Origin of the sequence: Nocardia gipuzkoensis, from assembly GCF_021183645.1 — a bacterium.
Lineage (GTDB): Bacteria > Actinomycetota > Actinomycetes > Mycobacteriales > Mycobacteriaceae > Nocardia > Nocardia abscessus.
The window spans coordinates 1,834,167-1,891,151 of record NZ_CP089225.1; the positions used below are offsets into that span (position 1 = coordinate 1,834,167).

At 67.8% G+C, this 56,985-nt stretch carries 54 protein-coding genes, 4 tRNA genes and 1 pseudogene (2 of these 59 running past the window's edge); 21 read left to right on the plus strand and 38 right to left on the minus strand.

The features are described from left to right. From LTT66_RS08265 to LTT66_RS08295, 7 genes are all read left to right on the plus strand, one after another. Positions 1–308, plus strand: partial view of an aldo/keto reductase gene (locus LTT66_RS08265; protein WP_233065655.1) — the final stretch only. It extends 703 nt beyond the left edge of the window; the window shows 308 of its 1,011 coding nt (coding positions 704–1,011); the start codon falls outside the window, past its left edge; its stop codon occupies positions 306–308. Between the two features lie 26 nt (positions 309–334). Then, on the plus strand, positions 335–628 hold the full coding sequence (locus LTT66_RS08270) for a putative quinol monooxygenase (RefSeq protein WP_233065657.1): 294 nt from the start codon (positions 335–337) through the stop codon (positions 626–628). Positions 629–739: 111 nt separating this feature from the next. Then, positions 740–1,534 (plus strand): GNAT family N-acetyltransferase, encoded by a 795-nt coding sequence (locus LTT66_RS08275; RefSeq protein ID WP_233065659.1) that lies wholly within the window; start codon positions 740–742, stop codon positions 1,532–1,534. Then, positions 1,531–2,520 (plus strand): pirin family protein, encoded by a 990-nt coding sequence (locus LTT66_RS08280; RefSeq protein WP_233065661.1) that lies wholly within the window; start codon positions 1,531–1,533, stop codon positions 2,518–2,520. The genes LTT66_RS08275 and LTT66_RS08280 overlap by 4 nt, the downstream gene beginning before the upstream one ends. 144 nt (positions 2,521–2,664) lie before the next feature. Continuing rightward, a complete protein-coding gene (locus LTT66_RS08285; RefSeq protein WP_233065663.1) occupies positions 2,665–3,168 on the plus strand; it encodes a hypothetical protein in 504 nt (167 codons plus the stop codon). Then, a complete protein-coding gene (locus LTT66_RS08290; protein ID WP_233065665.1) occupies positions 3,165–4,325 on the plus strand; it encodes an MAB_1171c family putative transporter in 1,161 nt (386 codons plus the stop codon). The genes LTT66_RS08285 and LTT66_RS08290 overlap by 4 nt, the downstream gene beginning before the upstream one ends. Further along, entirely contained in the window at positions 4,322–5,728 is a 1,407-nt protein-coding gene (locus LTT66_RS08295) for a cytochrome P450 (RefSeq protein WP_233065667.1), read from the plus strand. The genes LTT66_RS08290 and LTT66_RS08295 overlap by 4 nt, the downstream gene beginning before the upstream one ends. Before the next feature lie 59 nt (positions 5,729–5,787). Here LTT66_RS08295 and LTT66_RS08300 read toward each other — a convergent pair whose 3' ends face one another. Then, a complete protein-coding gene (locus LTT66_RS08300) occupies positions 5,788–6,264 on the minus strand; it encodes an SRPBCC family protein (protein ID WP_181724448.1) in 477 nt (158 codons plus the stop codon). Then, positions 6,261–6,593, minus strand: coding sequence for an ArsR/SmtB family transcription factor (locus tag LTT66_RS08305; RefSeq protein ID WP_233065669.1), 333 nt, complete (start codon positions 6,591–6,593; stop codon positions 6,261–6,263). Before LTT66_RS08305 ends, LTT66_RS08300 begins: the two co-directional genes overlap by 4 nt. Positions 6,594–6,713: 120 nt before the next feature. Between LTT66_RS08305 and LTT66_RS08310 the strand changes: the two genes are divergently transcribed. Then, complete coding sequence (locus LTT66_RS08310) at positions 6,714–7,340, plus strand: hypothetical protein (protein ID WP_228820967.1); 627 nt, start codon at positions 6,714–6,716, stop codon at positions 7,338–7,340. Here LTT66_RS08310 and LTT66_RS37360 read toward each other — a convergent pair. Then, positions 7,337–7,740, minus strand: a pseudogene (locus LTT66_RS37360) (MmyB family transcriptional regulator). The gene LTT66_RS08310 and the pseudogene LTT66_RS37360 overlap by 4 nt on opposite strands. Here LTT66_RS37360 and LTT66_RS08325 point away from each other — a divergent pair. Then, positions 7,660–8,556, plus strand: a complete 897-nt coding sequence (locus tag LTT66_RS08325) for an aldo/keto reductase (RefSeq protein ID WP_233065673.1) — start codon at positions 7,660–7,662, stop codon at positions 8,554–8,556. The pseudogene LTT66_RS37360 and the gene LTT66_RS08325 sit on opposite strands and share 81 nt — an antisense overlap. 23 nt (positions 8,557–8,579) lie before the next feature. Here LTT66_RS08325 and LTT66_RS08330 read toward each other — a convergent pair whose 3' ends face one another. The 16 genes from LTT66_RS08330 to rplJ form a co-directional block, all read right to left on the minus strand. After that, positions 8,580–9,050: a PaaI family thioesterase gene (locus tag LTT66_RS08330; RefSeq protein WP_233065675.1), complete on the minus strand. Its 471-nt coding sequence runs from the start codon at positions 9,048–9,050 to the stop codon at positions 8,580–8,582. Between the two features lie 197 nt (positions 9,051–9,247). After that, positions 9,248–13,201, minus strand: coding sequence for a DNA-directed RNA polymerase subunit beta' (locus tag LTT66_RS08335; RefSeq protein ID WP_233065677.1), 3,954 nt, complete (start codon positions 13,199–13,201; stop codon positions 9,248–9,250). Between the two features lie 105 nt (positions 13,202–13,306). Then, entirely contained in the window at positions 13,307–16,813 is a 3,507-nt protein-coding gene (rpoB, locus tag LTT66_RS08340; protein WP_233065679.1) for a DNA-directed RNA polymerase subunit beta, read from the minus strand. Between the two features lie 409 nt (positions 16,814–17,222). Then, positions 17,223–17,966 carry a hypothetical protein gene (locus LTT66_RS08345; protein ID WP_233065681.1) on the minus strand — a complete coding sequence of 248 codons (744 nt, stop codon included), beginning with the start codon at positions 17,964–17,966 and terminating at the stop codon, positions 17,223–17,225. An 11-nt stretch (positions 17,967–17,977) separates the two neighbouring features. Continuing rightward, entirely contained in the window at positions 17,978–18,640 is a 663-nt protein-coding gene (locus tag LTT66_RS08350) for a hypothetical protein (protein WP_233065683.1), read from the minus strand. Between the two features lie 106 nt (positions 18,641–18,746). Then, entirely contained in the window at positions 18,747–19,988 is a 1,242-nt protein-coding gene (locus LTT66_RS08355; protein ID WP_233065685.1) for an MCE family protein, read from the minus strand. Beyond that, complete coding sequence (locus tag LTT66_RS08360; protein WP_233065687.1) at positions 19,985–21,226, minus strand: MCE family protein; 1,242 nt, start codon at positions 21,224–21,226, stop codon at positions 19,985–19,987. The genes LTT66_RS08355 and LTT66_RS08360 overlap by 4 nt, the downstream gene beginning before the upstream one ends. Beyond that, the gene (locus LTT66_RS08365; RefSeq protein ID WP_233069066.1) at positions 21,223–22,455 is read right to left on the minus strand and encodes an MCE family protein; all 1,233 of its coding nucleotides are present in this window, start codon (positions 22,453–22,455) and stop codon (positions 21,223–21,225) included. The genes LTT66_RS08360 and LTT66_RS08365 overlap by 4 nt, the downstream gene beginning before the upstream one ends. Before the next feature lie 37 nt (positions 22,456–22,492). Then, positions 22,493–23,503 (minus strand): MCE family protein, encoded by a 1,011-nt coding sequence (locus LTT66_RS08370; protein ID WP_043698909.1) that lies wholly within the window; start codon positions 23,501–23,503, stop codon positions 22,493–22,495. Next, positions 23,503–24,579: an MCE family protein gene (locus LTT66_RS08375; RefSeq protein ID WP_233065689.1), complete on the minus strand. Its 1,077-nt coding sequence runs from the start codon at positions 24,577–24,579 to the stop codon at positions 23,503–23,505. The genes LTT66_RS08370 and LTT66_RS08375 overlap by 1 nt, the downstream gene beginning before the upstream one ends. Continuing rightward, positions 24,576–25,925 carry an MCE family protein gene (locus LTT66_RS08380; protein WP_233065691.1) on the minus strand — a complete coding sequence of 450 codons (1,350 nt, stop codon included), beginning with the start codon at positions 25,923–25,925 and terminating at the stop codon, positions 24,576–24,578. Before LTT66_RS08380 ends, LTT66_RS08375 begins: the two co-directional genes overlap by 4 nt. Then, positions 25,922–26,785, minus strand: coding sequence for an MlaE family ABC transporter permease (locus tag LTT66_RS08385; RefSeq protein WP_408638758.1), 864 nt, complete (start codon positions 26,783–26,785; stop codon positions 25,922–25,924). Before LTT66_RS08385 ends, LTT66_RS08380 begins: the two co-directional genes overlap by 4 nt. Before the next feature lie 3 nt (positions 26,786–26,788). Further along, complete coding sequence (locus LTT66_RS08390) at positions 26,789–27,583, minus strand: MlaE family ABC transporter permease (protein ID WP_181724751.1); 795 nt, start codon at positions 27,581–27,583, stop codon at positions 26,789–26,791. Between the two features lie 11 nt (positions 27,584–27,594). Continuing rightward, a complete protein-coding gene (locus LTT66_RS08395) occupies positions 27,595–28,728 on the minus strand; it encodes an ABC transporter ATP-binding protein (RefSeq protein WP_220136042.1) in 1,134 nt (377 codons plus the stop codon). A gap of 187 nt (positions 28,729–28,915) precedes the next feature. Further along, positions 28,916–29,296 carry a 50S ribosomal protein L7/L12 gene (gene rplL, locus LTT66_RS08400; protein ID WP_043698929.1) on the minus strand — a complete coding sequence of 127 codons (381 nt, stop codon included), beginning with the start codon at positions 29,294–29,296 and terminating at the stop codon, positions 28,916–28,918. Between the two features lie 54 nt (positions 29,297–29,350). Beyond that, positions 29,351–29,890, minus strand: a complete 540-nt coding sequence (rplJ, locus tag LTT66_RS08405) for a 50S ribosomal protein L10 (protein ID WP_043698931.1) — start codon at positions 29,888–29,890, stop codon at positions 29,351–29,353. 441 nt (positions 29,891–30,331) lie between these two features. On the opposite strand from rplJ, the gene LTT66_RS08410 reads away from it, so the two are divergent. Beyond that, a complete protein-coding gene (locus LTT66_RS08410) occupies positions 30,332–31,954 on the plus strand; it encodes an MFS transporter (protein ID WP_233065693.1) in 1,623 nt (540 codons plus the stop codon). A gap of 53 nt (positions 31,955–32,007) precedes the next feature. Here LTT66_RS08410 and LTT66_RS08415 read toward each other — a convergent pair whose 3' ends face one another. The 11 genes from LTT66_RS08415 to LTT66_RS08465 all read right to left on the minus strand — a co-directional run bounded on the left by LTT66_RS08415 (position 32,008) and on the right by LTT66_RS08465 (position 37,976). Continuing rightward, positions 32,008–32,547 (minus strand): NADPH-dependent FMN reductase, encoded by a 540-nt coding sequence (locus LTT66_RS08415; protein ID WP_233065697.1) that lies wholly within the window; start codon positions 32,545–32,547, stop codon positions 32,008–32,010. Between the two features lie 97 nt (positions 32,548–32,644). Continuing rightward, positions 32,645–33,358 carry a 50S ribosomal protein L1 gene (gene rplA, locus LTT66_RS08420; RefSeq protein WP_181724759.1) on the minus strand — a complete coding sequence of 238 codons (714 nt, stop codon included), beginning with the start codon at positions 33,356–33,358 and terminating at the stop codon, positions 32,645–32,647. 150 nt (positions 33,359–33,508) lie between these two features. Continuing rightward, positions 33,509–33,943, minus strand: coding sequence for a 50S ribosomal protein L11 (gene rplK, locus LTT66_RS08425; RefSeq protein WP_043698934.1), 435 nt, complete (start codon positions 33,941–33,943; stop codon positions 33,509–33,511). A 95-nt stretch (positions 33,944–34,038) separates the two neighbouring features. Beyond that, complete coding sequence (gene nusG / locus LTT66_RS08430) at positions 34,039–34,821, minus strand: transcription termination/antitermination protein NusG (RefSeq protein WP_043698970.1); 783 nt, start codon at positions 34,819–34,821, stop codon at positions 34,039–34,041. 118 nt (positions 34,822–34,939) lie between these two features. Beyond that, positions 34,940–35,329: a preprotein translocase subunit SecE gene (gene secE, locus LTT66_RS08435; protein ID WP_195147762.1), complete on the minus strand. Its 390-nt coding sequence runs from the start codon at positions 35,327–35,329 to the stop codon at positions 34,940–34,942. A gap of 108 nt (positions 35,330–35,437) precedes the next feature. After that, positions 35,438–35,510 (minus strand) — tRNA-Trp (locus LTT66_RS08440). 221 nt (positions 35,511–35,731) lie between these two features. Next, positions 35,732–36,799, minus strand: coding sequence for a fused (3R)-hydroxyacyl-ACP dehydratase subunits HadA/HadB (locus LTT66_RS08445; protein ID WP_233069068.1), 1,068 nt, complete (start codon positions 36,797–36,799; stop codon positions 35,732–35,734). 183 nt (positions 36,800–36,982) lie between these two features. Beyond that, positions 36,983–37,153, minus strand: a complete 171-nt coding sequence (gene rpmG, locus LTT66_RS08450) for a 50S ribosomal protein L33 (RefSeq protein ID WP_011211653.1) — start codon at positions 37,151–37,153, stop codon at positions 36,983–36,985. Positions 37,154–37,195: 42 nt separating this feature from the next. Further along, positions 37,196–37,271 (minus strand) — tRNA-Met (locus LTT66_RS08455). 76 nt (positions 37,272–37,347) lie between these two features. After that, positions 37,348–37,420 (minus strand) — tRNA-Thr (locus LTT66_RS08460). Between the two features lie 473 nt (positions 37,421–37,893). Beyond that, positions 37,894–37,976 (minus strand) — tRNA-Tyr (locus LTT66_RS08465). 174 nt (positions 37,977–38,150) lie between these two features. Here LTT66_RS08465 and LTT66_RS08470 point away from each other — a divergent pair. After that, positions 38,151–38,642, plus strand: a complete 492-nt coding sequence (locus tag LTT66_RS08470) for a YajQ family cyclic di-GMP-binding protein (protein ID WP_039802015.1) — start codon at positions 38,151–38,153, stop codon at positions 38,640–38,642. 81 nt (positions 38,643–38,723) lie between these two features. Here LTT66_RS08470 and htpX read toward each other — a convergent pair whose 3' ends face one another. Together htpX and LTT66_RS08480 are read right to left on the minus strand one after the other, a co-directional pair. Further along, entirely contained in the window at positions 38,724–39,605 is an 882-nt protein-coding gene (htpX, locus tag LTT66_RS08475) for a zinc metalloprotease HtpX (protein WP_181724762.1), read from the minus strand. 100 nt (positions 39,606–39,705) lie between these two features. Then, positions 39,706–40,746, minus strand: coding sequence for a polyprenyl synthetase family protein (locus tag LTT66_RS08480; protein WP_233069070.1), 1,041 nt, complete (start codon positions 40,744–40,746; stop codon positions 39,706–39,708). A 222-nt stretch (positions 40,747–40,968) separates the two neighbouring features. On the opposite strand from LTT66_RS08480, the gene LTT66_RS08485 reads away from it, so the two are divergent. From LTT66_RS08485 to LTT66_RS08495, 3 genes are read left to right on the plus strand one after another with little or no spacing between them, the layout of a single operon-like run. Then, the gene (locus LTT66_RS08485; protein ID WP_181724764.1) at positions 40,969–42,237 is read left to right on the plus strand and encodes a geranylgeranyl reductase family protein; all 1,269 of its coding nucleotides are present in this window, start codon (positions 40,969–40,971) and stop codon (positions 42,235–42,237) included. A 16-nt stretch (positions 42,238–42,253) separates the two neighbouring features. Beyond that, positions 42,254–42,682 (plus strand): helix-turn-helix transcriptional regulator, encoded by a 429-nt coding sequence (locus LTT66_RS08490; RefSeq protein ID WP_195066490.1) that lies wholly within the window; start codon positions 42,254–42,256, stop codon positions 42,680–42,682. Positions 42,683–42,739: 57 nt separating this feature from the next. Then, the gene (locus tag LTT66_RS08495) at positions 42,740–43,177 is read left to right on the plus strand and encodes a VOC family protein (protein ID WP_233065699.1); all 438 of its coding nucleotides are present in this window, start codon (positions 42,740–42,742) and stop codon (positions 43,175–43,177) included. A gap of 45 nt (positions 43,178–43,222) precedes the next feature. Here LTT66_RS08495 and LTT66_RS08500 read toward each other — a convergent pair whose 3' ends face one another. Further along, a complete protein-coding gene (locus LTT66_RS08500; RefSeq protein WP_233065701.1) occupies positions 43,223–43,729 on the minus strand; it encodes a DUF2505 domain-containing protein in 507 nt (168 codons plus the stop codon). A gap of 39 nt (positions 43,730–43,768) precedes the next feature. On the opposite strand from LTT66_RS08500, the gene LTT66_RS08505 reads away from it, so the two are divergent. From LTT66_RS08505 to LTT66_RS08520, 4 genes are all read left to right on the plus strand, one after another. After that, positions 43,769–44,242 carry a DUF3592 domain-containing protein gene (locus tag LTT66_RS08505; RefSeq protein WP_181724770.1) on the plus strand — a complete coding sequence of 158 codons (474 nt, stop codon included), beginning with the start codon at positions 43,769–43,771 and terminating at the stop codon, positions 44,240–44,242. A gap of 124 nt (positions 44,243–44,366) precedes the next feature. Continuing rightward, entirely contained in the window at positions 44,367–45,509 is a 1,143-nt protein-coding gene (locus LTT66_RS08510; protein WP_233065703.1) for a glycosyltransferase family 4 protein, read from the plus strand. Between the two features lie 123 nt (positions 45,510–45,632). Beyond that, positions 45,633–46,277 (plus strand): demethylmenaquinone methyltransferase, encoded by a 645-nt coding sequence (locus LTT66_RS08515; RefSeq protein WP_408638828.1) that lies wholly within the window; start codon positions 45,633–45,635, stop codon positions 46,275–46,277. Between the two features lie 101 nt (positions 46,278–46,378). Continuing rightward, positions 46,379–50,584 carry a molybdopterin-dependent oxidoreductase gene (locus LTT66_RS08520; protein ID WP_408638759.1) on the plus strand — a complete coding sequence of 1,402 codons (4,206 nt, stop codon included), beginning with the start codon at positions 46,379–46,381 and terminating at the stop codon, positions 50,582–50,584. Positions 50,585–50,596: 12 nt separating this feature from the next. On the opposite strand, the gene LTT66_RS08525 is transcribed toward LTT66_RS08520, so the two are convergent. Continuing rightward, complete coding sequence (locus LTT66_RS08525; RefSeq protein ID WP_233069073.1) at positions 50,597–51,631, minus strand: aldo/keto reductase; 1,035 nt, start codon at positions 51,629–51,631, stop codon at positions 50,597–50,599. 113 nt (positions 51,632–51,744) lie between these two features. On the opposite strand from LTT66_RS08525, the gene LTT66_RS08530 reads away from it, so the two are divergent. After that, positions 51,745–52,362: a TetR/AcrR family transcriptional regulator gene (locus tag LTT66_RS08530; protein ID WP_233065709.1), complete on the plus strand. Its 618-nt coding sequence runs from the start codon at positions 51,745–51,747 to the stop codon at positions 52,360–52,362. A gap of 13 nt (positions 52,363–52,375) precedes the next feature. Here LTT66_RS08530 and LTT66_RS08535 read toward each other — a convergent pair whose 3' ends face one another. Further along, positions 52,376–52,978, minus strand: a complete 603-nt coding sequence (locus tag LTT66_RS08535; RefSeq protein WP_233065712.1) for a TIGR03086 family metal-binding protein — start codon at positions 52,976–52,978, stop codon at positions 52,376–52,378. Between the two features lie 128 nt (positions 52,979–53,106). On the opposite strand from LTT66_RS08535, the gene LTT66_RS08540 reads away from it, so the two are divergent. Beyond that, positions 53,107–53,355, plus strand: coding sequence for a hypothetical protein (locus LTT66_RS08540; RefSeq protein ID WP_195097027.1), 249 nt, complete (start codon positions 53,107–53,109; stop codon positions 53,353–53,355). 129 nt (positions 53,356–53,484) lie between these two features. Continuing rightward, positions 53,485–53,712 carry a hypothetical protein gene (locus LTT66_RS08545; protein WP_233065715.1) on the plus strand — a complete coding sequence of 76 codons (228 nt, stop codon included), beginning with the start codon at positions 53,485–53,487 and terminating at the stop codon, positions 53,710–53,712. 11 nt (positions 53,713–53,723) lie between these two features. On the opposite strand, the gene menD is transcribed toward LTT66_RS08545, so the two are convergent. The 3 genes from menD to LTT66_RS08560 form a co-directional block, all read right to left on the minus strand. Further along, positions 53,724–55,367 (minus strand): 2-succinyl-5-enolpyruvyl-6-hydroxy-3-cyclohexene-1-carboxylic-acid synthase, encoded by a 1,644-nt coding sequence (gene menD / locus LTT66_RS08550; protein WP_233065718.1) that lies wholly within the window; start codon positions 55,365–55,367, stop codon positions 53,724–53,726. Positions 55,368–55,884: 517 nt separating this feature from the next. Next, positions 55,885–56,331 (minus strand): DUF6918 family protein, encoded by a 447-nt coding sequence (locus LTT66_RS08555; protein ID WP_043698964.1) that lies wholly within the window; start codon positions 56,329–56,331, stop codon positions 55,885–55,887. A 75-nt stretch (positions 56,332–56,406) separates the two neighbouring features. Continuing rightward, positions 56,407–56,985, minus strand: partial view of a PaaI family thioesterase gene (locus LTT66_RS08560; RefSeq protein ID WP_233065720.1) — the 3' portion only. The gene runs 78 nt beyond the window's last position; the window shows 579 of its 657 coding nt (coding positions 79–657); its start codon lies beyond the right edge, outside the window; the stop codon is at positions 56,407–56,409.

A 56,985-nucleotide genomic window follows, 5' to 3' on the forward strand; every position in this document is an offset into this window, starting at 1 on the left:
CGCGCTTCTCCGGCGAGAACGCCACCCGCAATGCCGAGCTGCTCGGCCCGCTGCGGGCCATCGCCGAAGCACGAGGCATCACGCTGGCGCAGGTAGCGCTGGCTTGGGTGCACGCACAGGCCGGTGTGCACGGCCTCGCGGTGGTCCCGATTCCCGGCACTCGCAGCCGGACCCGGCTCACGGACAACGTGGCCGCCGCGACGATCGCGCTCACCGCCGACGAATTGGCGACGCTGGAACCGATCGCGGGCCAGGTCGCCGGAACCCGGTACGCGGATATGACATTCACGTCGGCGGGCCGGGAATAACCCACACCAGAACGGGAGAGACGCCCATGTCGACGTTGACGCTCAACGTGCGGTTCCTCGCCAAGCCGGGTCGCGAGGCGCAGTTGCGGAATCTGCTGCAAGACATGATCGAACCGACGCTCGCGGAGGACGGCTGCCTCAGGTACGAGCTCTACCTGCATCCCACCGACCCGAGCCGGATGGTGCTGCTGGAGGAGTGGACCGGCGAGGACGCCTTGGCCGCACACTTCCGGACGCCCCACCTGAAGACCTTGGCGACGGCGTTGGAGGACGTTCTGGTCGAGCCGTTCCAGCTTCGGCGGTTCACCGAGATCGGGTGAACTCGCGTCGCCGCATGCCTCGCCACCGACCCGCAAACCTCCGGACCGAAGTCCGCTTATTCGGCGGCCTCGTCTGCGCCGTTCACCGGCGGGGTCTAACATCCCATGAATATGAGGCTCGAAACACCGCGTGAGCGCGTCTGGATCGACAAGCAGACGCCGACCGCGTTCCGCGCGCTGAACAGTGTCGCGAACGAGGTCAGGGCCGCCGCGGCGGCGGTGGGGCTGGATCGCCGGATCATCGAACTGATCAATCTGCGCGTCTCCCAGCTCAACGGATGTGCGTACTGCCTCGACGTGCACTATCGCGCCGCCGCGGCGGCCGGGGCCACCGAGCAGGAGATCGCGGTGCTGCCGGGGTGGCGGCGCGGTGGCACGTACACCCCGTTCGAGCGGGCCGTGCTGGCGATCGCGGAAGTCACCGCGACGCTTCCGGACGAAGCCGCCATCGAGCGTGAGTACGCTTCCGCCCGCCGGTATCTGACGGATGATCAGCTGTCTGTCGTCGTCTGGGTGGCCACCACGATCGGCGCGTTCAACCGGGTCTCGATTCTCAGCAAACATCCGGTCCGCGCACGGAAGGAGAAGGGAAACATGATCGAAGCAGCTTCGGAATCCAAGGTCGTCCGCAACGACGAGCGGCATCGCTACGAGGTGTTCCACGGCGGGGAACTGGCCGGTTTCGCCGACTACGAGGAACGCGACGACGAGACGGTGTTCACGCACACCGAGATCGACGGCGCGTTCTCCGGCAAGGGTCTCGGCTCGGTCCTCGCCGAGAAAGCCATCGAGGACGCCGTCGCGCGTGAGCGCGTGATCCGGCCGCTGTGCCCGTTCATCAAGGCGTACCTGGACAAGCACCCGCAGTACGACGCGCACGTGATCGGCAAGGGCGTCACTCGGTGAGCGATCTGGACGCACGTCCGGCCGAGACGCTGTGCGAACCCGCGCCGGGGCCAGGCCCGGTCGCGGAGCGGTATCCGGCACGTGAAGTGCCGCTCGGCGGGGTGCGCGGCGTCTTCGTCGAACGCGTGCTGCCGCAGCGCGATCTGCCGACCGTCGGCGCGTGGTGCTTCCTCGACCGCTTCGGCTCGCCGACGGTCACCCGCACGGGCGCGCCGCCGGACATCGATCCACACCCGCACATCGGCCTGCAAACGGTGACCTGGCCGTTCGAGGGCCGTATCCGGCATCGCGACTCGGTCGGCTCGGACGTGGAGATCGAACCCGGCCAGCTGAACCTGATGACCTCCGGGCGCGGCATCGCCCATTCCGAGTACGCGGTCGAGGGCGCGCCCGCCGGGCACGGCTTGCAACTGTGGATCGCGCTGCCCGGTGACCGCACCGGCATCGACCCGCACTTCGAGCAGCATCGCGAACTGCCCATCGTCGACGCACCCGGCCTCCGGGCGATCGTGCTGATCGGCTCGCTGGCCGGGGTGACGTCGCCGGCGATCGCCTACACACCGATCGTCGGCGCCGACGTGCGGGTGGAGCCGGGCGCCGACGTCACCCTTCCGCTGGACCCTCGTTTCGAGCACGCGGTGCTGGTGCTCGAAGGGCAGGTCACGGTCGCGGGCACCGAACTCGCCCCTGGTCCCCTGCTGTACCTGGGCACCGAACGCGACGAACTCCGGCTCGGCAGCGCCGGTGGCGCGCACTTCGCGCTGATCGGCGGCGAGCCGTTCGGCGAGGAACTGGTGATGTGGTGGAACTTCGTCGGCCGCAGCCATGAGGACATCGTCACCGCGCGGGCCGATTGGGAGAACCACGACGTGACCCGCTTTGCCGACATCACCGGCCATACCCCGCAGCAGCGTATTCCCGCGCCGCCGCTGCCCGGACTGCATCTGAAACCGCGCAAGCGCCGCATCGGCCCGGCCCGGGACTGATCGCGGCCCCACTCCATTCGGCTTCGCTCGCCGTGCACCGGCACCGCCGCCGTCCGGTGCCACCCCCACCTCTCGACTCCGCCGGTGTCCGCTGGGCGCGGTAAAGTCCGATCACCACAACGTTTTTGGTGGGAGGGGGGGTCGATGGACGAATCGACGCAGCGGGTGATGGCTGCGCGCGAGGCCGTGATGGAACTGGTTCCGTCGCCCTGGAACAGAGAAAAGTTCCTGACCGCCCTAGGGGAATGGCGCGGGCGGCCCATCGAGCTGATCCCGGTCGCTTCGGCCCTGCTACCGGGGGCCCTGGAGCCGGGCCGCGGGACACCGTGCGGGCTGTGGCTGGAATGCACGAATGTCGACGTGATCGCCTACGCCGCCGGCACGACCGATTTCCATATCGACCAGATCATCGCGCACGAGACCGGCCATATGGTGCTCGATCACAACGCCGGGTCCGCGGGCCTGACCGGGGTTCAACGGCTCCTGCCGAGCATCGATCCGACCCTGATCCGGCGGGTACTCGGACGCAGCGAGTTCGCCGACCACCAAGAGGACGAGGCAGAGCTGTTCGCGGACCTGCTTCTGTCCGGCGTCTCGCGCTGGCGCTCCTCGCGGCCGATGCGCTCGTTCTGGGGCGGTGAGGGGTGACCTCCTCGGCCCCACCGGTCATCGCGTGGCTGATCATCGCGGGCAGCGCGGCGGCGGCCCTGTTGCGGCTGGTGTGGCTGCACGGCGGGTCACGGCCCAGCGAGCGCCACGTGACCTATGCCCTGATCTGCGCGGTGATCGCGGCGCTCCTGCGCGAAGGGTCCGTGCAGCACGCGCTTGCCGACGCGGGACTGCTCAGCGTGGGGTTCACGAGGCAACTCGGGACCACGTTCATCGTCGCGACCTTCGCGCCGCTGATCGTGCTGGCGCAATCGTGGTCGGAACGGTGGTCGGAGCAGTCCTCGGAAAGCTACCGGCGGATGCGCCGGGCCGTCTGGTGCGCGGCGGGCGTCTCGATGGTGCTGATGCTGCTTTTCGGCGCGCACGCCCGTGCCCTGGGGCAGTACATCGACCGGACCGAAGGCTGGCAAACGGTCGCCTACTTCGCGTTCTTCTCCGGCTGGTGCGGCGCGACCGGCCTGCTGGTGCTCGCGGCCAGTGTCCGGGAGCTGCGCGCGGGCCAGTTGCGCCCTTCCCACAAGCTCACCTACCTGCTGATCCTGATCGTCGGTGGTTGGACGCTGGAAGAGGCCGTCTCCATCTTCGCCAGCTCGGTCTGCGCGGCGACCGGGACGGGCGCGGCGTTCGTCGACTTCCGGTTCCACGCCAACGAGAACAACTTCGTCTACATGGTCGGTCTCGGCTCGCTGGCCGCGGGCGTCCGGGTAGGCACCGAAATCGCGCGCAGACTGGGCATCGACTCGGCCTCGCGAACCGTACGGCAGCTGACGCCGATGTGGCGGGATCTGGTGACCACGTGCGCCGAGATTCCGCGCCCGTCGCAACCCGACCCGGACCTGGACCCGCGACGGCGCCTGCACCGCATGACGGTGGAGATCCGAGACGCGCTGCTCGTGCTCGGGCGATTCGCCGAGCCGATACCGGCCGACGTGCCCGCCGAGGTCGCCGAGGCGGTGCAGATCGCGCGTGCCCTGCATCGCAAAGCCGAGGGCGCGCAGCCGGGTTCCTATCTCCGGCTGCACGCCTCGGCGCCCGGCCGCGACATCGTCGACGAAACTCGGACGCTGCGCCGTATCGCGCGGCATTGGGGCCCGGCACAGACCTACCTTTGCGCACAACTGGACGGAGCGAGATGACTACGACGAACTCCCAGCGGCGAATCCGGGCGAGTGACCGGGAGCTGCCGCACCCGCCTTTCCGACTACCGATCGTCGGCGACGTATGGGATCTGCACGTCACCGACAGCAGCCAATGGGGGATGCGCGGCGCGCGGAAATACGGCGGGATCTACGAACGCAACATCTTCGGGACCCGAGTGACCTACGTGTCGGAGCCGGACCTGTTGCGCGAAATCAACGACGACGCGCTGTGGGCCAAATTCCTCGGTGTGCCGATCCGGGACCTGCGGACCGTCGCCGGGGACGGACTGTTCACCGCGCACAACTCCGAACCGAACTGGGCCAGAGCCCACGCCATCCTCGCGCCGTCGTTCACCGCGGCCGCCATGCGCGGCTACCACGCCACCATGCGGACCTGCGCCGCCGAACTCGTCGAATACTGGACGGCCCGCGCGGGCGAGTGGGTCGACGTGCCCGCCGATACCAACAAGGTCGCGCTGGAAGTCATCGGGCGAGCCGCGTTCGGCTACGAGTTCCAGTCGTTCACCCGCACCGATCCGCACCCGGTGGTCGCCGCGATGCTGCGGGCCCTGACCTACATCAACCGCGCCGCCTACTCGCACCCGCTCGTCGAACGCACGGTGTTCCGCGAGCAGCGTGCGCAGCACCGGCGAGACGTGGAACTGGTCAACGGCACGATCGATGAGGTGATCGCACGGCGTCAGCGGGAGGGCGCGGGTGAGCACGGGGATCTCCTGGACCGGATGCTGACCGTGCCGGATCCGGAAACGGGAAAACTGCTCGACCCGACCAATGTTCGCCACCAGATCCTGACGTTCCTCACGGCGGGACACGAGACCACCGCGGGCGTCCTGGCGTTCGCGCTGCACTATCTGTCGATCAATCCGGCGATCGCCGCTCGCGCCCGACAAGAGATCGACGAGGTCTGCGCGGGCGACAGCCTCGCCTTCGACCAGGTCGGGAAACTGCGCTACGTGCGGCGCATCGTGGACGAGACCCTTCGGCTGTGGCCCACCGCGCCCGGATATTTCCGCAAAGCCCGTGCGGACACGATGCTCGGCGGGCGCTATCCGTTCGAGCAGAACGAGTGGGTGTTCATCGTCCTGCTCCAGCTGCATCGGCACGAGCTGTGGGGCGCGGATCCCGAACAGTTCGATCCCGACCGTTTCCTTCCGGAGCGCGTGCGCGGCCGCCATCCCGAGCTGTACCGGCCGTTCGGCGTGGGCATGCGCGCCTGCATCGGCCGCCAGTTCGCGCAGCACGAGATGGTGCTGATCCTGGCCACACTGCTGCGGACCTTCGATCTGACCCCGGAGCCCGATTACGTACTGCGCGTGAAAGAGACGATCACATTGAAGCCGGATCGGCTGCGCCTCAGAGTTTCCCGGCGCGAGGGCTAGCCACCACCCGCTTCGGCCCCGCTCACCCGACCGGCGACCGGAGCCGAAGCGTCCGTGGCTCAGCCGCGCGCGAGCAGTGCGTCCAGTGCGCGGTAGCTCTCGTTGAGCCCGGTCTCCATGCCCGACTGGAGCATTCCGTCCCGCTCCTGCGGCGTGTGGAACTGACTGTCGGTGACCACCTTGGTGCGGCCGTCACCGAGATCGACGAAGCTGACGCTGTCGATCGCGACATAGGCGGGCATGCCGTCCCACTCGAAGGAGTACACGATCCGCTCCTGCGGGGTGACCTCACGGAAGCGGCCCTCGAAACCGTGGGTTCCGTCGTCGGCGTGCTCGACGAAACGCCAGTGGCCGCCCGGACGGAATTCCCAGCGCTCGATATCCAGCCGGTTGCCACGCCCCCACCATTGGGCGAGCAGCTCGATCCTGCTATAGGCGTCCCACACCCGCTCGCGCGGCGCGTCGAAGACCCGCTCGACGTGGATCGCCCGGTCGGTGTCGGTCGTGACGACGGCGTCGTTCGTGGTTGTGCTCATCGGTCCTGCTCCGTTCGCTCGAGGAATTCGCCGAGACGGTCCATCCGTGCTTCCACCATCCGCCGGTAGCCCTGCATCCAGGCCAGTTCGCGATCGAAGACGTTCGCACCGAGGCGGCAGTACCGCACCCGGCCGCGCTTCTCCGTGACCACCATGCCCGCCGCCTCCAGCAGCTGGATGTGCTTCTTGACGCCGGTGAGCGTCATCTCGAAGCGCTCCGCCAGCTCGCTGACGGTCGCCGGCCCACTGCCGAGGCATTCGAGAATCCCACGCCGGGTGGGATCCGCGAGCGCTCCGAAGGAGGCATCCAAGAAGTCATACTGAACCATCTAGTTCAGTGTTGCTGAGATAGCCGCGGACGTCAAGAGGGAATTCGCACTTCTGATCGGGCCCGCCGAGCGGTATCTTTTCCCGACGAACCGGACACGGTTGCGGCACAAGGAAAGAGCATGATGAGGATCTCCCAATTCACCGCAACGGCCCTGGTCGCGCTGGCGGCCACCGCGATCACCACGAGCGCCGCACACGCCCAGCCCTCGCCCGATGACGCGCCGCTCGACCTGCGCGGATCGTTCCACCAGATCGCCTACGAGGTCGCCGCCACCGAGGACCGGCGCGCAGCCGTCGCGACCATCCAGGACGGGACGTTCGAGCTGACCCACGACGGCCGCGTCGTGACCGTCTCCGATCGGGACGGCGCGGTGGTGGCCGCGCTGCCGATGACGCTGCGCATCGGGGAGCAGCGCGTGGCGCTGCGGCCCGTGCTCGAGGACGCGGGCCACCGGCTCACCGTCGCGCCGGTCGCGATGGCCGACACTCCGCTGCGCGATATCGGCGCCCAGGAGCGGTTCTACGCCGAGGCCGAGAAGGCCATGCCGTCCATCCTGGCGGGCGCGGGCATCGGCGCGGCCATCGGCTTCGTTGTCGGTTTCCCGCTCGGACTGTTCGTGCTGGACTTCATCACGGTGCCCGTCGCCGCGGTGGCGGGCGCCGCGATCGGCGCGATGGCCGGATTCGTCGTCGGCGGTGGGCAGCCCGCCGTGGACGCGGCGCTCGAGTACGTCACCGCGCCCTAGTCGAGCCGGTCGGCGGGCGCCAGCCGCTGCGTGCCGATCACCCGCAGCAGCTCCAGCTTCTCGGCCGCGTCCGTGCCGGGACGCGGTTGGTAGACCAGCAGGCGCTGGGCGGCGTTGGGTGCGAGCAGCGTTTCACAGACGATGTCGATCAGGCCGACCTGCGGGTGCAGGATGCGTTTGGTATCCGAAGCCGCACCGCCACCCGGTGTTCGTCCCAGAGCCGGCCGAACTCGGCGCTCACCGACCGTAGCCGGGCGACGAACTCGAGCACGTCCGCGTCGCCCGCGCGGCGAGCGGCCGTCGCACGCAGATCGGCGACGTGCCTGCGACCGAGCCGATCCCGGCGCTGGATTCCGGCATCGGCCTGATCGACACCGGCGATTTCTACGGCGCCGGTCACAACGAGATGCTGATCGGCAAGGCCATCGCCGAACGGCCACGTGAAGACGTGGTGCTGAGCGTGAAGTTCGGCGCGCTGCGCGGGCCAGACGGCAGCTTCGGCGGCGTGGACAACCGGCCGGTGGCGCTGCGCAACTTCCTGACCTACAGCCTGCGGCGCCTCGGCGTCGACTACATCGACATCCACCGCCCCGCCCGGCTCGATCCGGACGTGCCGATCGAGGACACGGTGGGCGCCATCGGCGAACTGATCGAGGCCGGCCACGTGCGTCATGTGGGCCTGTCCGAAGTCGGGCCGGAAACCATTCGGCGCGCGGCGGCGGTGCGGCAGATCGTGGACCTGCAGATCGAGTACTCGCTGATCTCGCGGGGCATCGAGGCGCGGATCCTGCCGGTCTACCGCGAGCTCGGCATCGGCGTCACCGCGTACGGCGTGTTGTCGCGCGGACTGCTCAGCAGTGCGATCCAGCCGGGAACCACCTTCGCCCCAGATGATCTCCGCGCGCACAGCCCGCGCTTCCAGGGCGAGAACCTGGACCGGAACCTCGAGCTGACCCGCGCGCTGGACGAGGTCGCGGCGCGTAAGCACGCTTCGGTGGCGCAATTGGCCATCGCCTGGGCGCTGACCCGCAGCGAGGACATCGTGCCGGTCATCGGCACCAGACGACGCGAGCGCTGGACGGAAGCGGTGGACGCCTTGGACATCGTGCTCACCGACGAGGAGTTGGCCACGATCGAATCGGCCGTGCCCGCCGACCGCGTCGCGGGCGAACGCTCTGCGACGGCGCAGATGGCGATGCTCGACAGCGAGCGGTGAGGTTGCCGAGTTCTCCGATGGGATCAGGATCGGCGCGGACGGAGCACCGCGGTGAATACCGCCGCGGCGACGGTCTTTCCGGTGGCGTCGGTGATGTCCACCGGCACCTCGAGCTCGAGCGGCACTTTCGCCTCGATGTCCGCCCGCGTCTTCGCCAGCGTCTCCGCGGAGAACGCGGAAGTGGCGAGGAACGGCCCCGCATCCCCTTTCGCACGAGCTTTGTACTCGATGCGTCCGTCCTTGGCGACGATGAACGTATCCCCCATCAGGTCCACGATCCCCGACACCGAAGCGCCCATCGCGGCGGTTTCCGCCATCCCGAACAACACGGCGGCATGCAGATCCCCGTTGTGGTTCAGATGCTCCGCCCGCGGCACGACCGACACCACGTTCCGCCCCGCCGCGAACTCCTCCCACTCGACCCCGGCGTACTGGATGAACCCCAGCTTCCGGAAACCGGCCACCACCAGATCCCCTAGCGCCGCGCCGTCCACCGCCACCTCCCGAAAAACAGAACTGAAACCCGTTCTAATTTCCTACTGGCTCCGGCCCTCTTTGTCCACCGCGAACCCGTCGCCGCGCGCCACGTTCGAGCCGCTACTTGCTCGGTAGAACCACGACGAGGACGGACGAAAGCACTCGGCCCCCGCTCCGAGCGGAGCGGGGGCCGAGTGTCGTTGCGGCTGACGGATCAGCGGTAGTCGCTGAAGCCGTAGTCGTCGAGCGGAACCGCGGCGCCCGTGGTCTGACCGAAGCTGTCCGGGCTGTAGTAGGTGTCGTCGTAGGACGGCACCGCGTACGCGGCGGCACGGGCTTCTTCGGTCGGCTGCACCTGGATGTTCCGGTAGCGGTTGATACCGGTACCGGCCGGGATCAGCTTACCGATGATCACGTTCTCCTTGAGGCCGATGAGCTTGTCGGAGCGGCAGTTGATCGCCGCGTCCGTCAGAACTCGGGTGGTCTCCTGGAAGGACGCCGCCGACAGCCACGAGTCGGTGGCCAGCGACGCCTTGGTGATACCCATCAGCACCGGACGACCTGCCGCGGGCTCGTTGCCCTCGGCGACGACGCGACGGTTGGCGGCCTCGAACTCGGCGCGCTCGGTGAGCGAGCCGGGCAGGAACTCCGTCGCGCCCGAGTCGATGATCGTCACGCGACGCAGCATCTGGCGCACGATCACCTCGATGTGCTTGTCGTGGATCGACACACCCTGCGAGCGGTAGACCTCCTGGACCTCGTGGACCAGGTGGACCTGAACCTGACGGGGGCCCATGATGCGCAGCACCTCGTGCGGATCCGCCGCGCCTTCCAGCAGCTGCTGGCCGACCTCGACGTGGTCACCGTCGGAGAGCAGACGCTCGGTGCCGTCGTCGTGCTTGAACACCCGCAGACGCTGCCGCTTCGAGAGCTTGTCGTAGACAACCTCTTCGCCACCGTCATCCGGGATGATGGTGATCTTGTAGAAGCGATCGTCGTCCTCCAGCCGCACGCGACCGGAGACCTCGGCGATGGGCGCCTTGCCCTTCGGCACGCGCGCCTCGAACAGCTCCTGCACGCGGGGCAGACCGCCGGTGATGTCGTCACCCGCGACACCACCCTGGTGGAAGGTACGCATGGTCAGCTGGGTACCGGGCTCACCGATGGACTGCGCGGCGACGATACCGACGGCCTCACCGATGTCGACCAGCTTGCCGGTCGCCATCGAGCGGCCGTAGCAGGTCGCGCACACACCGGTGCCGGTGGTGCAGGTCAGCACGGAGCGGACCTTCACCTCGGTGATACCGGCCTCCAGCAGCGCCTCCAGCGCCGGATCGCCGAGGTCGGCGCCCTTCGCCACGATGACGTTGCCCTGCGCGTCGACCGCGTCGGCCGCGAGCGTGCGCGCGTAGGTGGAGGTCTCCACGTGCGCGTCGCGGATGATCGAGCCGTCGAGCTGCTTCTCCGCGATCGGCACCACGATGCCGCGCTCGGTGCCGCAGTCGTGCTCGCGCACGATGACGTCCTGCGAGACGTCCACCAGACGACGGGTCAGGTAACCCGAGTCGGCGGTGCGCAGCGCGGTGTCGGCCAGACCCTTACGAGCGCCGTGGGTGTTGATGAAGTACTCCAGAACCGTCAGGCCCTCACGGAAGGAGGACTTGATCGGCCGCGGGATGAACTCACCCTTCGGGTTCGTCACCAGGCCCTTCATACCGGCGAGGGTACGGGTCTGGGTGAAGTTACCCGTGGCGCCCGAGTCGACGATCGTGATGATCGGGTTGTCGGCCGGGTAGTGCGCGCGCAGCGCCTTACCGACCTCCTCGGTCGCCTCCTGCCAGATCTTGACCAGGGCGTTGTTGCGCTCCTGGTGATCGAGCGCACCACGCTGGTACTTCTTCTCGATCTGATCCGACTGCGCCTCGTAGCGCTCCATGATCTCGGCCTTCTCCGGCGGCACGAGCACGTCGGACATGGAGACCGTCACGCCCGAACGCGTGGCCCAGTAGAAGCCGGCGTCCTTGAGCTTGTCGACGGTCTGCGCGACCACGATCATCGGGTAGCGCTCGGCGAGATCGTTGATGATCGTCGCCTGGCGCTTCTTCGGCATCTGCTCGTTGATGAACGCGTAGTCGACGGGCAGCAGCTCGTTGAACAGCACCCGGCCCAGCGTGGTCTCGGTGGTCCACGCGTCGCCGCGGCGCCAGCCCTCCGGGAACAGCTCCGCCTCGACGTCCTTCGGCGGGCGCTGGTCGGTCAACCGGACCTTGATCAGCGAGCGCACGGTGAGCTCACCGCGGTCCACCGCCATCTGCGCCTCGGCGGGCGAGGAGTACACGCCCTGCTCCGGAGCGTCCTTGGTGGCCGGCTGGTAGGAACCCTTCGCGCCCTCTTCCAGGCGGGTCAGGTAGTACAGGCCGGTCACCATGTCCAGACGCGGCATGGCCAGCGGCCGGCCCGAGGCGGGCGACAGGATGTTGTTCGACGACAGCATCAGGATGCGCGCCTCGGCCTGCGCCTCCGCCGACAGCGGCAGGTGCACGGCCATCTGGTCACCGTCGAAGTCGGCGTTGAACGCCTCACAGACCAGCGGGTGCAGCTGGATGGCCTTACCTTCCACCAGCTGCGGCTCGAAGGCCTGGATACCGAGGCGGTGCAGGGTGGGCGCACGGTTGAGCAGCACCGGGTGTTCGGCGATGACCTCTTCGAGGACGTCCCACACCTGCGGCCGCTGCCGCTCCACCATCCGCTTGGCCGACTTGATGTTCTGCGCGTGGTTCAGGTCCACCAGGCGCTTCATCACGAACGGCTTGAACAGCTCCAGCGCCATCAGCTTGGGCAGACCGCACTGGTGCAGCTTCAGCTGCGGGCCGACGACGATGACCGAACGGCCCGAGTAGTCGACGCGCTTGCCGAGCAGGTTCTGGCGGAACCGGCCCTGCTTGCCCTTGAGCAGATCCGACAGCGACTTGAGCGGACGGTTGCCCGGTCCGGTGACCGGACGGCCGCGGCGGCCGTTGTCGAACAGGGCGTCGACGGACTCCTGCAGCATCCGCTTCTCGTTGTTGACGATGATCTCGGGAGCGCCGAGGTCGATCAGTCGCTTGAGGCGGTTGTTGCGGTTGATCACGCGACGGTACAGGTCGTTCAGGTCGGAGGTGGCGAAGCGGCCACCGTCGAGCTGAACCATCGGGCGCAGCTCCGGCGGGATCACCGGAACGGCGTCGAGCACCATGCCCATCGGCGAGTTGCCGTTGGACTGGAACGCCGCGACGACCTTGAGCCGCTTGAGCGCGCGCAGCTTCTTCTGGCCCTTGCCGCTGCGGATGGTCTCGCGCAGCGACTCGGCCTCGGCCTCGATGTCGAAGCTCTCCATCAGCTTCTGGATGGACTCCGCGCCCATCGCGCCGGTGAAGTACTCGCCGTAGCGGTCGACCAGCTCGCGGTAGAGCACCTCGTCGACGATGAGCTGCTTGGGGGCAAGCTTGGTGAAGGTGTTCCAGATCTCCTCCAGCCGGTCCAGCTCACGCTGGGCGCGGTCGCGGAGCTGGCGCATCTCCCGCTCGCCGCCGTCCTTGACCTTGCGGCGGACGTCGGACTTGGCGCCTTCGGCCTCCAGCTCGGCCAGGTCGGCCTCGAGCTTCTGGGCGCGGGCCTCGAGGTCGGCGTCACGCTGGTCGGCGACCGCCTTCTTCTCGACCTCCATCTCGGCCTCGAGCGTGGACAGCTCGTTGTGCCGCAGTTCCTCGTCCACCGCCACGATCACGTAGGCGGCGAAGTAGATGATCTTTTCCAGATCCTTCGGCGCCAGGTCGAGCAGGTAGCCCAGGCGCGAGGGCACGCCCTTGAAGTACCAGATGTGGGTGACCGGAGCGGCCAGTTCGATGTGGCCCATGCGCTCGCGGCGCACCTTGGCGCGAGTCACCTCGACGCCACAGCGCTCACAGATGATGCCCTTGAAGCGGACGCGCTTGTACTTGCCGCAGTAGCACTCCCAGTCCCGGGTGGGACCGAAGATCTTCTCGCAGAACAGGCCGTCCTTCTCCGGCTTGAGCGTGCGGTAGTTGATGGTCTCCGGCTTCTTCACCTCGCCGTAGGACCACTGACGGATGTCGTCGGCGGTGGCGAGGCCGATCCGGAGTTCATCGAAGAAGTTGACGTCTAGCACGTAACTTCCTTTCCCCTGTGCGGGTCGAATTCGAGCAAAAGTTCACTAGTGGGGTAATCCGTTGCGGAGGCCGGATGCCGTGGGTGACGGCATCCGGCCGACCGCCTAGTTCGCCAGATCGTCGACGGTGGCCGCTTCGTTCCTCGACAGGTTGATGCCCAGGTTGGCCGCCGCGCGCTCCAAATCCTCGTCGTCGCCGTCGCGCATCTCGATCGCGGCGCCGTCGGACGACAGCACTTCGACGTTGAGGCACAGTGACTGGAGTTCTTTGAGCAGGACTTTGAACGATTCCGGGATGCCCGGTTCCGGGATGTTCTCGCCCTTGACGATCGCTTCGTAGACCTTCACCCGACCGACCACGTCGTCGGACTTGATGGTCAACAACTCCTGCAGCGTGTACGCCGCGCCGTAGGCCTGCATGGCCCAGCACTCCATCTCACCGAAGCGCTGACCACCGAACTGCGCCTTACCACCCAGCGGCTGCTGGGTGATCATCGAGTACGGACCGGTCGAACGGGCATGGATCTTGTCGTCGACCAGGTGATGCAGCTTCAGGATGTACATGTAACCGACCGCGACCGGATACGGGAACGGCTCACCGGAACGCCCGTCGAACAGCACCGCCTTACCGTCGTCATCGACCATCCGCTCCCCGTCACGGTTGGGCAGCGTCGAGGCCAGCAAACCGGTCAGCTCCTCCTCCCGCGCACCGTCGAACACCGGCGTGGCGATATTCGAATCCGCCGGCGCGCCCAGCATCTCCTCCGGCAGCGCCGCCGCCCAGTCCGGGCGGGAGCCATCGGCAGCGACATCGACCCGCCACCCGGCCTTACCGATCCACCCCAAATGGGTTTCCAGGATCTGACCGATGTTCATACGACGCGGCACACCGTGCGTGTTCAAAATGATGTCCACCGGCGTGCCATCGGGCAGGAACGGCATGTCCTCGGTCGCGAGGATCTTGCCGATCACACCCTTGTTCCCGTGGCGACCGGCCAGCTTGTCACCGTCCTGGATCTTGCGTTTCTGCGCCACATACACCCGCACCAGCTCGTTCACCCCCGGCGGCAGGTCATCGTCGTCCTCCCGGGAGAACACCCGGATACCGATCACCTTGCCCGACTCACCGTGCGGCACCTTCAACGACGTATCGCGCACCTCGCGGGCCTTCTCACCGAAGATCGCCCGCAGCAACCGCTCCTCCGGGGTCAGCTCGGTCTCACCCTTCGGCGTGACCTTACCGACCAGGATGTCCCCATCCCGCACCTCCGCACCGATCCGCACGATGCCCCGCTCGTCCAGATCGGCCAAAACCTCATCGGAAACGTTCGGGATATCCCGCGTGATCTCCTCAGCACCCAGCTTGGTGTCGCGAGCATCGATCTCGTGCTCCTCGATATGGATCGAGGTCAACACATCCTGCTCCACCAACCGCTGCGACAGGATGATCGCGTCCTCGTAGTTGTGACCCTCCCACGGCATGATCGCCACCAACAGGTTCTTACCCAGGGCCATCTCACCGTTCTCGGTGCACGGCCCATCAGCCAGCACCTGACCACGCTCCACCCGCTGACCCTCGTCCACAATCGGACGCTGATTCGAACACGTGCCCTGATTCGACCGGTTGAACTTCCGCATCCGGTAGGACTTACGCGTGCCGTCATCGGCCATCACGGTGACGTAGTCGGCGGAGACCTCCTCGACCACACCCGCCTTCTCGTTCACCACGACGTCGCCCGCGTCCACGGCGGCGCGCAGCTCCATGCCGGTGCCCACGATCGGGGCCTCGGAACGGATCAGCGGCACGGCCTGACGCTGCATGTTCGCACCCATCAGGGCGCGGTTGGCGTCGTCGTGCTCGAGGAACGGGATCATCGCGGTCGCCACCGACACCATCTGACGCGGCGAGACGTCCATGTAGTCGACCTCGGTCGCCGCGACGAGCTCGTTCTCCTCGTTGCCCCGGCGGCACAGCACCCGGTCCTCGAGGAAGCGGCCGTCGGCGTCGACCGGCGAGTTGGCCTGGGCACGGACGTGCCTGTCCTCCTCGTCGGCGGTCAGGTAGCGGACCTCGTCGGTCACCCGGCCGTCGACCACCTTGCGGTACGGCGTCTCGATGAAACCGAACGGGTTGACCCGCGCGTACACCGACAGCGAGCCGATCAGGCCGATGTTCGGGCCTTCCGGGGTCTCGATCGGGCACATGCGGCCGTAGTGCGACGGGTGGACGTCACGGACTTCCAGGCCGGCGCGCTCACGGGACAGACCACCCGGGCCCAGCGCCGAGAGGCGGCGCTTGTGGGTCAGGCCCGACAGCGGGTTGTTCTGGTCCATGAACTGCGACAGCTGGGAGGTTCCGAAGAACTCCTTGATCGCGGCGACGACCGGGCGGATGTTGATCAGGGTCTGCGGCGTGATCGCCTCGACGTCCTGAGTCGTCATCCGCTCGCGGACCACGCGCTCCATCCGGGACAGACCGACCCGGATCTGGTTCTGGATCAGCTCGCCGACGGTGCGCAGGCGACGGTTGCCGAAGTGGTCGATGTCGTCCACTTCCACCGGGACCTCGACGCCACCGGGGGCGGTCATGGTCTTGTCACCCGAGTGCAGGCGCACCAGGTACTCGATGGTGTTGACGATGTCTTCCTTCGTCAGCACCGAACCGACAACCTGCTCGCCCACGTGGATGCCGAGCTTCTTGTTGATCTTGTACCGGCCGACGCGCGCCAGGTCGTAGCGCTTCTCCTTGAAGAACAGATTCTCCAGCAGGGTCTGCGCGGACTCCTTGGTCGGCGGCTCGCCCGGACGCAGCTTGCGGTAGATGTCCAGCAGCGCCTCGTCCTGACCGGCGGTGTTGTCCTTCTCCAGGGTCGACATCATGATCTCGGAGAAGCCGAAGCGCTCGACGATCTCCTCGGTGGTCCACCCCAGCGCCTTGAGCAGCACGGTGACCGGCTGACGGCGCTTGCGGTCGATGCGCACACCCACGGTGTCGCGCTTGTCCACGTCGAACTCCAGCCACGCGCCGCGCGACGGGATCACGCGCACGCTGTGCAGGTCCTTCTCCGTGCCCTTGTCGACGCTGTGGTCGAAGTAGACACCCGGCGAACGGACCAGCTGCGAGACGACCACGCGTTCGGTGCCGTTGATGATGAACGTGCCCTTGTCGGTCATCATCGGGAAATCACCCATGAAGACCGTCTGGCTCTTGATCTCACCGGTGTTGTTGTTGATGAACTCCGCCGTGACGAACAGCGGAGCCGCGTACGTCATGTCCTTGTCTTTGCACTCATCGATCGAGGCCTTGACCTCTTCGAAGCGTGGGTCCGAGAACGACAGCGACATGGACCCGGAGAAGTCCTCGATCGGGGAGAGCTCCTCGAGCACCTCCTCGAGGCCACCGACTAGGCCGACGTCGCCGCGAGCGGCCGCACGCTCACGCCAATCGGGCGAACCGATCAACCAGGCGAATGATTCCGTTTGTAGGTCGAGAAGCCCGGGCACCTCCAAGGGTTCACGGATCTTCGCGAAAGACACCCGCAACGGGGCTCCGGGGATTCCGGCAACTGCCTTGGTCTGGGTGGAGACTGCCAAGATGCGTCCTTCCAGCACCTCACGCGCGTCGCGTGGTGGTCCGCGACCGTCGCTTGTCTGCTACGAATTCCGCTGGTTACAACCCGAACGAAGCTCGAACAGGCACCAACGGAAGTAACACCGGAAGGGTGGGACTTACGTGTGCGAATCGAGGAATGGACAGGAGGCAGCCAGCGCAACGTCCAAACCTACACCCAAGTACACGGGGGTGTCAAAGTACCACCCGTGTGATCGTCCGCATGGCTGGCGCGCCGGGCCGAACTCGCTGGCTGCGTCGTGAGCCGCGGTGCGCTGGAAGCCACTGTGACAGCTGCCGCTGTTGTGAATAGCGTGACGGTTCGGGCGAAACTCGTCAAGTGGCAGGCCCGGCCGGAGCGCCGACGAGATCGCCTGCCGCGCTGCGTCATCCCGGCCCATGCGGCGGCCTTTACTGGTCCACGATGTCGCTGGCCAGCCAGCGACCGTCCACCTTTTGCATGTGCAGGACCACGGGTCCGGCGACGCTCTGCTGCGCCACGCCGTCCTTGGTGGCGCTCACCACCAGGTTGACGATCAACTCCGCGCGATTGTCGGTGAGCAAAGTCACAGCAATCGGATCGGACTTCGCGTCAGCGCTGGTCTGCGCCTGTTTGACCGCCGAAATGGTGGTGTCGGCGTACTTGTCCAAATCGGCGAGCATCTTTCCGGTGAGCACCTGCTTCGCCGTGTCCCGGTAGCCGTCGATGTTCTTCACGTCGTAGGCGTAGACCGTCCGCAGGGCATTGTCGGCGGCCGCCCGCACTTCCTGAGTGGCCTCGTTGTCCACATACGCCTGGTTCGACGTGTCGACCCCGGGCCGCTGCGCGGCGAGCCACGCGAAACCGCCCAGCAGCAGCGCCGCGATCAGCACGGCCGCGATCACGCCCCAGCGCGGGCGTCCCGCCTGCGGCCGCTGGGGGCGATCGGTCTTCCGCTTCCGCGGCACGAACCCCCGCCACCGCGACGATCCGGCCGCGCCAGGGCGTCGATCGGCGCCCACGGCCTCCGGATCGACAGCGGGCCGGGAGGAGCCCGCCACGCGTGGTTTACGGGCCGCCGCGGGCCGCTCGATCCGCGTGGACCCGGCGCGCGCCGGTTCCGTGGCGGGCCTGCGCTTGGTGGTGACGCGGTTGACCGGTCGGCGAGACGTCATGGGTGGTCCTCCTACGATCCCGGCTTCGGCGCGGCGGGCGGCTGGTCGGCGGCCGGGGCGGCGGTCTGCTGGGCGGGGCCGCCGTTCAACAGCACCGGCTGGCTGAGCGAGGAGATCTGCTCGGCCTTCCAGACCGCGCCGTCCTTGGCCAGGTCAACGGTCCAGGTGTAGCGATAGTCGGCGGGCGGCTTGTCCTTGCCGTTCTCCGTGACCTGCAGGACGACCAGCGCCGATGCCTTGTCCTCCTCGCTGCTGAGCGAGGTGAGCGCGGCGCCGAGCACCTTCGAGGTCATCCCGATCCCACTCTGCTGGGCCAGCTTCTCGGCCTGGTCCTTGTTCTTCGTGGCCGAGTCCAGCAGCGGGCCGGTCATCGAGGACCTGGCCAGGGCCAGCGAGCCGGGCACGTCGTCGATGTTCATCGAGGTCATGTTGAGCGCGGCTTGGCGCGCGGCGTCCAGAGCGGTGTCGCGGGCATCGGCGCGCGGGCCGTCGGTGAGCGCGGCTCGCACCCACCCCGCGCCGAACCATGCGGCAGCGATCACCGCGACCACCAGCAGCGCGGACGAGGCGGCCAAGACCACCCGGCCGAGCGTGGACGTGTCCGGCACCGCCTTCGCCGTGTCCGAGGCTTCGTCCGACACCGAATCGGATCGCTCGGCCGGATCGGCGGTCACGACAGCGCCCCGCCGTCGCTCGGCTCGGTCGCGCTCCAAGGCCGCGTGCCCGTGGTTCGCTCGGTCCAGTCAGTCACGGGAGACACCCTAACGTCATTGCTCCTGGTCACCGCTTCGGCGTGACCCCCAGCAGGGTCGACAACTGCACGGCGACCGGAGTCAGGTTCAGCTTTTCCGGATCGGTTTTGGGGTTGGAGTCCCAGGGCTGCACGATGGCCGGGTCGGCGTACTCGGCTCGCTCGCCACCGCGGACGGCGGTCGGATTACCGAACGGCACCAGACATTTGGCGTCCCTGTTGAACGGGAACTCGTCGCGCGTGTCGTCGAAGTCCGGGTTCTGCGCCTTCATCTGTTCCAGGATTCGGTACGTGCCCTCGTAGCCCACGGTACAGGTGGGCGGGTTGTTGGTCTCGAGCACCAGGCCGAAGTGGCTGGTCCCGTCGCCGGGCGCGGTGGAGGAGCCACCGATCGACAGCTGCGGGAGCATCTGCAGCAAGGGTTTGATCGCGTAGAACTTCGGCGAGATCGCCTGCAGCAACAGCCGCAGGTTGGTCAGGTCCTGGGTGAGCGAGCCGCCGCTCTCCTCGATCAGCGCGCCGAGCTGCTCGCCCGCGTCGGTCCCCGTGCCGATGAGCCTGCGCACGTCGGGGTCGCTGGAGCGCAACTGGTCGGTGAGCTTGTCCAGGCCGTCGCTGAATTCGCGGATCGCGGTGGACTGCTCGGCCTGCGTGCCGAGGGCGACGCGGCCGTCGCGGATCAGCTGGATGGTCTGCGGCAGTGTGGCGTGGAAGGTCTCGGTGAATTTGTTCAGCGAGTCGATCAGCACTTGCAGATCGTCGCCCTTGCCGTCGAACGCCTTGCCGAGTTCGCGGACCGTCGTGTTGAGCGCGTTCAGGTCCACCGAACCCGCGAAGGTGTCCACGCTCGACAACAGCTCCTCGACCGGCACCGGCAGGGTCGCCGAGGTGATCACCGAGTTGTCGCGCAGGTACGGGCCCGCTTCCGAGTCGGGCTGCAGGTCGACGTACTGCTCGCCGATCGCGGATCGGTTGGCCACCACGGCTTTCGCCGAGGCCGGGACCTTCGGCGAACTCGTGTCGATGACGAGGTCCATCACGACGCCCTCGCCGGTGAGTTCCAGCGCGCCCACCCGGCCGACCGGCACGCCGCGATAGGTCACCTCGGCGCCCTTGTAGATGCCGCCGGTCTGCGCCGCGCGCAGCTTCACCGTGTACTCGTTGAGCCCGAAGAGGTGGTCGAGCCGGATGTACTTGCCGCCGACGTACACGACGCCGAGCACCGCGATCACCACGAACGCGATGAGCTGCCACCGCACCAGACGGGTCATCGCGGACCACTCCCTACGCCGAGTTGCTCGAGAATCGCCCCGACCGGGCCGGGCGGCACGCCCGGCGCGGGTGGCTGCGCCATCAGCGGCGGCAGCGGCAGGATCGACACCGTCGGCCAGCCCGGACGCGGGCCGTTGCCGTTGTAGTACGGATTGGTCGGGTTCACCGGCACGGGCGGACCCACCGGCGGGATGTACACCGGATCGGGTTTGCCCACACCGAGGTTGCTCAGCGTGACGCCGATCTGCTGGTCCACCGACAACCACGTGTTCACACTGCCGCCGAAGGTGCTCTCCAACGCCGAGTCGGGAAACGGGTAGGTCGGGATCAACGGAACGGCCGCGACCAGATCCGGCGCCGAACGGCCCAGCTCCTGCAGCGTGGGCCGCAGCGCGGTGAGATCGCGGATCAGGTCGTCCTTCGAGGTGTTCAGCACGTCGAAACCGGCTTCGCCGAGCCGATCCAGCTGGGCGAGCAGGCCGACCAGTTGCGGGCGTTGCTCTTCCAGGATCTTGATGCCCTGCGGCAACTGGTCGAGGATCTTGCCGATCTGATCGGTCTGCCTGCTGACCCTGCTGCTGAGTACATCCAGGCCGTCCAGCGCGCGGGTGATGTCGTCCACCTGCTCGTTCAGGCCGCCGATCAGCGTGTTGGCCTGCTCGATCAGCGAGCGCACCCGGTCTTCCCGACCCCCGATGGTCTTGTTCAGCTCGGTGACGATCGGCTGCAACTGCGCGACGCCGCCGCCGTTGAGCAGCAGCGACAGCGCGCCGAGCACCTGTTCGACCTCGGTGGCGTGCCGGGTGCGGTCGACCGGGATCACCGAGCCGTCGGCGAGCCGGGTGGGCTCCGGATCGGCGGCGGGCCGGGAGAGTTCGATGAACTTCTCACCGAGCAGGTTCGACTGCCTGACCTCGGCACGGGCGTTCGCGGGCAGGTTCACCGACGAGTTGACCAGGGTGCGCACCGTGGCCGTCCACTGATCCTTGCCGATGCTGATCTTCTCGACCCGGCCGACCGGCACGCCCTCGACCTTGACCGCCGACTGCGGCACGAGGTCGAGGACATCGTCGAACTGGATGTCGATGTGCATGGGGTGCTCGCCCACCTCGGCACCGCCGGGCAGCGGCACGCTGTAGATGCCGTCGGCGGCGCACGAAGTGACCAGCGCGGCGGACAGGCCCAGCGCCACCGCCGCGCCGAGTCCCCGCGCGGCGGAACGGATCCGAACGCTCATCGCTCCCCTCCCTGGGACGGCGGAAGCCGGTCCGACGGCGTGCCGGGCACGGTGCCCGGCACCGGGTCGCGCTGCTGGTTCTCGCCGCTGAGGATGCCGAACGGCAGATTCAGCGTCGGGGTCTGCACCCCGGCGGTGACCTGGTCGGTGATCTCCTTGCAGTGGTCGAGAATCGGCCGCATCTGCCTGCCGAGCGCCTCGAACTTGGGATCGCCCGGCATCAGCTTGGACAGGTCGAGCATCTTGCACACCGCACCGAACGGGTCCTGCAGTTCCGGGAAGTTGGCGCGCATGTCGAGGGTGCCCGATTCGGCATTGTGCACGTTGATCAGATTGCTCAACGCAACCGGCAGGACCGGCAGCAAGGCGGCCACGTCGTCGCGCTGATCGGACAGCGTCTGGGTGAGCTGGATCAGCCCTTCGGCGTTGCTCGCGATCAGGTCCCGGTTGTCGTCGACGAAGCGGGCAACGTCGCCCAGCGCGATCGACAGCAGATGCAGTGCCGCGCCGAGATCTCGGCGCTCGTCGGCGAGGAAGGTCGACAGGTCGGCCAGCTGGGTGTTGAACTGCCGCACCTGCTGGTCGTTCTGGGCCAGCATGGTGATAAAGGACTGCAGGTTCTTGACCGTGTCGAAGATGTCCCCGCGCGCGTCCGACAGGTAGCGGGCCGCCCTGGACAGCTGGGTGAGGCTGTTGGCCAGCGCCTCTCCGTTGCCCGCCAGATTCGCCGCGCCGGTGCGCACCAGCTCGTTCACCGCGCCCTCGGCGTTGGCGCCGTTCGGGCCCAGCGCCTCCGAGAGTTCGGTGATGCTCTTGTACAGCTGGTCGACCTCGACGGGCGTTGCCGTGCGCTCGCGCGGAATGGTCGCCTCACGCGCCATCTTCGGGCCGTCGGTGTAGGCCGGGGTGAGCTGGATGTAGCGGTCCGAGACGATGGAGGGGGTGATCTGGGCGGCCCGGGCGCCCGCGGGCACGTCGTACTTGCGGTCCACGCTCATCACGATCTTGACCTGATCGCCCTGCGGCTCCACCGAATCCACCGAGCCGACCGGCACGCCGAGGATTCGCACGTCCGAGCCCTCGTAGATGCCGACCGAACGATCGAAGTACGCGGTGATCTTGGTGGTGGTCAGCCGGTTGAACAGCCACCACAGCACCACGGCCACCAGCACGGCGAGGACGACGACCAGCGCGATACCCACCTTGGCGCCGCGGCCGGAGCCGCGCACCGCACCGACGGGATCGCTACGCCAGTTGTCCGCCACGTCAGTTACCTCCCAAAGTACGGATCGGCTGACGGTAGCCGGGAATCTCGGGCAGTGCCGGCGGCAACACGTTGACGATCACCGCGTCGAACCAGCGGCCGGTGCCAAGCACGCTGGCGTAGAGGCTGTAGAACGGCGCCGCCAGTTCCAGCGTCTTGGAGATGTTCTGCTGGTTGGCATTGAGCAGATCGATGGCGGCGCGCAGATTCGTCAGCGCGGGCCCGATCTGTTCCTCGTTGTCGTGCACGAGCGCGCTCAGCTCCGCCGAAACCGTCTGGGCGCCGGACAACAACTGCTTGATGGACTGCTGCCGGATGTTCAGCTCGGCGAGCAACTGGCCGCCGGAGGCCAGCAGCCGCTCGAACTCCGCGTTGCGATCGGCGAGGATCTGCGTGGTCTGCCTGGTCGCGGCGAACAGCTTCTTCAGCTCTTGGTCGCGTTTGGCCAGCGTCTCCGACAGCCGGGCGACGCCGTCGATGGAGCCGCGAATCTCCGGCGGGGTCGTCTCGAATGCCTCCGACAGCACCTGCATGCTCTTGGCCAGCTGGGCGGTGTCGATCTGATCGATGGTGCGCGCCGCGTCGGTGAACGCGTCCACCACGTCGTACGGAGAAACCGTGCGCGAGAGCGGGATCCGCGAACTCGGGTCGGCAGGCTTCGAGCCCCGCGGGTCGAGCGCGAGGTACTTCTGCCCGAGCAGCGTCTTGATCTGGATGGACGCGGTGGTCGCGTCGCCGATCCAGGTGTCCTTGGTGCGGAAGTCCACGAGCACACGGTCACCGGCGAGCCGGACGTCGGACACCGAACCGACCTTCACGCCCGCGACCCGGACTTCGTTGCCCTTCTTCAGGCCCGCCGCCTCGCTGAATTCGGCTGTGTACTTGGTCCCCGCCCCGATGATCGGCAATCGATCGAGGTAGAACGCCGAGACCGTCACCAATAGCACCACGGCGATGCCGAGCGCGCCCAGAAACGCGGGGCTGCGCTTGCCGAGCAGAGAGCGGTCGTCCATCAGCGAGCCTTCCCATGGCAGCGCGGCGCCGCGTTGGTGTACAGGGGCTGGTTGATCGTCGGCAAACCGGCGGGCAGATTCAGCTGCGGCGCGTCTACCGCGCCCGGCCCGACGACAAGGTCGATGCCGCACAGATAGAACTGGAACCAGGAGCCGTAACTGGCGGCGCGACCGAGCTTCTCCATCTTCAGCGGAAGGTTGTACAGCGCTTCGTTCACCTCGTCCTGACGCTCGTCGAGCGTGCCGGTCAGCTGGCTCAGGCCCGCGATCGAGCCCTGCAGCGTCGGGCGCACCGGCACGAGCAGGTCCGATGTCGCCGAGGTCAGGTTGGCCAGCGAGGTCACCGAGCGCCCGATCGTGTCGCGCTCGGCGTTGAGGCCGCTGATCAGCGCCTCGGTGTTCACGATCAACTGGTCGAACTGGTCGTCGCGCTGGTTGACCGTGTCCAGCACGGCGGTCAGATTGCGCGTCAGCTCACCGATCACGGCGTCCTTGTCCGCGATCTTGTTGGTCAGGTTCGCCGTGCTGGCGACCAGATCGCGGATGGTGCCCTGCTCACCCTGGAAGACCTGGATGATCTCGAAGGACAGCTTGTTCACGTCGTCGGCGGTCAGCGTGCGGAACAGCGGCCGGAAGCCGTTGAACAGCGTGGTCAGATTCAGCGCGGGCCTGGTGCGCTCCAGCGGGATGGTGCCGCCCTCGTTCAGCTTGCGGCCCTGCTCCCCAGTCCCCTGCTCCAGCGCGATGTAGCGCTGGCCGACCAGGTTGCGGTACTTGATCGTGGCGGTGGTCGAGGCGGGCAGCCAGTCCCGGTCGGTGAGATCGAATTTCACCTCGGCCAGGCGCTTGTCCACGATCGAGACCTTGGTGACCTTTCCGACCCGAACGCCCGCGATGCGGACCTCGTCGCCGGCGTTGAGCGCGGTGACGTCGCTGAACCTGGCCTTGAATTCCGTGCCGCCGCCGCCGTAGTTGGCGATGGACAGCGCGAGCATCGTGGTCACGAACAAGGTCACCACGACGAAGATGATCAGCTTGGTCAGCGACCCGCCCAGGCCGCGCAGCTGCTCCTTCATCGCACGCTCACCTCGCTTCCGCGGAACGCGGGCGCGCCGGCCCGGGTCACCCAACCCGGCACCTGATCCGGGGCGACGCCGTTGGCCGCGCCGTAGATCGCGCCGAGCGACTGCTGCTCCATCGGCGAACCCGCGATCGTCGGCATCTTGCTCGCCGGGTGGACGCCGAACTGCGGTGGCGCCAAATGACCGATCTCCTGGTCACCGGGGTTGCGGCTGGGGACGGCGTAGGAGCCGTCGTTGTTCGGGCCGCCGGTGTACTGGCCGGGGTCGACACCCAGCGGCATCTCGGGAATGCACCACGGCCCCCTGGTGTCCAGCCAGCGCGGCTCGTCCTGGTTGGGCAGGTACTTGCCGCGGGGGTTGGTGAGTTCGATGGTCACTCGGGAGCCCGGCTGGTCGGTTCCCTTGCCGAAGATCCGGTCGATACGGGGCTTGAGCTGCGCGAAGTTCGCCAGCGAGCAGGCGAGGTTCGGCGAGTAGTAGGCCAGCTGCTCCAGCGCGGGACGCGCGTCGGCGGCCACGTCGATGATGTTGTCGCGGTTGGCGATCAGGAACTCCGTGGTGGTGGCCGCGGTCGGCGTCAGCGTCGCGTACAGGAGGTCGATGTCGGTGCGCCGCTGCACGATCGTGGCGTTGGTCGTGCGCAGATTGTCCAAGGCCTGGATCAGCTGCGGCGCCGCGTCGGAGTAGGTGGCCGCCACCTCGGCGAAACTGCGCAGGTCCGCCCGCAGGTCCGGCAGCACCACATTGACCTGGCGGAAGGCGTCGTCCAGCTTGTCCACGGTCTGGCCGAGCGCGAAGCCCTGACCGGCGAGCGCCTGCGACAGCGCGCCGAGGGTGGCGGCGAGATCCTGCGGCGGGATGGCCTGCAGCAGCGGCAGCAGGTCGTCGAGCAGCTTGCTCACCTCGACCGCGTTGCCGCTGCGGTCCTGGCGCAGCGTCACGCCGTCGGTCAAATGCTGCGGGCTGGGGTCTTGCGGGATCACCAGGTCCACGTAGCGCTCGCCGAACAGCGTCTTGGGCAGCAGGCGCGCGGTCGCGTTGGCCGGGATCTGCTGCGCCTTGTCCGGGTTGATCGCCAGGTTCAAGGTCACCTCGCCGCCCTCGGACCTGCTCGAGCGCACCTCGCCGACGTTGATGCCGCGCACCTTCACGTCCGCGTTGCGGGTGAGCGCGTTGCCCACACTGTCGGTGATCAGGTCGACGTGCACCGTTCGCACGAACTGCTTGTTGTAGATCGCGATGGTGACCCACAGGAACAGCGCGACCACGACGAAGAACGCGATGCCCAGCACTCGAGTTCGCAGCTTTTCGGTCGAGCGCCAGGTCTGCGTGCGGCTCATCCGGCCACCCGCACCGTGGTGGTGGTGCCCCAGATCGCGAGGCTGAGGAAGAAGTCGAGGATGTTCACCAGGACGATCGCGGCGCGGACCGCACGACCGACCGCGACGCCGACGCCGGCGGGTCCGCCGGTGGCGTGGAATCCGTAATAGCAGTGCACCATGATGATCACGAACGCGAAGACCAGCACCTTGAGGAACGAATAGAGCACGTCCTCCGGTGGCAGGAACAGACTGAAGTAGTGGTCGTAGGACCCGCTGGATTGCCCGTTGAACCAGATGCTGATCATCCGCGACGCCAGGAACGTGCCGAGCAGGCCGACGATGTAGAGCGGGATCACCGCGAGGAATCCGGCGATCACCCGGCTGGTGACCAGGAACGGCACGCCGGGCACCGCCATCACCTCGAGCGCGTCGATCTCCTCGGAGATCCGCATGGCGCCCAACTGCGCGGTGAAACCACAACCGACCGTCGCCGAGAGCGCGAGCGCCGCGACCAACGGCGCGATCTCGCGGGTATTGATGTAGGCGGTGAGGAAGCCGGTGAGCACCGAGCTGCCGAGCGCGTCGAGGGCCTTGAAGCCCTGCAGACCGACGACGACGCCGACGGAGCCGGACATGAACACGATGACGCCGATGGTGCCGCCGATCACCGCCAGCGCGCCGGTGCCGAAGGTGACCTCGGCCAGCAGCCGCATGACTTCCTTGCGGTAGTGCACCGCGGTCCGCGGGATCCACGCGATGGCGCGCGTGTAGAACGACATCTGCTCGCCCGCGCGGTCGATGACGTTGAGCGGCATACGAGCGACTTCACCTGCCCGGCGCAGAGACTTGGCGACCGGGGTTCGGTACGACGTGGCCATCGGTCAGGAGCCCTTGGCCGGGACGACCTGTAGGTACACCAGGGTCAGGATGAGATTCACGAAGAACAGCACCATGAATGTGATAACCACGGATTGGTTCACCGCGTCACCGACTCCTTTCGGGCCCCCCTTGGGATGCAAGCCCTTGTACGCGGCGATGACGCCGGCGAGCAAGCCGAACACCGCCGCCTTGATCTCGCCGATCCATAGGTCCGGCAGCTGGGCGAGGGCGGAGAACGACGCGAGGTAGGCGCCGGGGGTGCCGCCCTGCAGCAGCACGTTGAAGAAGTACCCGCCCGCGATGCCGACCACCGAGACCAAGCCGTTGAGCAGGAGCGCGACCAGCATCATGCCGATCACGCGCGGCACCACCAGCTTTCGCACCGGATCCACGCCGAGCACTTCCAGTGCGTCGATCTCCTCGCGGATGGTGCGCGAGCCGAGATCGGCGGCCACCGCCGACCCGGCCGCGCCCGCGATGATCAGGGCCGTGACGACCGGAGCGGCCTGCTGGACGGTTGCCAGCACACTGGTCGCGCCGGTGAAGGATTCCGCGCCCAATTGCTTGATCAGCGAACCGGTCTGCAGTGCCACAACCGCGCCGAACGGAATCGCGACCAGCGCGCTGGGCAGGATCGAGACACTCGCGATGAACCACGACTGCTCGATGAACTCCCGCCACTCGAAGGGACGACGGAATGTCTTGCGCAAAACGTCGAGGAGCAGCGCGAATATATTGCCGGCCTGGGCAAACCCCGACTCCAGGGGAGTTCGCAATCGCGCCAGGGTCGAATTCACGATCGCAGATGTTACCCGTTAGTTGTGTTGTGTCGCACGGTGGTGTCGTACGCGCCGCCCTGATAATTAGCCAGGTCGCCGCTGTTGTACGCCATCACCTGCGTGTCGTCGTTCTCCGCAAGTGATTCGCGGATCGCGACCTGGGCAGCGTGGGGCAGCGTGTGCATGATCTCGCGGACACGCTCCTTGCGCCGCAGCACCCCTTGCCGCACCGGCATGCCCGGCGTCGCACGCATCTGCGGGATGATGCCCTCGACCTCTTCCGCGCCACCGTGATGGTGCCCGGCGTCCACCAACGCCTGCTCGCGCGCCATCTGCGCCTCGTCCTTCTCCTCGGACATGCCGATCGGGCCGATCATGCGGCCGTTGAGGAACTGCTTGACCACCGGCTCGTCGGAGGTGAGCAGCACCTCACGCGGACCGAACATGACCAGCTGGCGGCGGAAGAGCATGCCGATGTTGTCCGGCACGGTGCGCGCGAGGTTGATGTTGTGCGTGACGATCAGAATCGTGGCGTCGATCTGCGCGTTGATATCGATCAGCAGCTGAGACAGGTAGGAGGTGCGCACCGGGTCGAGACCCGAGTCGGGCTCGTCGACCAGGATGATCTGCGGATCCAGCACCAGAGCGCGGGCCAGCCCGGCACGCTTGCGCATACCGCCGGAGATCTCGCCGGGCAGCTTGCCCTCGGCCCCGAGCAGACCGGTGAGCTCCAGCTTCTCCATGACGATCTTCTTGATCTCGGATTCGCTCTTCTTGGTGTGCTCGCGCAACGGGAAGGCCACGTTGTCGAACAGATGCATCGACCCGAACAGCGCTCCGTCCTGGAACAGCACGCCGAACAGCTTGCGGATCTCGTAGAGCTCCTTGTTGGAGCAGGTGGTGATATCGGTGCCGTCGATGTAGATGGAGCCGCGTTCCGGGCGCAGAAGCCCGATCAGCGACTTCAGGAACACCGACTTACCGGTGCCGGATGGGCCCAGCAGCGCGCTGACCTCGCCCGAGGGCAACGTCAGAGACACGTCCTGCCAAATTCGCTGGGAACCGAAAGACTTGGTTACACTCTCGGTCCTGACCTCGACGCCCACGCCAACCTCCACAATTCTCAGCGAGCTGCCCCACCGGCGAACCGCGCGCTCGGTCATCGCGGTGCGTCACGTCACAGTGGGTTCGGTCACTGTAACGCATGGGACAGATCGGGCACACCCCAACCTGACTGCGGAGTAACTCCGCAATCCTTTCGGTATCGGTAATAGCGGCGAGGTTGCCGGAAAACGCAAACGGGCGGTCCCCACAAAGGGGACCGCCCGTTCGGCGTGTTCCGGTCGGGAATTACTTGACCGAGACCTTGGCGCCGGCCTCTTCCAGCTTCGCCTTGGCGGCCTCGGCGGCATCCTTGGCGACCTTCTCCAGGATCGGCTTCGGAGCGCTCTCGACGAGGTCCTTGGCTTCCTTCAGGCCCAGGCCGGAGACGATCTCGCGGACCACCTTGATGACCTGGATCTTCTTGTCGCCCGCGCCCTCGAGGACGACGTCGAACTCGTCCTGCTCCTCGGCGGCCTCGGCCGGAGCGGCGGCACCGCCGACGGCGGCGACGGCGACCGGAGCGGCGGCGGTGACCTCGAACTTCTCCTCGAACTTCTTCACGAAGTCCGACAGCTCGAGCAGGGTCATGTTGCCGAAGGTCTCGAGCAGTTCGTCAACGTTGGCCATTGTTGGTTCCTTTCGGTAGTTGATGTCTATGGGGGCAGGTCGTGCCGCCCGGTCTTACTCGGCGGCGGATCCGCCTTCTTCGGCCTGCTTCTTCTCCTGCAGCGCGGCGGCCAGGCGGGCCACCTGCGAGGCGGGAGCGTTGAACAGACCGGCGGCCTTGGCGAGGTTGCCCTTCAGCGCGCCGGCCAGCTTGGCCAGCAGCACCTCGCGGGTTTCCAGGTCGGCGATCCGCTCGACCTCGGACACGGACAGCGGAGCGCCGTCCATGTAGCCGCCCTTGATGATGAGCGCCTTGTTGTCCTTCGCGAAGGTCTTCAGGGCCTTGGCCGCGTTGACCGGCTCACCGGTGATGAAGGTGATCGCGGTAGGTCCGACGAACAGGTCGTCGAGGCCTTCCACGCCCGCCTCCGCGGCGGCCCGCTTGACCAGGGTGTTCTTGGCGACGGAGTACGTGGCTTCGGCGCCGAGCGCGCGCCGCAGCTCGGTGAGCTTGCCGACCGACAGGCCACGGTATTCCGTGACGACGGTGGCCGTCGAGCTCTTGAACTGCTCCGCGATCTCCTCGACCGCGGTGACCTTCTCGGGTTTTGCCATACTTCGCCTCCTCTCTGATTGGTCGGTTCGTATACGCGAACTACCGATCAGGGGCCGGCGACAAAACAAACGCCCCGAACGCAGAGCGTTCCGGGGCGCAACAGAAAACCGATCCGGGACAGACCCGAATCAATTCCCAGCCTCGGCTCTCCCTGCGTGGGCCGCCGGCAATGTCGCCGGACCTTCGACCGAACCCATACGGGATCGGCGACCAACGGTCTTCGGTAGAACGGATTGGGTAGCGATCGAACTCGTCGATAACTGTTGTCCAATGTACCTGCATAGGTTGCCAACTGCCAAAACGGCCCCCGCGAGAACCGGATCGAAACCCGTTCACCGTTCGACAGTTTGTGTCGCGACTCACATTCGGACTCGACTGTGGCCGACATCGCCCAAGAAAGTGTTACTAGAGGTGACAGTTAGTGTCTAGGCTGCCCAACTATGGCAACCTCCATAGTCGATCCACCGAAGGTGCTGGAACGACGCACCGCCCGCTTCGCCGCCTTGGCCGTGATCTGCCTTGCTGAGCTACTGGTCGTCCTCGACAACACCATCGTCAACGTGGCGCTGCCCTCCCTCGGCGTCGACCTGTCCACCGGCATCAGCGGCCTGCAATGGGTGGTCGACGCGTATACGCTGACCTTCGCGGGACTGTTGCTCGCTTTCGGCAACCTGGGCGACCGGTACGGCCGTCGGCGCGTGATGATGATCGGCCTGGCCGGTGTCGCCGTCATGTCGATCGGCGGCGCGCTGGCGGACTCCATGGGAGCGGTCGTCGCGGCGCGCGCCGCCATGGGCGTCTTCGCCGCCGCCGTCTTCCCCGCGACGCTCGCGCTGATCATCAACATCTTCACCGAGCGAAGGGAGCGCGCGCTCGCCGTCGCCGCGTGGACCGCTATGGCGGGCTTCGCGATCGCCATCGGCCCCATCTCGGGCGGCTGGTTGCTCGAACATTTCAGCTGGCACGCGGTGTTCTGGATCAATGTGCCTGCCGCGCTGGCCGCCGCGGTCGCGACGCTGATCTGGGTGCCCGAGTCGCGCTCGTCCCGGGTGGGCAGACTCGACGTGCTCGGCATAGCGCTGTCCATCACCGGCATCACGTCGCTCGTGTGGTCGATCATCGAGGCGCCGCGGCACGGCTGGCTGTCGGTGCCGACGCTGGGCACCGCCGCGCTCGGCGCCGCGCTGCTCACCGGATTCGTCGCCTGGGAATTGCGCACCGCCACACCGATTCTCGATCTGCGACTGTTCCGCGATCGCCGATTCTCCATGCCCGCGCTGGCCATCGCGGTCGGCTATTTCTCGATGTTCGGATTCCTTTTCCTCATCACCCAATATTTCCAGGGCGTACGGGAATACACGCCGCTCGAATTCGGCATCGCCTCTTTGCCGTTCGCGTTCTCGGTCGCCGCGGGCGCTCCCATCGCCACCCTGCTCGCACAACGGCTCGGCGCCACGCCCGTCATCGTGTTCGGTCTGCTGCTGACCGGGGCGGGTCTCTACCTCGGTGGTCAGGTGACCGTGGACAGCGGCTATCTGACCGGCGTGCTGCCGTCGATGGTCTCGATGGCGCTCGGCCTGGCCATCGTGCAGGGCCCGGCCACCGAATCGATCATGAACTCACTGCCGCTGAACGAGGCGGGCGCCGGATCCGCGGTCAACGACACCACCCGGGAGATCGGCGGCACGCTCGGCGTCGCCGTGCTCGGCTCGATCGTGGCTTCCTACTACAGCAGTCGCATCGCGCCGCGTATCGACGCCGTGCCAGCGGGGCTGATGAACGACGACGAGAAGGGCCTGGTGAAAGCCAGCCTGCTCAGTGTGATCGAAATGCGTAAACGTCCGCTGCCGCCGTTCTTCGAGACTCAGCGCGAGAACCTGATCGTCGCGATGAAGACCGCGATGCTCGAAGGTTCGCATGCCGCGTCGCTGGTGGCCGCGGGCGCGGTCGCCGTGTGCGCCGTGCTCGTGGCGATCTTCCTGCCGTGGGGCGCGCAACCCGGCGAGTCCGTGCTGCTCGGATGGCGGAAATCGGCTGATTCGCAGGGTGATCCGACGCCATAGCGCCGATCGGACACCAGCCAGGCCCGGCTGGAAGATGCTGGGCGTAGCGTTCTCTAGAGCCTCGCGCGCTCGGCATGCCGTACGAGCCCGCGCAGCACGGCGGAAGCACCGGACCGGAATTCGGCGGCGGCGATCAGTCCGTCCGGGCCGACGTCCTCGCGCAGCACCTGCACTCGTTCGCCGACGCCGGGATCGACGTCGGCGCCCACGTACCCCAGCACACTGCGCAGGGTCGCGGTCGCGCCATCGCCGCGCCCGGCGGGCGCGACGGTGATCCACGAGACCGGCTTGCGGTAGAGGTCACCGGTGCCGACGGTCCAGTCGAGCAGGTTCTTCAGGCTGCCCGGCAAGGTGCCCGCGTACTCCGGCGTGCACAACAGCACGGCGTCGGCGCGCGAAAGTTGTTCACGGAGCCCGACGACCGATGGATGAGTGGTGCCGTCGTCGTCCGGGTTGAAGGCGGGCAACTCCGCGAGGCCGTCGTACCAGCGGGTTTCGACGCCGTCCGGGGCGATCGCCGAGACCGTCCGCAGAGCGGCGGAATTCGTGGAGGCGGCGCGAGTGCTGCCGGAGATCAGGAGAACAACGGTCACACTGAGCCCAACGACGGCGCGGGGCTGTTTAGTCCGGATACGCACAACGGCGGGAACGCGTATGCGTTCCCGCCGTTGTGGTCAGCTCGGCTGCTGCTTACGCTTCCTCTTCGAGGAGGTTGCGGGTGCGGTTCGGGTCCACCGGGATGCCCGGTCCGGTGTTCGTCGAGACCGTCACCTTCTTGACGTAGCGGCCCTTGGCGGTCGACGGCTTGGCACGCAGGATCTCGTCCAGCGCGGCGCCGTAGTTCTCCACCAGCTTGTTGTCGTCGAAGGACGCCTTGCCGATGACGAAGTGCAGGTTGGCCTGCTTGTCGACGCGGAAGTTGATCTTGCCGCCCTTGATGTCGTTGACAGCCTTGGTCACGTCGGTGGTGACCGTGCCCGTCTTCGGGTTCGGCATCAGGCCGCGCGGGCCGAGAACACGCGCGATCCGGCCGACCTTGGCCATCTGGTCCGGGGTGGCGATCGCGGCGTCGAAGTCCAGCCAGCCGCCCTGGATCCGCTCGATCAGGTCCTCGGCGCCGACGGCGTCGGCGCCCGCGGCCTCGGCCTCGGCTGCCTTCTCGCCCGCCGCGAACACGATGACGCGGGCGGTCTTACCGGTGCCGTGCGGCAGGTTGACCGTGCCGCGGACCATCTGGTCCGCCTTGCGGGGATCCACACCCAGACGCACGGCGACCTCGACGGTCGCGTCGGTCTTGGTGCTGGAGGTCTCCTTCGCCAGGCGCGCGGCGGCCAGCGGGGAGTAGAGCTTGGTGCGATCGACCTTCTCGGCCGCGGCGAGGTACGCCTTGCTTCGTTTTGCCATGATTCTCTGTCCTGTTCGATCGGCAGCGCTCCCGGGGCTCTCCGTGGTCACGCAGGCTTACGCCTCCGAGCCCGTCGCTCGCGCCGCTGTGTTGTAGTTCAGACGTGGTTATCGGGCCTGGCCGGCCCTCCCACCAGGGAGCGATTCCGCTCAGCCTTCGACGGTGATGCCCATCGAACGCGCGGTACCCGCGATGATCTTGGCCGCCTGCTCGAGGTCGTTGGCGTTCAGATCTTCCTGCTTGGTCTTGGCGATCTCGCGCACCTGGTCCATGGTCACCTTGGCGACCTTGAGGCGGTGCGGCTCCGCCGAGCCCTTCTGCACGCCTGCGGCCTTGAGCAGCAGCTTGGCGGCGGGCGGGGTCTTCAGCTTGAAGTCGAACGACCGGTCCTCGTACACCGAGATCTCGACCGGGATGACGTTGCCACGCTGCGACTCGGTCGCGGCGTTGTACGCCTTGCAGAACTCCATGATGTTGACGCCGTGCTGACCGAGCGCGGGGCCGACCGGAGGGGCCGGGTTCGCCTGGCCGGCCTGGATCTGAAGCTTGATGATCCCGGCGAGCTTCTTCTTCTTGGGGGGCATCTTTCTTTCCTAGGTGTTTGTTGTCCTTGCTCTTTGCAAGTCTGGTGTCGCGATCCTCGACCGGGCAGATTCCCCCGGCCGCTGATAGAGCTGGTCTAGATCTTCGCGACCTGGGTGAACGCCAGCTCGACCGGGGTCTCGCGGCCGAAGATCGACACGAGCACCTTGAGCTTCTGCTGTTCGGCGTTCACCTCGGAGATGCTGGCGGGCAGCGTGGCGAACGGGCCGTCCATGACGGTCACCGACTCGCCGACCTCGAAGTCGACCTCGATGACCGGCTTCGGCGCGACCTCGCCACCCGCCGACTCGGCGCTCGCCGAGGCAGCCGCCGCGGACGGCTTCTTCTGCTGCTGCGCGGCCGGGACCAGGAACTTCACCACGTCATCGATGGACAGCGGCGACGGACGCGAGGTGGCGCCGACGAATCCGGTGACGCCGGGAGTGTTGCGCACCGCGCCCCACGACTCGTCGTTCAGCTCCATCCGGACCAGGATGTATCCGGGCAGCACCTTGCGGTTGACGTGCTTGCGCTGGCCGTTCTTGATCTCGGTGACCTCTTCGGTGGGCACCTCGACCTGGAAGATGTAGTCCTCCAGGTCCAGGTTCTGCACGCGGGTCTCGAGGTTGGCCTTCACCTTGTTCTCGTAGCCCGCGTAGGAGTGGATGACGTACCACTCGCCGGGGGCGCGCCGCAGCGCGGCCTTCATCTCGGCGACGGGATCGGCGGGCTCGGCGTCGACGGCAGGGGCGGACTCAGCGGGCTCCGATTCCTCGACCGCAGGCTCGTCGGTCGCGAACTCCTCGACGGAGTCGGTGGGCTCGGCCACCGCGTCGTCGGCCGGGAACTTGTCGTGTGTGTCGTTCTCCGGGGTGCTCACTGGGGCACTCGCTTCCTGTGTCGTCACGTACATCCTCTGCGTGCCGGGCCGGGCGCGCGGCAAAATCACTGCCACCCGTGTCCGCCCGGGATCGGCTACCGGCGTCGGCGTTGTTCAGCTAGCCGAACAGCCAGTTGACACCCTTGATGAACGCCAGATCCAACCCGCTGATGAACGCGACCATGAAAATCACGAACACCAGAACAACGCTCGTATAGGTGACCATCTGCTTCCGGTTGGGCCAGATCACCTTGCGCAGTTCCGCGATGACCTCACGCAGGAACTTGATCAAACGCTTGAACGGATTACCCGACTTGCGCTCGGCCCGATCGGTCTTGGTTGCCTTTCGCGGACGGTCGAGCGTGGCGACCGTGCCCGTGTCGACCTGAGAAGACGCAGCGCGAGTCCGCCGAGCAGACCGCTTTCCGCTCGGCCGTGTCGCCGCGGCGGTGTCATCGCCTTCGTCGGCGGCATGTGCGCCGCGGCGAATGTCCCGCTCGTCGCTCACGCCTTCTCCTCGCTGCGCTCGGTGCCGCCGTGCGCGATGCGCGCTGTGCCAATGGCTCGCTCGCTACGCTCGCTCACGTCGATCCTCTCTCGTCGCTGGCAATCAGGGCAGGGGCGACAGGACTTGAACCTGCAACCTGCGGTTTTGGAGACCGCTGCTCTGCCAGTTGAGCTACGCCCCTTCGGTTGGACACTGGTGGCCGTCCAACCACTGTTCGATATTCAGTTGTGCCCTGGTGTCACACAACACGCGCGCCACTCCGGCAGTTGCCGGCCCCGTCGGTGCTCCTCGCGGATCACCTGGAACCAGCCCCTCAGAGCAGCGCGCAGCGGCTGGCGACCCCAGAAACCTGAGTGTACGTTACCGTGCGCGCCATTAGCCAATCCGGGTCGCCGTAGCTGGTCAGGCCAGCTGCACCGTCGCGGTGGCGCGGCCGAAGATCTTCTTCCCCGCCGACTTCGCTACGATCGCCACGACCGCGGTCTTGCTCTCCGGATCGACCGATTTCACCTTACCGGTGTACTCCACCTCGGCGGCCTCGTCGGTGCCCACGTAGACCGGGCTCGTGAAGCGGACGTTGTACTCCTTGATCGCGCCGGGATCGCCGAGCCAGGAGGTGACGAATCCGCCACCCAGGCCCATGGTGAGCATGCCGTGCGCGACGACGTTCTCCAGCCCGACCAGCTTCACCACCTCGTCGCTCCAGTGGATCGGGTTGGCGTCGCCGGAGACGCCCGCGTAGTTCACCAGATCGCCGCGGGTGAGCCGGACAGTCCGGGCGGGCAGCTCGTCGCCGACCGAGACGTCCTCGAAGCGGATGGCGTGCTTGCTGCGCACCGCCTCCGCCACGGGCGCGACCGGTGCGGCCGCCTCGGTCGCCGCGGGGGTGCTGCGCGGGTGATGCACCGGCGCCTCCTCGCCGATGCCGTGCATCAGCACGTTGCGGACGGCGGCGTTGAGGTTCGGGTCGATGTCGGCACCGCTGCGGCCGACGAGGGTGGTGTAGGTGGTGAGCACCAGCTCGTCGTTCTGCGCGGTGACGATGTTCTTGGTGACCATGATGTCGCCGCCGAAGGCCTGGCGGAACGAATGCAGGTAGACGTCGCAGGTGAGCTGGTCGCCGACCTTGATCGGGCGGTGGAACTCGAGGATCTGGTCGGTCTGCATGATCTGGCTGAGGTCGTAACCGGTGACGACCTCCTCGAACAGCTTGCGCTGGGCCAGGATCCCGACCAGGGAGATGAAGGTGACCGGCGCGAGCAGGTTGTCGTACCCGTACTCCTGCGCCACGTCCTCGTCCCAGTGCACCGGGTGGTAGTCCTGCACGGCGCGGGCGTATTCACGCACCTTCTCGCGGCCGACCTCGTAGTAGTCGTCGACGCGGTAGTGGTGACCGACCATCGCCGCGGCGTTTCCGGCGGGGTCGAGCGCCTCGCCCGTCTGGACCGCTTCGTCTGTACCGGTGTTGATTGTCACGGGAGGACTGTACCTATCTGACCCCGTCACCCGGAGTCTGCGGAGCGCTCACCACCGCACCCGCACCGTGAAAATGCGTCAGGGCCGGACATCTGTCCGGCCCTCGCGGTGCCACGGCCCGAGATACCGGGATGCGACTCCCGGCGCTACACCACGCGGTAGTTCACGCGTGGAGGACTAGCGGGATTCGCGGTGCGCCCGGTGCGTGCCGCAGTTCGGGCAGAACTTCTTCAGCTCCAGCCGATCCGGGTCGTTGCGCCGGTTCTTCTTGGTGATGTAGTTGCGGTGCTTGCACTGCTCGCAGGCCAAGGTGATCTTTGGCCGGACATCGGTGGACTTCGCGGCCACGATATGCCTTCTTTCCGGTACCTGATGGTCTTGTATCGGTTGTGGTAGCGATGGCCGGACTTGAACCGGCGACACAACGATTATGAGTCGTTTGCTCTACCGACTGAGCTACACCGCCACGGCGTCGCATTGCCATGGTGCCGAGCCCGCACTACGGGAGCGATGCCGAGTCGGTCACCACCGGCAATCCGGCGAGCCCCCTAACGGAATCGAACCGTTGACCTTTTCCTTACCATGGAAACGCTCTGCCGACTGAGCTAAGGGGGCATGACTACTTCCGCACCGAGCTCCGAACGCCCGACCTCAGCGCGGTGAAGTCTTGAACGAGGTTACACACTCACTGGTCTCACCACCAAACCGGGTGGTCAAAGCTGTGTTTTTGGCCGCGCGGGCGCGGCGGTTCGCGGTCGTAAGACTCCCGCCGTGCGTGGGCACGAAAAAGCGATGCGTTCAGACCGAACAATTCCCGATCACAGGCTTGACGACTGGCGGGTACGTGCGGGAACGGGCTGATGCGGATGCCCGAGGGGTGGATGCACACAGTCGCGAACAGCGCCGACGACAGGCGTCTGTCGATCGCCGCACACAAGACACTGGAACATGCGTGACCAACGGAACCACCGAAGGGGGTCCGGGGGCGAAGCCCGCCGGGCGGGGCGTGGGGGTTGCACCCCCACAAGACATACAAAGTGAGCCCTGTACGCGCTTTTTGCGTACAGGGCTCACTCAGCGAACGACGGTGGCAGGTGTAGGATTCGAACCTACGTAGGCTTTCACCGACAGATTTACAGTCTGCTCCCATTGGCCGCTCGGGCAACCTGCCGTTCGCGCATTGTTTCGCGCGCTGAGCAGAATACATCGAACCCACACCCTGAATGCAAACCGGCTGGCTATCGGCCGTGCGGCGCGACTACCCTCGGGTCTCCGGGTAGAACTGACGGGGGCTGGAAGCGTCCGGTTCAGCTCACCCGTCGGACCGTCAGAACAGGAGCGCAGTGTGGCTGATTCGTCTTTCGATGTTGTGAGCAAGGTCGACCGGCAGGAGGTCGACAACGCCCTGCATCAGGCGGAGAAGGAGCTCAACACCCGCTACGACTTCCGCGGCACCGGCGCGTCGATCGAATGGTCCGGCGAGGACAAGATCGTGCTCACCGCGGAGGCGGAGGAGCGCGTCAAGGCCGCGCTGGAGGTGTTCAAGGAGAAGCTGATCCGCCGCGACATCTCGCTGAAGGCGTTCGACGCGGGCGAGCCGGTCTCCTCCGGCAAGGTGTACAAGATCACTGGTTCGCTGGTGCAGGGCATCGACTCCGAGCACGCGAAGAAGATCTCCAAGAAGATCCGTGACGAGGGCCCCAAGGGCGTGAAGGCGCAGATCCAGGGCGACGAGCTGCGGGTGAGCAGCAAGAAGCGCGACGATCTGCAGGCCGTCATCGCCCTGTTGAAGGGCGAGGATTTCGGGATCGCGCTGCAGTTCGTCAACTACCGCTGACCGCCGGTACGCAGCGCGCGGCCGGTTCGGTCGCGTGCATACGAAGACCAGCCGGCCATGAACGACCGCGGCGGCAGAGACTCAGTACCGGCGCGGACCGCCCGCCATTTCCTCCAGCCGGGCGATGCGTTCGTTCATCGACGGGTGGGTGGAGAACCAGCGGGTGACCTTCTCACCCGGACGGAACGGGTTGGCGATCATCAGATGCGACTGCGCCGCCAGCCGAGGCTCCGGCGGCAGCGGGGCGCCCTGGACGCCGCGCTCGATCTTCCGCAGCGCCGACGCGAGTGCCAGCGGATCGCCGGTGAGTTCGGCGCCGGACTGATCGGCCTGGAATTCGCGCGAGCGCGAGACGGCCAGTTTGATCAGTGTCGCCGCGATCGGGCCCAGCAGCGACACCAGCAGCACGGCCAGTATGTTCGGACCGCCGCCATTGCGGTTGCCACCGAACATGGACATGTACATGGCCAGATTGGCCACACCGGAGATGACAGCCGCGAGCGCGCCCGCGATCGAGGAGATGAGAATGTCGCGGTTGTAGACGTGCGAGAGTTCGTGACCGAGCACCGCCCGCAGTTCCCGCTCGTCGAGAAGTTGCAGGATGCCGCTGGTGCAACAGACCGCGGCGTGGCGGGGGTTGCGACCGGTGGCGAAGGCGTTGGGTGCGTTCGTGGGGCTGATGTACAGCCGCGGCATCGGCTGGCGCGCGGCGGTGGCCAGCTCACGCACGATCCGGTACATGACCGGAGCCTCCAGCTCGCTGACCGGCTGCGCGTGCATCGCCTTCAACGCGATCTTGTCGCTGCTGAAGTACGCGTAGGCGTTCATGCCCACCGCGAGCACGATCGCGACGACCAGGATCGTCGGGTTACGGAACAGCGCACCGATCAGCACGATCAGGGCCGAAAGGCCCACCATCAGCCCGAAGGTCTTCAGTCCGTTCGCAAACCCGTGCCCGTGCATACGTCTCCCTTGCCGCTCCCCCGTTCACCGAGTCGCCTTACAGCAGCTCAACGATAGAAGCTTCAGGCAAAGTTCCGGTGAACCCCGCACCGCGCCGAAATCAGCCCACGCGTTCGATGGTGTAGCGCACCAGCCGCTCGAGCGCGTCGTTGGCCGGGCCGCCGGGCAGCGCGGACAGCTCGGTGTAGGCGAGGTCGGCGTAGCCCTGCAGCTTCTCCTTGGCCAGTGCCATGCCGCGCGAATCGGCCAGCAGGTCGATCGCCTCTTCGACCTCGTCGTCGGTTTCCAGCGGGCGGGCCAGCAGCTTGCGCAGGCGGTCCCCCTCGGCGCCCTCCTCGCGCAGCGCGTACAGCACCGGCAGGGTGTGCACGCCTTCGCGCAAATCGGTGCCAGGGGTCTTGCCGGACTGTTCGGAGGCGGAGGAGATGTCGATGATGTCGTCGGAGATCTGGAAGGCGGTGCCGACCGCGTCGCCGAGGCGGGCCAGGCGCTCGACGTGCTCGGGGTCGGCGCCGGAGAAGGTGCCGCCGAAGCGACCGGAGGCGGCGATGAGCGAACCGGTCTTCTCCCACACCACGCGCAGGTAGTGCTCGACCGGGTCCTGGGATTCGCGAGCGCCCATGGTCTCGCGCATCTGGCCGGTGACGAGTTCGGCGAAGGTCTCGGCGATGATGCGCACCGCGTCGGGACCGAGGGTGGAGGTGAGCCGGGACGCGTGCGCGAACAAGTAGTCGCCCGCGAGGATGGCGATGTTGTTGCCCCATCGCGAGTTGACGCTCGGTGCGCCGCGCCGCATCGGGGCCTCGTCCATCACGTCGTCGTGATACAGCGTGGCCAAGTGCACGAGCTCGACCACGGTGCCCGCGGTGACGAGGGCGGGATCGGTGGGGTGCGGGCCGAGCTGCCCGGTGAGGATGGTGAACAGCGGACGGAATCGCTTACCGCCGGCCTTGGCCAGGTGCAGCGCGGCTTCCTGAAGGAATTCCGCACCGTCGGACAGCTCATCGACCAGGAGTTTCTCCACCTGAGCCAAGCCGGAGCGCACCGTGTCGGCGAGCCCGATGTCGCCGAGGTCGACCCCGGCCACGACCGTGCTCACGTCGTCTCCGGCTCCGCCGTGCCCGCCGTGCGCCGTGTCCATGATTCGCTCGCCGCGCTCGCTCATGGCCGATGTGCTCATTTCTTCTCCCAGCGATGCGTCCGACCCCACGGTAGAGAACCTAGCGTGTCCCCGTCGGATGGCCCATGAACACCGTCACTCTGTGGATATTCGGTCACTATCGCACGCCTCGCTCGTACTCATCCGTGACGCGCGCGTGACCGCCGTCGACATGAGCGAGACAGCCCTGCGAGTATGGACCGCATGGGTTCACCCGAAGCGAGTCCCGCGAGCGACCAGGACGCGTTGCCCAGCCGGGCCGAGGTGCTGGTCGTCGGCGCGGGCCCGGCCGGATCGGCGTCGGCGGCTTGGGCGGCGCGGGCGGGACGAGATGTGGTGCTCATCGATTCCGCCGTTTTTCCCAGGGACAAGACCTGCGGTGACGGGCTGACCCCGCGCGCGACCGCCGAACTGGAGCAGCTCGGCCTCGGCGAGTGGGTGCGCGCGCACATCGTCAACCACGGCCTCCGGATGACCGGCTTCGGCCGCGAGGCGCTGCTGAGCTGGCCGGGCGGTTCCTTTCCGACCTACGGGAGCGCGGTTCCCCGAACCGAACTCGACGACAAACTGCGCGAGACGGCGGTGAAATCGGGCGCGCGCATGGTGGACGGGACGAAGGTGGTCGATGTCACCCGCGAGGGTGATCGGGTCACCGGTGTGACGGTGCGGACGGCCGACGGTACGCGGACGATCGCATGCCGCACGCTGGTGGTCGCCGACGGAGTGCGTTCGCCGGTCGGGCGGCTGCTCGGCCGCACCTGGCATCGGCAGTACGCCTACGGCACCGCCGCGCGCGCCTACATCAAGTCCGGCCGCAGCGACGACCAGTGGATCACTTCGCATCTGGAGCTGCGCGACGCCGCAGGCGAGCTGGTTCCGGGGTACGGCTGGGTGTTCCCGCTCGGCAACGGTGAGGTCAACATCGGCGTCGGGTCGTTGGCCACCGAGCGACGGCCCTCGCATATCGCGTTGAAACCGCTGCTCGCGCACTACACGGCGCTGCGCAGGGAGGAATGGCAGTTCGAGGGCTCGCTGCGCGCGATCGCCTCGGCGCTGCTCCCGATGGGCGGCGCGGTCTCGAACGTCGCCGGACGCAACTGGGTGCTGATCGGTGACGCCGCGGGCTGTGTGAACCCGCTCAACGGCGAAGGCATCGACTACGGCTTGGAGGGCGGTCACCTGCTGGCCGATCTGCTGGACGAGCCCGACCTCACCGAGATCTGGCCGCAGGTGCTGCGCGCCCGATACGGACGCACGTTCTCCGTCGCCCGGCGGATCGCGGGCCTGGCCACCCATCCGCGCATGGTGCCGCTGGGCGGTCCCCCGGTGATGCGGTCGAAGTACTTGCAGCGCACGGCCGTCCGGGTGATGGGCAACCTGGTGACCGACGAGGACGTCGACCTGACCGCGCGGGCGTGGCGGATCGCGGGCCGGACGTCGATGCGCCTCGACGAACGTCCGCCGTTCGCTTAGGGACGGTGACGGCGCGATGGGTGAACAACGGGCGCGCGGATTGCCCGCGCTGTATCTGCTCCCGCATCTGCGCCGAGCCAGGGACCTGGCCGACCGGCACTACGCCGACCCGCTGAATCTGGACGAGCTGGCGGCGGCCGCCGGGGTGTCCAAATATCACTTCCTGCGCGCGTTCGCCGCGGTCTACGGCCTGACCCCCGCCGCGTACCTGGCCGAGCGGCGCATCGAACGCGCGCAGGATCTACTGCGGGCGACCAATCTCACGGTCACCGAGGTGTGCATGCTGGTCGGCTACAGCAGCCTCGGCTCGTTCAGCAGCAAGTTCCGCCAGCTGGTCGGGGTCACGCCATCGCAGTACCAGGGGAAATTCGCCGACGGCGCGCCGCGCATCCCGGGTTGCTTCGTCTTCATGCACGGGCTCTCCGACCGCAAGCCGCCCGGCTGAGCGAACGGCGCAATTTCGGAGAAGCCCGCGGCCCGGCGTCCGCCATAGCCTGGCCGCATGACGACGATTACGAATGTTTCCCTGGTCACGGTCTACGTCACGGACCAGACCGCGGCCAAGCAGTGGTACATCGACAAGCTCGGGTTCGTCGAGACCAGCGACGTCACCATGGGCGACAACGGTTTCCGCTGGGTCACCATCGCGCATCCCGCGCACCCCGAGCTGGAGATCACTCTGATGCTCCCTGGCCCGCCGCTGGACGAGAACTACGCCGAGGCCGTCCGGCGCGCGCTGGCCAACGGCACGCACGGCTCGCTCGGCCTGCGGACCGAGAACTGCCAGAAGACCTTCGAAGACCTCACCGCGAAGGGGGTGGAGTTCGTGCAGCCGCCCGCGGAACGGCCCTACGGGACCGAGGCGGTCATCCGGGACAATTCCGGGAACTGGCTGGTCCTGGTGGAGCGGAAGGAATACTCGCCGCAGGATTTCGCCTAGACCGCGGCGGCGTCGCCCCGGCGCGAACCGGGGCGACGCGCCCGCTCAGGCGGTCGGCTTCGCCGACAGCCACTCCTCGATGAATTTGCGCTCGCTGTTGAGCACCCGATGGTGCAGCTGTTCGGCGAGCGGCTCGATCGCGCCGCCGACCAGGGGTACCTTCACCTGCACGGTGCCGACCACCTCCAGCTCGGAACCCTCCGCGGTGGAACGGATCTCGTAGGACCCCGACATCGCGGTGGTGATGCCGCCGGTGGTTGCTTCGAAGCTGCCCTTGGCGACCTCGCCGACCAGCGGCTGCCAGTTGTCGATGCGGGAGAAGGTGAGTTCGCTCTTGAGCACCTTGCGGACCAGCGTGGGGACCTTGTCTTCCGCGGCCTTTTCGGTCATATGGATGCGAATGGTGCCCGCGCCGTCGGGATGCGACAGATCCAGCGTCGCGGTCGGGGCGTCGGCGAAACGGGCCTGCCAGACGTCGTTGGTGGTGAGTGCCCGGTGGAGATCTTCGACCGGGACGGTGTAAGGCACGGTGAAGCTGAATTTTCGGGACATGGCCGCCACGGTATCCGAGCCGCTGGGTAGCCTGTGGCGGTGTCGGAAACCAGTCAGTCCAGCGGGCGGCCGATCCGCCTGCGGCGGGCCGGGATCGGAGTGCTGATCGCCGCGACGGCGGTGAGCGTGCTCGTCGGTCTGCTGGTGCTGGCCGCGTGGCGCAACGACTATCTGATCAGCTCCGACAAGGGCAGCACCACGGCCGAGGTGCTCTCGGCGGGCCGGCTGCGCTCGGCGGTCATGTATGTCACACCGGACGGTGAGACGCACAACCCGAAGGTCGGCGTCCTGTATCCGACCAATCTGACCGCGGGTGAGCGGATTCGCGTGGAATACAGCCGCAGCGACCCCGACCTGGTGCGCGTGGAAGGCCGGGACGTGCGGGTGGCCATTCCGCCCGCGCTGTCGGTCATCGTGGTGGTGTGGCTGCTCGCGCTGCCCACGCTGTGGTTGCTCTCCCGCGCGAACAGACGCGCGACCGCGCCGGTGGGGCGGCCTGCGCCGCAGGGCTGAATTCCCCTCCGCGCGGAACGCAGCCCGAGGCGGCCGCCCCGGGGCCCCGACAGTTCGCCGGATCTTTCCATGTCCTTCACTTCGGCGTGAGGACGCGGCGCGGTGCACCGTTCAGGCTGGGAGCGTGCGTGTAGCGATCGTCGCGGAGTCGTTTCTGCCGAACATGAACGGCGTCGTCAACTCCGTGCTGCGGGTGCTGGAGCATCTGGACCGGCACGGGCACGACGCGCTGATCATCGCGCCGGACACGCCGCGCGGGCAGCCCGCCGCCCCGCGCGACTACGGACGTTTCCCCGTCCACCGGGTGCCCGCGGTGATGGTGCCGAAGGTCAGCTCGCTGCCGGTGGGGCTGCCGCAGCCCGGCATCGTCTCGGCCATCGAGGACTTCGACGCCGACGTGGTCCACCTGGCCTCGCCGTTCCTGCTCGGCGCCGGCGGTCTCGGTGCGGCGCTGCGACTGGATCTGCCGACCGTCGCGGTGTACCAGACCGACGTCGCCGGCTTCGCCAAGAGCTACGGACTCGGCTTGGCGAGCCGGGCCGCCTGGGGCTGGACCCGGCGCATCCACGAGGGAGCCACCCGCACGCTCGCACCCTCCCGGGCCGCGGCGGAGGACTTGGCGCGGCACGGCATCCCGCGCGTGCACCGGTGGGGGCGCGGTGTCGACATCGCGCGGTTCACCCCGAGCGCCCGCTCCGAGGAGCTACGCGCCGCCTGGCTCGCCGGCCGGGACCGCCTGCTGGTGGGCTTCGTGGGGCGGTTAGCGCCGGAGAAGCACGTGGAGCGGCTCGCGGTGCTCGGCGCCGACCCCGACATCCAGCTGGTGATCGTCGGCGACGGTCCGGAGCGCCAGCGGCTGGCCCGTCTCATGCCGACCGCGGTGTTCACCGGTGAGCTCGGCGGCGACGAGCTGGCGCGGGCGTATGCCAGCCTGGATGTGATGGTGCACGCGGGCGAGCACGAGACGTTCTGTCAGGGTGTGCAGGAGGCGCTGGCGGCGGGCATCCCGGTGATCGGCCCGGACGCGGGCGGTCCGCGCGACCTGATCGCCCACTGCCGCAACGGCTATCTGCTTCCGGTGGACCGCTTCGAAGAGTTGCTGCCCAGTGCCATCGGGGGACTGCACGATCCACAGCTTCGGGCCCGGTTCGCGGGGGCGGCCAGGAAGTCGGTGCTGCCACGGACCTGGCCTGCCATCTGCACCCAGCTGATGGGCCACTACGCCGAGGTGACCGGGGCGCGGATTCGGTTGCCGCATACCGCCTGAACCCGCTCGGGCGTGACGCGTGCCACGGTCGGTTCGTAACAGACCGCGAGTTAGGGTCTTGGCGTGGCGAAAACGCAATCGAACCGGGCCTCGTTGGACAAGCAGCCGCGGGAAGTCGCGTCGATGTTCGACGGTGTGGCCCGGCGATACGACCTGACCAACACGGTGATCTCCGCGGGGCAGGATCGCTACTGGCGCTGGGCGACGCGCAAGGCCCTGGCGCCGCGGCCGGGCGAACGATTGCTCGATCTCGCCGCCGGTACCGGTGTGTCCACGCTGGAGCTGCAGAAATCCGGCGCCTGGTGCTTGGCGGCCGACTTCTCCAAGGGCATGCTCAGCGCCGGCCGGTTCCGTGACGTGCCGATGGTGGCGGCCGACGCGATGGCGCTGCCGTTCGCCGACGACTCCTTCGACGCGGTGACCATCTCGTTCGGACTGCGCAACGTGGCCGACACCGATCTCGCCCTGCGTGAGATGCTGCGGGTCACCAAGCCCGGCGGCAGGCTGGTGGTGTGCGAGTTCTCCGCGCCGGTGCTCCCCGTGTTCCGCACCGTCTACCTGGAGTACCTGATGAAGGCGCTGCCCAAGGTGGCCCGCGTGGTGAGCAGCAATCCCGACGCCTACGTCTACCTCGCCGAATCCATCTCCGAATGGCCGAACCAGCGCAGGCTGGCGATGCGGATCGCCGAGAACGGGTGGTCGTCGGTGAAGTGGCGCAACCTCACGGGCGGCGTTGTGGCTCTGCACCGGGCCTACAAGCTCGGCTGAGCGGAGACCTCGATCACACCTCACCGCCGGTTTCGGGAGCGGTGAGGAGGAATGTCACCTGGCGATAACGCGAGGTAAATCCGGCGCAATCGGCGGTCCGCATGATCGGAGGCATGACCGATACAGTCACCGGCCGCGGCGACGGCACTGCCCGAACGGCGTGCTCGTACTGCGGCGTGGGCTGCGGGATGACGGTGTCGACCGCGGCCGGCGGCGCGGGCAAGCCGGTGATCGCCAAGGTCAGCGGGGACAAACTGCACCCGGCGAACGCGGGCAGGCTGTGCACCAAGGGGGCGACGCACGCGGAATTGATGCGCACTCCGGGGCGGATGGAGACCGCCTACCGGCGCTCCGAGCGCGGCCAGGTCCCGGTGCCGTTCCCCGTCGACGAGGCGGTGCACGAGGCGGCGACCCGGCTGCGCGCGATCCTGGACGAGCACGGTCCGGACGCGATCGCGCTGTATGTCTCCGGGCAGATGTCGCTGGAAGCCCAGTACCTCGCCACCAAGCTCGCCAAGGGCTATCTGCGCACGGTGCACATCGAGGCGAACTCGCGGCTGTGCATGGCCAGCGCGGGGACCGGATACAAGCAGTCGCTCGGCGCGGACGGCCCGCCCGGCTCCTACGACGACTTCGAGCACGCGGACCTGTTCTTCGTGATCGGCGCGAACATGGCCGACTGCCATCCGATCCTGTTCCTGCGAATGGCCGATCGGCTCAAGGCCGGGGCCAAGCTGATCGTGGTGGACCCGCGTCGCACCGAGACGGCCGCGCGCGCGGACCTCTTTCTGCAGATCGCCCCAGGCACGGATCTCGCGCTGCTGAACGGGCTGCTACACCTGCTCGTCGCCAACGGTGACATCGACGCGGAATTCATCGCCGAGCACACCGAGGGCTGGGACGCGATGCCGGAGTTCCTGGCCGACTATCCGCCGCAGCGAGTGGCGGAGATCACCGGACTGGCCGAGGCCGACATCCGCACCGCCGCTCAGTGGATCGGCGCGGCGGGCGAGTGGATGTCGCTGTGGACGATGGGACTCAACCAGTCCACGCACGGCACCTGGAACACCAACGCGCTGTGCAATCTGCACCTGGCCACCGGAGCCATCTGCCGTCCCGGCAGCGGGCCCTTCTCGCTCACCGGGCAGCCGAACGCGATGGGCGGGCGTGAGATGGGCTACATGGGACCCGGCCTGCCCGGCCAGCGCAGCGTGCTCTCCGCCGAGGACCGCACGTTCGTGGAGACCGTCTGGGAGCTGGAGCCCGGCACGCTTCGCACCGAAGCCGGGCCCGGCACGGTGGAGATGTTCCGCGAACTGGCCGCCGGGGCGATCAAAGCGGCCTGGATCATCTGCACCAACCCGGTGGCCACCGTGTCGAACCGGAAGACGGTGATCGCGGGCTTGGAGGCGGCCGAACTGGTGATCGCCCAGGACGCGTACACCGAGACCGCGACCAACGCCTACGCCGACCTGCTGTTGCCCGCCACGCTGTGGGCGGAGGCCGACGCGGTGATGGTGAATTCCGAACGCAACCTCACCCTGCTGCAGCAGTCGGTGCCGCCCACCGGTGACGCGCGGCCGGATTGGCGGATCATCGCCGACATCGCCACCGCGATGGGTTTTCCCGGTTTCGAGTTCGCCACCAGCGCCGAAGTGTTCGCCGAGATCAAACGGTTCGCGAATCCGGCGACCGGCTACGACCTGCGTGGCATGAGCTATGACGCGCTGCGCGACGGGCCGATGCAGTGGCCGTGCCCGGAGCCGGAGCGCAGGCGCAATCCGATCCGGTACCGCAACGACGGGGTCAGCCAGACGCTGTTCGTGGACGAGAACGGCCACCGGCCCCGGCTGGCCTTCGCCACGCCGAGCCGCCGCGCGGTGTTCTGGCCGCGACCGCACCTGCTGCCGGAGGAGATGCCGGACGACGACTACCCGTTCCTGCTGAACACCGGCCGCCTGCAGCACCAGTGGCACACGATGACCAAGACCGGCAAGATCGACAAGTTGACCAAGCTGAACGGCACGCCGTTCGTCGAGGTGCACCCGGCCGACGCCGAGCGGCTCGGGCTGCGCGAAGGCGACCAGCTCGAGATCGCCTCGCGCCGGGGCCGGGCCGTGCTGCCGGTGCAGGTCAGCGACCGAGTGCGGCCGGGCGATTGCTTCGTGCCGTTCCATTGGAACGACGAGCAGGGCGAATACCTCACCATCAACGCGGTCACCAACGACGCGGTCGACCCGGCCTCGCTGCAACCGGAGTTCAAGGCGTGCGCGGTGGCGCTGCGCCGGGTGGCCGCCGTACCGCGACCCGAGACTCCCGCCGCGCGGCCCGCGGCGGAGTCGGCGCACCCGTTGGCGGCGGTGCTCGGCCTCGACAGTCACACCGCACCCACGCTCAGTGAGACCGAGCGGATCTACCTCAGCGGCTACCTGGCCGCGCTGCAGGCGCTTCCGGTGACCGGTCAGCCGGTGCTGCCGGGGTCGGCGCCGATGTCCGCGCACAGCAGGCTGTGGGTCGACGGGCTGCTGGCCGGCATGTACTCGCGCGGCGCGACGAGTCCGGCGCCCGCGGTCGACAAGGGTGACACCGCCCGCGCCGTCACCGTGCTGTGGGCCTCGCAGACCGGCACGGCGGAGGAGTTCGCGGCCAGCGTCGCGGCGCATCTGGCCGCACACGGCTTCGCGCCGCGACTGCTGGATCTGGACTCCTGCGAGCCGAGCGCGCTCCACGGCGACGTGCTGGTGGTCAGCAGCACGTTCGGCGATGGTGGGCCGCCGGACAACGGAGCGGATTTCTGGGCCGGCCTGGCCGACGGCGCCGTGCGGCTGACCGGTGTGCGGTTCGCGGTGTTCGCCCTCGGCGACTCCTCCTACGACGACTTCTGCGGCTACGGCCGCAAACTCGACGAGAAATTCGCCGAACTGGGCGCGACCCGGTTGCTTCCGCGCGTCGACAGTGAACCCGACTACGAAGACGCGGCGCGGCGCTGGCTCGATGACGTCCTCGCCGCGCTCGGCGACGGGGATGCCGGGCAGCTGGACTCTTCGGCCGACTTCCCGACGCACGGTGGCAGCGGTTCGCGGCCCGTCGCGCCCCGGGGTGGCGTCGCGACGATGGAATTGCCGAGCGCCGCAACGGCACTCGGCCGTCTCCGCACCGCGACGCCGTTCACCCGCACCGCGCCGCTGCGCGCGCCGCTCGTGCGCAACGACTTGCTGTCGGCCGGAGGCTCACCGAAAGAGGTGCGCCGCTTCGGATTCGATCTGCGCGGGCTGGACGCCACGTACGAGGTGGGTGATTCGCTGGGCGTCTGGCCGGTGAATTGCACCTCGCTGGTCACCGAATGGCTGGCCGCCACCGGGCTGGACGGTCGCCGTGTCGTCGAGGTCGATGAGCGCGAAATACCGCTGGCCGAGGCGCTGCGCACGCACTACGACATCACCAAGGTCGGTCAGGACCTGCTCGGCTTTCTCGCCGAACGCAACCACAGTGGCAAGCTCGCCAAACTGCTCCGCCGGGACAACCGCAACGAGCTGGCGAATTACCTGTGGGACCGGCAGGCGGTGGACGTGCTGCGCGACTTCCCGGTCCGCGCCGATCTGGTGGAGTGGCTCGGCACGCTGAAGAAGTTGCAACCGCGCCAGTATTCGATCTCGTCGAGTCCGCTGGTCAGCCCGGATGAGGTGGAGCTGACCGTCGGCATCGTGCGCTACGGCGACCCGGCGGCCACCGGTTCGGCGGCGCGGCGCGGCGGGGTGTGCTCGACCTTCCTGGCCGACCGGGCGCATGCCGACGTCACCGATGCGGCCGTGCCGATCTTCCTGCAGCGGGCACCGCATTTCCGCCCCCCGGCCGACCCGACCGCTCCGATGATCATGGTGGGCCCCGGCACCGGCATCGCCCCCTTCCGCGGCTTTCTGCACGAGCGCAGGGCTCTCGGCTGCACCGGGCGCAACTGGCTCTTCTTCGGCGATCAGCACGCGGCCCAGAACTTCTACTACCGCGCCGAACTGGAGGACATGTTCCGTTCCGGTTTCCTGACCCGGCTCGACCTGGCCTTCTCCCGCGACCAGCGGGAGCGGATCTACGTGCAGCACCGCATGATCGAACACGGCGCCGAGCTGTGGTCCTGGCTACGCGAGGGCGCCCACTTCTACATCTGCGGCGACGCCAGCCGCATGGCAAAGGACGTCGATGAGGCGCTGCTGCGCATCGCGCGCATCCACGGCAAACTCGATGAGGACGGCGCGCTGGCGTTCAAGAAGCAGCTCGTCGCCGAAAAGCGTTACGTCCGAGACGTCTACTGACCGAACCCATGCTCACACCGCGGCCGGGTTCAGGCGGGTGAAGTCGGGGAGGCGGTAGTACGGGTAGTAGGGGTAGGGCGGGGTGGTGGCGCTGGCTTTGTCGAGGCGGGCGATCTGGTCGGCGTCGAGTTCCCAGCCGATCGCGCCGAGGTTCTGGCGCAGTTGCTCCTCGTTACGGGCGCCGACGATGACGGTCGCGACGGTGGGGCGGCGCAGCAGCCAGTTGAGGGCGATCTGCGGGACGGTCTTCCCGGTTTCGGCGGCCAGCTCGTCGAGCACGTCGATCACGTCGTAGAGCTTCTCCTCGTCCACCGGCGGTCCGGCCTCGGCGGTCCGGTGCAGACGGCTGCCCTCCGGAAGCGGTTGTCCGCGCCGGATCTTGCCGGTGAGCCTGCCCCAGCCCAGCGGACTCCAGACGACCGCGCCGACCCCCTGGTCGCGGCCCAGCGGCATGAGTTCCCACTCGTAATCGCGCCCGACCAGCGAGTAGTAGACCTGGTGCGCGACGTACCTGCTCAGACCGTTGCGATCGGCCGCGGCAAGGGATTTCATCAGCTGCCAGCCCGCGAAGTTGGACGCGCCGAGATAGCGGATCTTGCCCGCGCGCACCAGATCGTCCAGCGCGGCGACGACCTCATCCACCGGGGTGCCCGCGTCGAAGGCGTGCAGCTGGAACAGATCGATGTAGTCGGTGCCCAGCCTGCGCAGCGACGCCTCCACCGCACCGATCAGCCTGGCCCGGCCGGAACCGGCGTCCCACGGGTCGGCGCCGGTCGGCAATGTCGCCTTGGTGGACAGCAGCACCCGGTCGCGCCTGCCCTTGACGGCCGCGCCGAGCACCTCCTCGGAGGCGCCGTCGGAGTAGACGTCGGCGGTGTCGAACATGCGCACGCCTGCGTCCAGGCTGATGTCGACCAGCCGCCGCGCCTGCTCGGCGTCGGTGTCGCCCCACGCGCCGAACAGTTCACCCCGGCCGCCGAAGGTACCCGCGCCGAAGCTCAACGCCGGGACGAGCAGACCGGACGCCCCGAGCCGCCGGTACTCCATCTGCGTGTCCACCGTCTGAACGTTCATCGGACCGCCCTCCTAAAGGGTCTATAGTTCCATTAACAACTCGGACGGTACACCCGTTCGCGCATAAATGAAACTGGAGTCCCGTTATGGAGCTGGAAGAGGCTACTCCCGGATCGGTTCGACCCGGCGGACGAACCGCGCGGGTCCGCGCCGCGGTACTGCAGGCGGCGGGCGACCTGCTGGCCGAACGCGGCTTCGCCCACCTGGACCTCGCCGAGGTCGCGGCGCGCGCCGAGGTCGGCAAGACCACCGTCTACCGCCGCTGGCGCACGCCGACCGGCCTGATCGCCGACCTGCTGGTCGACATGGCCGAGCAGTCGCTGCCGCACGCCGACACCGGTTCCCTGCTCGGCGATCTCACCGCCAACGCCCGCCTGGTCGCGCGGACACTGTCCGATCCCCGTCAGGGCGAACTCTTCCGGGCCGTGATCGCGGCCGCTACCTGTGACGACTCCGCCGCGGCCGCCCTGCGCCGCTTCTACGACGTCCGGCTCACCGAATGGTCGGCCTGCGTCGAGGCAGCCATCGCGCGCGGCGAAGCACCCGAGGGCACCGACGCACGCGCGGCACTGTCCGCGGTATCGGCCCCGCTGTACTACCGACTACTCGCCAGCGGCGACCCCATCGATGACGCCGCGGCGGATATGGCCGCCGGCGCCGCGGTCGCTGCCGCGAACGCAGGCTCCTTCGTGACCCGGCTCTGATCCGAACTCCCGGCTAGCCGGACACCGCTCCCCTGGCCTGCGCGGTCCAGTCGGCGCGGCGGCCGGTGAAAGCGAGCACCCGCTCCAGATCCGACGCTTCGGCCGTAACCGGTTGCACCGGCCCGAACGCACCGGGCACTCCTTCGGCGGGCATCTCGCTCAGCATGTCCAGCAAGGTCGCCAGATCTCCGGCGGCACAGGTGAAGGGCTGATCGGTGGCCGTCGCGAGATCCCAGCCGTGCACGACCACTTCGTCCAGGGCGACCCTGGCCATCACCGGGGCGGGCTCGCTCACCCCGCCAGCCTCCGTCACGCCGTCCCAGGCCGCTGGGTCACGCCACGCCGCCACCAAGGCCTCGAGCCGGCCCGGAATGCGCGTGCGCCAGTCCTCCGGCAGGGCGCGCTCGGACGGGGGCGGCGGCGCGACCGAACCACCGACGGCCTCCTTCGTGGCCGCCTGACGGAATGCCTCGGTCAGATCCACCACGTGCGCGAGCAGGTCACCGACCGTGGTGTCGGCGCACGGCGTCGGCGCGGCGAGCTGGTCGTCGGTGATTCGGCCGACCACGGTCGCCAGTGCGGCGGCTGCGGGCTCGAAATCGAACTCAGGGGTCATCGGGCCTCCTTGGGGCGAGAGAACGTCTCTGGATATCGAGACGACGCGAGGCGGCGAAATTGAGCGGCGCACCCCTTCGCAACCAACTCGTAGCGGCGAAAAGCCCTGGAAAAGCGGATAATTGAAAGATGAAGGGTGATCGAGTGGAGATCGTCGTCGACGTCGGCGACGGGTCTCGCAGTTACGAGATCGCGGCTACCCGGGCGGGTCGGCGGGTCGAGGTACGGATCGCGCGGGGCGTGGTCGAAGTCAGCGAGGTGACGCGATCGGGGACGGCGGTGCGAACCGCGCGGTTCATGGCCGGGCGAACGCTCGCGCTGGTCGAGCACCCCGCGAGCGGCACGGCGCCGCAGGACGACGAAGTGCGACAACACTGACCCACCGACGCTTGCCGTGCGGCCCTGCCCCGGGCATCCTCGATGCTGTCGGAGTTGATCGTCCGCCTCGATTGCGGCGTGCCACGACGGGTATGCCGATCGAGAGGCCTACGTGGAGAGGAGCGCACGATGTCAGATCCCCTTGCCGACGCGATCCCTGAGGCCGATCTCGCCGAGCAGTCCGTTCCGGCGTATCCGGAGCAGCCGGTGCCTGCCGACGACCTGGCGGAACAGGAGGACACCGTCGGACGGGCGATCCTGGAGCGCGACATCTTGGAGGCGAACCCGGCGGACGTGATCGAGCAGTCCATCGCGGTGCCGATCGATGACGACCCCGAGGACGAACTCGAGTACTGACCGCCCGCTCGTCAGGGCTGGATCTTCGCCCGCACCGCGGCGTGCAGCTCGCGCAGACTGGACCGTTCGGTGGCCACCTCGAGCACCCGCGTGCCATGGGCGTGCCCGGTGAGCTCGACGGCCAGCTGCTGTGGATCCACCTGCCGGTGCGGGATGCGGTAGGCGGCGCACAGTGCGGCGAGGTTCATGCCGTGCGGTGTGCCGAAGACCCGTTCGAATACGCCCGCGTACTGCGGGTCGCCTTGCTCGAGCAGTTCGAAGATGCCGCCGCCGTCGTCGTTGGCCACCACGATGGTCAGATCGGCAGGCCGTGGTTCACCGGGCCCGATGAGCAGGCCGGACGCGTCGTGCAGGAAGGTCAGGTCACCGATCAGCGCGATGGTTCGCCCGTCGTGGTGCAGTGCGGCGCCGACCGCGGTGGACACCGTGCCGTCGATACCGGCGACGCCACGATTCGACAGCACCTTGACTCCCGGCCGCGGATGCGACACCAGCGCGGCGTCGCGCACCGGATTGGAGGCGCCGAGCAGGAGCTGGTCGCCGTCGTGCAGCGCGTCCATCACGACCGCCGCGACGTGCAGCCCGGTGGGTTTCGGGTGCCGTGCGAGTTCGGCACGCACCACCTGATCGGCCTTCGCGTTGAGTTCGCGGCAGTGTTCCAGCCATTGCGCGCTGGGTGTGCCGGTGGTGACCGCGCGGGTGCCGGTGCCGACCACGTTGCCGGATACATCGGGCCAGCGCGGCCCGGTGGTCAGCGCGTACACCCGGATGTCCGGATCGGCGAGCACCTTCGAGACCTGCCGGTGCAAGGTGGGGCGGCCGGTGATGATCGCCTGCTTCGGCCGTAGCAGCGGCAGGGCGAGCGGGTGCAAGGCGGGACCGTGCATCGGCGCGGTGGGCTCGGCCACGGTGGGCAGATCCACCAGCTCCGGCCGCAACCCGGCGCCGTGGCCGGAGATGACGACCGTGTCAGGTGTGAGGTCGAGGTCGAGCGGCACGTCCAGGGTCGCGTACTGGGTCTCGGTCCAGGCGCACTCACCTGCGCGACCCGTGGGAGCCGACTCGCCCGGCGCGAGGTCGGGAACCAGTGGCTCACGCAGCGGCACGTCGAAGTGCACCGGGCCCGCGTTGCCGGAGCGGGTGCCGCGCGCCGCGGCGAGCACCCGGCAGACCGCCGAGCGCCACTGGCTGTTCTGCTGACCGTAGGGCGCATGATCGGCGTCGCCCGCTTCCTCCTCGGCGAGGCCGAGCGAGATGGTGGCGCGGACCTGGCTGCCGAACAGGCCGAGCTGCTCGATGGTCTGGTTGGCGCCGGAACCGAGCAGCTCGTAGGGCCGGTTGGCGCTGAGCACCACCAGCGGAACCCTGGCGTAGTTCGCCTCCAGCACGGCGGGTCCGAGATTGGCCACCGCGGTGCCCGAGGTCATCACGACCGGGACCGGGACCCGGCTGGCGATCGCGAGACCGACGGCGAGGAAGCCCGCCGTTCGCTCGTCGATGCGCATGTGCAGTCGCAGCCGCCCGGCCGCATCGGCAGCCTGCAGGGCGAAGGCCAGCGGAGCGTTCCGGGAGCCGGGGCACAGGACGACATCGCGCACGCCCCCGCGCACGAGCTCGTCGACGACGACCTGCGCTTGTGCTGTAGACGGGTTCACGCCTCCAGACTGGCAGACAGTCAACTAGAAGTCCCTGCCGGGAGGCTCGCAATCACACTGTGTCCTCGCACACTGCCTGTGTCACGGCACACGGATCGCTCGGAGGGATACAAGCGGCCCGCCCGGCTCGCGTCCGGGTAACTGCCGCGCACCCACGAAGGGAGCAAACCGGGCCCGCTCAACCGCCCCGAGGCAGCGTGCACTGTAGCTCCGGCTCGAATGCCCACGTGCCCGGCGCACCCCAATCCCGGGTTCCGAGCGAAGCGAGACCGAGCTTACGCGGTTCGCGGCCCTGCTCGCGTCCGAGCGGCCGCCGCGTCCGCGACGAAGTCGCCAGCGGCGGTTGCTCGGACGCGAGCCACACGGGGGCCGCGAACACCCAGCGCCGCAGGCGCTGGCAAAACCAACACAGCCCGGCTCGCGTCCGAGCGGCCGCGACGAAGTCGCCAGCGGTGGTCGCTCGGACGCGAGCCATAAAGGGGCCGCGAACACCAGCGCCGCAGGCGCTGGAAAAAACTCAGCCCGCGTGCTTTTGGATCAGGTCGCCGACCCGCGGCAGCGCCTCGACGACGTGCTTCTTCGCCGAGGAGCGCATCGAGGAGTAGACCTTCTGCAGGGCAGGGCGAGTGGAGGACTCGGCCCGGGCGTCGGTGACGGCGAGCAACGCCTCGGCGACCTCGTCGGACTTGGCGACGAGCAGATCAGCGAACTTGCCGGAGCCCGACGCGGCGTACTCCTGCCAGAACGGCTCCAGCTGCGCGACCAACTTGGGCGCCAACGACTCCAGCGCATCGGGCACGATGGACGGGCTGATCTTCTTGACCGCCGCGTAGCCACCCTTCACAGCCAGGCCGGACGCACCACCCTTGTCCGAGACCTCGGCGTCGAGAACCTCGACGGCGTCGGCAAGGAAAGCCGGGCGCTTCGCGTCGTCGAGCAGGGATTCAGACAGTGCTGCAACCACTTTCAGGTTCCTCCGGATCGGGTTTCGATGAACGAGCGAGGGCAACTATACGCACCCGCGCCAGCATTCACCCGGCTATGGCTGCCACGGCAGCAACTCCACCATCAGACCTTCACAGTCGGCGAGCAAATCGCCCTGCTCATCGAGCAATTCGGCGGTGATGAAAGTCTTGCGCCCTTCGATCCGGTCGACCCGCCCGCGAACGGTCAGCTGCGTTTCCAGCGGAGTGATCTTGCGATAGTTCACGTGCAGGTACGCGGTGCGGCTGATCGGCCGTCCGGCGTAGTGCACGATCATGCCGAGCAGGTCGTCGAACAACAGCGGCAGCACGCCGCCGTGCGCGGCTCCGTTGCCGCCGAGATGGAAGCGGCGGAACACCCCCGTCATCTCGATGCCGTCCGGCCCCGCCTCGACCACTTGCCACGGCAGCAGCAGAAGACTTCCGCGGCCCGGCAATTCGACGGCGCGGCCCGCCGGTCCCTGCAACTCCGGCGCGCGGTAGGGCTCGAGCAGCTCGATCAGTTCGCGAGCTCTGGCCCGCGCGGCCCCGAAGACGTCGTCCGGCGCGTCCACGGATACTGCGAGATCCTGCAACGTCCGCATGGCGTCCACGAACCCGCCGAAGTTCGGCCCGACCCGCGCGGGCGTGACCTT

Bases quoted from the DNA above. Each gene is read 5' to 3' on its own strand.
- LTT66_RS08270 (WP_233065657.1), top strand. From the start codon at position 335: ATGTCGACGTTGACGCTCAACGTGCGGTTCCTCGCCAAGCCGGGTCGC.
- LTT66_RS08275 (WP_233065659.1), top strand. From the start codon at position 740: ATGAGGCTCGAAACACCGCGTGAGCGCGTCTGGATCGACAAGCAGACG.
- LTT66_RS08285 (WP_233065663.1), top strand. From the start codon at position 2,665: ATGGACGAATCGACGCAGCGGGTGATGGCTGCGCGCGAGGCCGTGATG.
- LTT66_RS08295 (WP_233065667.1), top strand. From the start codon at position 4,322: ATGACTACGACGAACTCCCAGCGGCGAATCCGGGCGAGTGACCGGGAG.
- LTT66_RS08300 (WP_181724448.1), bottom strand. From the start codon at position 6,264: ATGAGCACAACCACGAACGACGCCGTCGTCACGACCGACACCGACCGG.
- LTT66_RS08305 (WP_233065669.1), bottom strand. From the start codon at position 6,593: ATGGTTCAGTATGACTTCTTGGATGCCTCCTTCGGAGCGCTCGCGGAT.
- LTT66_RS08310 (WP_228820967.1), top strand. From the start codon at position 6,714: ATGATGAGGATCTCCCAATTCACCGCAACGGCCCTGGTCGCGCTGGCG.
- LTT66_RS08345 (WP_233065681.1), bottom strand. From the start codon at position 17,966: ATGACGTCTCGCCGACCGGTCAACCGCGTCACCACCAAGCGCAGGCCC.
- LTT66_RS08355 (WP_233065685.1), bottom strand. From the start codon at position 19,988: ATGACCCGTCTGGTGCGGTGGCAGCTCATCGCGTTCGTGGTGATCGCG.
- LTT66_RS08360 (WP_233065687.1), bottom strand. From the start codon at position 21,226: ATGAGCGTTCGGATCCGTTCCGCCGCGCGGGGACTCGGCGCGGCGGTG.
- LTT66_RS08370 (WP_043698909.1), bottom strand. From the start codon at position 23,503: ATGGACGACCGCTCTCTGCTCGGCAAGCGCAGCCCCGCGTTTCTGGGC.
- LTT66_RS08375 (WP_233065689.1), bottom strand. From the start codon at position 24,579: ATGAAGGAGCAGCTGCGCGGCCTGGGCGGGTCGCTGACCAAGCTGATC.
- LTT66_RS08380 (WP_233065691.1), bottom strand. From the start codon at position 25,925: ATGAGCCGCACGCAGACCTGGCGCTCGACCGAAAAGCTGCGAACTCGA.
- LTT66_RS08385 (WP_408638758.1), bottom strand. From the start codon at position 26,785: ATGGCCACGTCGTACCGAACCCCGGTCGCCAAGTCTCTGCGCCGGGCA.
- LTT66_RS08395 (WP_220136042.1), bottom strand. From the start codon at position 28,728: ATGACCGAGCGCGCGGTTCGCCGGTGGGGCAGCTCGCTGAGAATTGTG.
- rplL (WP_043698929.1), bottom strand. From the start codon at position 29,296: ATGGCCAACGTTGACGAACTGCTCGAGACCTTCGGCAACATGACCCTG.
- rplJ (WP_043698931.1), bottom strand. From the start codon at position 29,890: ATGGCAAAACCCGAGAAGGTCACCGCGGTCGAGGAGATCGCGGAGCAG.
- LTT66_RS08410 (WP_233065693.1), top strand. From the start codon at position 30,332: ATGGCAACCTCCATAGTCGATCCACCGAAGGTGCTGGAACGACGCACC.
- rplA (WP_181724759.1), bottom strand. From the start codon at position 33,358: ATGGCAAAACGAAGCAAGGCGTACCTCGCCGCGGCCGAGAAGGTCGAT.
- rplK (WP_043698934.1), bottom strand. From the start codon at position 33,943: ATGCCCCCCAAGAAGAAGAAGCTCGCCGGGATCATCAAGCTTCAGATC.
- htpX (WP_181724762.1), bottom strand. From the start codon at position 39,605: ATGCACGGGCACGGGTTTGCGAACGGACTGAAGACCTTCGGGCTGATG.
- LTT66_RS08480 (WP_233069070.1), bottom strand. From the start codon at position 40,746: ATGGACACGGCGCACGGCGGGCACGGCGGAGCCGGAGACGACGTGAGC.
- LTT66_RS08485 (WP_181724764.1), top strand. From the start codon at position 40,969: ATGGGTTCACCCGAAGCGAGTCCCGCGAGCGACCAGGACGCGTTGCCC.
- LTT66_RS08490 (WP_195066490.1), top strand. From the start codon at position 42,254: ATGGGTGAACAACGGGCGCGCGGATTGCCCGCGCTGTATCTGCTCCCG.
- LTT66_RS08495 (WP_233065699.1), top strand. From the start codon at position 42,740: ATGACGACGATTACGAATGTTTCCCTGGTCACGGTCTACGTCACGGAC.
- LTT66_RS08500 (WP_233065701.1), bottom strand. From the start codon at position 43,729: ATGTCCCGAAAATTCAGCTTCACCGTGCCTTACACCGTCCCGGTCGAA.
- LTT66_RS08515 (WP_408638828.1), top strand. From the start codon at position 45,633: ATGTTCGACGGTGTGGCCCGGCGATACGACCTGACCAACACGGTGATC.
- LTT66_RS08520 (WP_408638759.1), top strand. From the start codon at position 46,379: ATGATCGGAGGCATGACCGATACAGTCACCGGCCGCGGCGACGGCACT.
- LTT66_RS08525 (WP_233069073.1), bottom strand. From the start codon at position 51,631: ATGGAGTACCGGCGGCTCGGGGCGTCCGGTCTGCTCGTCCCGGCGTTG.
- LTT66_RS08530 (WP_233065709.1), top strand. From the start codon at position 51,745: ATGGAGCTGGAAGAGGCTACTCCCGGATCGGTTCGACCCGGCGGACGA.
- LTT66_RS08535 (WP_233065712.1), bottom strand. From the start codon at position 52,978: ATGACCCCTGAGTTCGATTTCGAGCCCGCAGCCGCCGCACTGGCGACC.
- LTT66_RS08540 (WP_195097027.1), top strand. From the start codon at position 53,107: ATGAAGGGTGATCGAGTGGAGATCGTCGTCGACGTCGGCGACGGGTCT.
- LTT66_RS08545 (WP_233065715.1), top strand. From the start codon at position 53,485: ATGTCAGATCCCCTTGCCGACGCGATCCCTGAGGCCGATCTCGCCGAG.